Origin of the sequence: Streptomyces sp. NPDC060000, assembly GCF_042737375.1 — a bacterium.
Classification (GTDB): domain Bacteria; phylum Actinomycetota; class Actinomycetes; order Streptomycetales; family Streptomycetaceae; genus Streptomyces.
On the sequence record NZ_JBHWUU010000007.1, the window covers coordinates 114,780 to 164,140 of the forward strand.

Genomic DNA, 49,361 nt, shown 5'->3' on the forward strand with positions numbered 1-49,361 from the left:
CCCGCGCGCCCCGACTGGGCTACACAGGCCACCGGCAGCGCCACGGTCGCGCGCCGGATGTGGCAGAAACAGCCGACCGCCTCGATCCTGCTGCCGACCGGGCGCACGTTCGACGCGATCTCCGTGCCGGAGACGGCCGGGTTTCTCGCCCTGGCTCGGATGGAGCGGATGGAGTTGACGCTCGGTCCTGTCACGTTGGCGCCGGACCGGCGGATGCAGTTCTTCGTGTTGCCGGGGGCGTCGGCGAAGGTGCCGGACCTGGTGCGCAAGCTCGGCTGGTCGCTGGGGGCGCTCGATCTGGTGACGCTCGGCGAGGGCGCGTACGTGGCCGCGCCGCCCACCCGGTTCGGCTCCCGTGGCGCCGTGCAATGGGCCTGCCGGCCGACTGTCGCGAACCGGTGGCTGCCCGACGCGGAGGAGTTGATCTCGCCGCTCGCCTACGCGTGCGGGCGCGATCGTTGACGACGCCTTCTGAACTGCTCGGTTGGTCTTTGACGGCGGGTGCGGGTCCGTTGTGGCTTGTCGCTCCCACGCGGCGGAGCCACAAGTCGAGTACGGCCCTGCGCCCCTTCAGGGTGCTCCCCTGGCCGTAGGGTTTCGTACATGACGTCCGTACGCGTGCGTAACCTCTGGAAGCGGTTCGGTCAGCAGGTCGCCGTTGCCGGGATCGATCTCGACCTGCCCTCGGGGAAGTTCATCGGGCTCGTCGGGCCGAACGGGGCCGGGAAGACCACGACTCTCTCCATGGTGACCGGGCTGCTGCGGCCCGATCAGGGGTCCGTGGAGGTCGTCGGGCACGACGTGTGGCGGGATCCCGTGGCGGTGAAGGCGCGGATCGGGGTGCTGCCGGAGGGACTGCGCCTGTTCGAGCGGTTGTCGGGGCGTGAACTGCTCGGTTACAGCGGGCGGTTGCGAGGGCTGCCGGGTGCCGAGGTCGACAAGCGGGCCGCGCAGCTGCTCGACGTCCTCGATCTGGCCGGGGCCCAGCACAAACTGGTCGTCGACTACTCGACCGGTATGCGGAAGAAGATCGGTCTCGCGGCCGCACTGCTGCACAACCCCGAAGTGCTCTTCCTCGACGAGCCGTTCGAGGGCGTCGACCCGGTGTCCGCGCAGATCATCCGGGGAGTGCTGGAGCGGTATACGGCGTCCGGGGCGACGGTTGTCTTCTCCTCCCATGTGATGGAGCTCGTCGAGTCGCTGTGCGACTGGGTGGCGGTGCTGGCGGCGGGGCGGATCCGGGCGCACGGGACGCTGGAGGAGGTGCGGGGGTCGGCTCCTTCCCTGCAGCAGGCGTTTCTCGAACTCGTCGGGGCGCAGGGACGGGACACCGGCCTTGACCTCGACTGGCTGGGCGGCGGGGCGGCCCGGTGAGCGAGCGGTTCTCCCCCGCGGCCGCCTCCGCCCCGGGCCTCGTCCCCAGCGTCGTACGGCTGAAGTTGTCGCTGCTGCGGAACGGGCTACGGCAGTCGGGCGGGCGACGGGCCGCGTACGTGGCCTCCGCCGTCGTCACGCTGCTGTTCGCCGCGCTTCAGCTGCTCGGGCTGATCGCGTTGCGCGGGCACGCCCACGCGGTGTCGCTGGTGGTACTCCTGGTGGCGGTGCTGGCGCTGGGCTGGGCGGTGATGCCGCTGTTCTTCCCCAGCGGCGACGAGACCCTGGACCCGACCCGGCTGGTGATGCTGCCGCTGCGGCCCCGGCCGCTGGTGCGGGCGCTGCTGGCGGCCTCGCTGGTGGGCATCGGGCCGCTGTTCACACTGCTGATGCTGGTGGGGTCGGTGGTGTCCGTGGCGCACGGGGCCGCCGCGTGGGCGGTGGGCGTGCTCGCCGTCGCCCTCGGGCTGCTGGTGTGCGTGGCGCTCGCCCGGGCCGTGGCCGCCGCCAACATCCGACTGCTGACCAGCCGCAAGGGGCGCGATCTGGCGGTGCTGAGCGGGCTGGTCATCGCGATCGGCGCGCAGGTCGTCAACTTCGGGGCGCAGCGGCTCGGGGCGTCCGGTCTCGGGCAGCTCGGTCCGGTGGCGGACGTGCTGCGGTGGCTGCCGCCCGCGTCGGCGGTCGGCGCGGTGGACTCGGTGAGCGAGGGGGCGTACGGGGTCGCCGCCGCTCAGCTCGCCGTCAGCGCGGGCGCGTTGGTGCTGCTGGTCACGGCGTGGACGCGAAGCCTGACCCGGTTGATGACCTCGCCCGACGGCTCCACCCTCCAGGCCGCCGAGCCGGCCGCGCGGGAACGGCGGAGTCCGGCGGGGCTCGGGCGGCTGCTGCCGGGCGGGCGCACCGGCACCGTGATGGAACGCAGCCTGCGCTACGTCTGGCGCGACCCGAAGACGAAGGCGGCCTGGGTGACGTCGCTGGCCATCGGGCTGATCGTGCCCGTCTTCAACGCGTTGCAGGGCACCGGCTCGATCTACTTCGCCTGCTTCGCCGCCGGGATGCTCGGTATCCAGATGTACAACCAGTTCGGGCAGGACACGTCCGCGTTCTGGATGGTCGCGATGACGATCTCCTCGCGCCGGGACGCGTATGCCGAGCTGCGCGCGCGGGCCCTGGCCCTGCTGGTGATCACCCTGCCGTACGCGACGCTGGTGACCGTACTGACGACGGCGATGCTCGGCGACTGGCCGAAGCTGCCCGAGGCGCTGGGGCTGTCCCTCGCGCTGCTCGGGGCGATGCTGGCGACGGGCGCCTGGACCTCGGCCCGGTTCCCCTACTCGATTCCGCAGGAGGGCTACAAGAACGTGGCCCCCGGCCAGGCCGGTCTCGCCTGGATCGCGGTCTTCGGCGGGATGGTGTCGGCCGCCCTGCTGTGCGCCCCCGTCATCGCGGTGACGATCTGGCTGAACGTCACCGAGGGCGGGGACGCCTGGACCTGGCTGCTGCTGCCGGGGGGTGCGGCCTACGGCACGGCGATCACCCTGCTGGGGCTGCGCCTGGCCGCTCCCCGTACGGCGACGCGCCTCCCGGAGATCCTGACGGCGGTGAGCAGGGGCTGACCGGACACCGGGAGCCGGGCCGGCCGGTCTCGGTCAGGGGTGCATACGGTGGGACACGAAGGCCTTTCTGTTGGTGTAGACGTCGCAATCCACACCGAACCGGAAGGCCCTCACCCATTTCAAGATCCCTCAGCCGAGACCCGGCTCACCCGTCCACAACCTCCCGGGACAGAACACCTAGGGCGCTTCGGGGGTGAGTACGGCGTCCAGGAAGGGTTCGATCGCCGTGCGCCATCCCTCCGGCTGGTCGTAGTGCACGAGGTGCCCGGCGTCGGAGACCTCCGCGTACTCGCCGCGAGGCAGGACGCGCACCATCTCCTGTGCCTCGGCGCGGCCGAGCTCGCCGTCCAGACCGCGCACGACCAGTGCCGGGCACCGCACCTGGGTGAGTTCCTCCCAGTGCGCGTCGTAGACCCATGTCTCGCGGGACTTGAGCATCTGCTCGGGCTCGAAGACGGGACGCCAGCCGTCCGGTGACTCCTGCATCACCTCGGCGTAGAACTCGCCCCGGGACGGGTTCGGACGCTCCACCCAGGGGTCGTCCTCGCCGAACCACTTGCGGACGTCGGCGAGCGTGGCGAAGGGGACCGGCCACGACTTGAACCAGTCGCCCCATTCGCGCTGTGAGGCCGCTCCCAGCGCGGAGGCCCGCATGTCGCAGACGATCAGGCCGCGCACCAGGTCGGGGCGCTTGGCGGCGAGCTGCCACGCGGTGAGCGCGCCCATGGCGTGGCCGATGAGGAGGGCCGGGGCGAGGCCGAGCTGCTCGAGTGCGGCCTCCGCGTCCTCGACATAGGCCTCGCGGGTGAAGGCGGCCTCGGGCGGCTTCTCGCTCTGGCCGTGGCCGCGCTGATCGAGGGCGACCGCGCGGTGCCGCTCGGAGAGCCAGCGGGCGGTGGACGCCCAGTGCGAGGCCCGGCCCATGAGTCCGTGCAGTAACAGGACGCCCGGCCTGCTTCCGTCGTCGCTCTCGGCGGGCCGCCCCCTCTCCCTCTCCCCCGCGGTCTGGGGCGGAATCACGGGCTCCGTCATGGCTTTCGCCGGGTCGCCCTTGGGCGGGTCACCGAACTCCCAGGCCGCCAGGCGTACGCCCCCCGCCCCGGTCACGTCGATGCGTCGCGCCATAGGTACTGGCACCCCCTAGCCGTTATGCCGCTGCGCTGCCGATGCCTTCGTACTGCCTTCAATCACTGCAGGCTATCGAATGGTTTTTCGAGAAATGCACTCTCCGCGCACAACACCCCTCGTTCGAGTGACCACACTCAAGGAATGATCCCCGCCGCCGAGGGGAGATCTTCAGCAGGGGGCGGACCGCTCGGGGAAACCGGTCCGCAGGGAATGACCCTGAGAGCTCGGGGCTCCGGGTCAGTACAGGGGAGGACAGGCCCCGGTGCCGTTCGGCACCGGGGCTCTCCACTGCTCCGCGGCACGGCATCCCGCCCCCTCCGGTCATGCGCCCCACGCGACAGCCTGGCACGGGAAGCTTCGGAGCGCTGCGATTCGACACAGGGAATCTGCGATTCGACGAGATCGACAGCACACCTCAACTGCCCCACACTCCCCAGGAGTTGAACAACACTCAGCGTTTCGGCGGCGACGGGCGGTCGCCCCCGTGACGTCCCGGACCCGCCCGGCCGGAGCTCAGCGCTTCGCCACGAACACGTGGGACGCGACCTCCGACTGCAGCTCGGCCGCCTCACCGCCGCTGCCCACCAGCACACCGCCCGCCGACTCCGTGACGCTCACCACCGAGCCGGGCTGCACGCCCGCGCGGCGCAGCGTGTACATCAGCTGCGCGTCCGTCTGGATCGGCTCGCCGATACGGCGGACGACGACCGTCTTGCCGTCCAGGCCCGGGTCGAGGTCCGCAAGCGAGACCATGCCCTCGTCCAGGAACGGGTCGGCGCCGTCCTTCTCGCCCAGCTCCTCCAGGCCCGGGATCGGGTTGCCGTACGGCGACTCGGTGGGGTGCCGCAGCAGTTCCAGCACCCGGCGCTCGACGGCCTCGCTCATCACGTGCTCCCAGCGACAGGCCTCGGCGTGCACCTGCTCCCACTCCAGGCCGATCACGTCGACGAGGAGACACTCGGCGAGGCGGTGCTTGCGCATCACGCGCGTGGCCAGCCGACGGCCCTCGTCGGTGAGCTCCAGGTGCCGGTCGCTGGCCACGGAGACCAGACCGTCACGCTCCATGCGCGCCACCGTCTGGCTGACCGTCGGCCCGCTCTGGTCGAGGCGCTCGGCGATCCGGGCGCGCATGGGCACCACACCTTCCTCTTCCAGCTCGAGGATGGTGCGGAGATACATCTCCGTGGTGTCGATCAGTCCGGACATGTGTGCCCCTCGATTAGCTCTGCGGAAGGCTCGACGGCTCTCCGGCGCGTGCGCCGGCCCTGGAGTCAATTCTGCCGGATACCACTGACAAGCGTGCCGCGCCGTTGAAACGAGGCGGTTGCATCAGGGCGCTCGTCCACCGCGGGAGAGGGGCGACGCCCCGGCCGCACCGCCGTCACCGGGCGTATTGACAGCGCACTGGTCCAGACCGCACGGTGATCCGCGACACGGACACCCGCTACGGCAAAGGGGCCCAACGGATGAGCGACCGCAAGCTCGCCGCCCAGTTCTTCGACGCCGCGATCGCCCTGCTCCAGCGGGCCCGCGACGAGGAGGCCGACACCGTCGAGGCCGCCGCCACGCTCCTCGCCGACACCGTGGCCGCCGGCGGCCGCCTCTTCGCCTTCGGCGCCGGACACTCCTCCCTCGCCGCGCAGGACGTCGTCTACCGCGCGGGCGGCCTCGCCCTGATGAACCTGCTCACGGTCCCGGGCGTCGTCGGCGTCGACGTCGTCCCCGCCACGCTCGGCTCGGCCCTGGAGCGGGTCGACGGCCTCGCGAGCGCGGTCCTGGAGACCTCGCCCCTGCGCGCGGGGGACGCCCTCGTCATCGTCTCGCTGTCCGGCCGCAACGCCCTGCCCGTGGAGATGGCCCAGAACGCCCGCGCCCGGGGCGTCCGGGTCATCGGCCTGACATCGGTGGCCTACGCCTCGCAGACGACCTCCCGGCACGTCTCCGGAACGTTCCTCAAGGACCACTGCGACGTCGTCCTCGACTCGAAGATCGCCGTCGGCGACGCCGAGCTCACCCTGGACACCGTCCCCGCGCCCTTCGCCCCCGCCTCCACGGTCGTCACCTCCGCCCTCCTGCAGGCCGTCATGGCCACCGCGGCCGGCGTCCTCGCCGAGCGCGGCATCGAGCCCCCGCTGCTGCGCTCCGGCAACGTCGACGGCGGCCACGACTGGAACGGGCGGATCATGGAGGAGTACCAGGACCGGATCTTCTACCGTCGCTGAGCCCCCGCCGCCCCCGCCACCGTCGCCTCCGCCGCCGGGCGGCCATACCGCGCGCGGGTCAGGTGCCGTCGCTCAGGTGCCGTCGCCCCGGCCCGCCGCGTCGGCCGCGCCGGTCAGGTCGGCCAGGTCCAGGGCCGCGGCTATGCGGACGGCGACGTCCTCGGCGTAGACCGCGTCGGAACGTTCGAAGGCCGTGCGGCCCCCGCCGCGCAGGAACGTCACCACCCCCAGGGTGCGGCCCCGGCTGCGCAGCACCGCGCACAGGGCGTGCACCGTGTCGTCGGGCCACTGGCGCGCCCGGGCCCACTCCCGCGCCTCGTCGGCCGGTACGGAGCCCACGCCGGCCCGCACGGAACCGGCCCGCGCCACGCACTGGAGCGCCGGATGCGCCTCGCCGTAGCGGACGGGCAGACCCGCGTGCCCGGTGAGCGTGCTGGGGCCCGGCCCGCCCGACGGGGTGGCCGCGACCCGCATCAGCCGCACCGGCCCGGCCCCCTCCGCGTCGGCCCGGGCGCCGCCCATCACCCGGTCGACCAGGGCGTGGTCGGCGAACCCGGCGAGCGCGAAGTCGAGGTGGACGGTGGCCGCCTCGGCGGGGTCCTCGCACTCGGCGGCGGCGCGGGCGGCCCGGTGCAGCTGGTTGGCACGGAAGCGCAGCAGTGAGGCCTCCTGCTCGCCCTGCTTGGCCTCGGTGACGTCCTGGAAGAGCCAGCCGACCCCGAGGGGCACCGGCTCCTCGGCGAGCGGTGAGGCCAGCCGCAGAAAGCCGCTGCGCCAGCAGCGTCGCTTCTCGCCCTCCGGGGTGCGCACCCCGACCCACAGTTCGGCGGGGGCCGGCGGCGCCCCCTCGGCGAGAACGTACGTCAGCGCGCTCTCCAGCTCTTCGACGCCCCGGCTGAGCAGATCGCCCAGCGGCCGGCCCAGGACGGCCGTACGGCCGGTTCCGAGCGCGCGGGCCGCGTGCGCGTTGACAACGGCGGGGCGCAGGTCGGCGTCGACCAGGACGACACCCCAGGAGGCGTCGTCGAAGAGGGCCTCGCTGAGGGCGATGGAGCGCTCGAGGTCGATCTGGGCGTGCACCTCGCTGAAGGCGCAGTACAGCCCGGCGGGCTTGCCGTCCGGCCCGCGCACGGCGGCCGACTGGGTCCGCACGAGCACCCGCCCGCCGTCCTTCGTCAGCAGCGCGAACTCGTTGACCTGGCGGCCCGGCGCGTGCATGGCGGCCATCAGCCGCCCCTCGATGTCCTCGGCGTCGGCCTCGCGCACGGCCCAGCCCGCGAAACCGTGCCGCCCCACCGCCTCGGCGGCGCTCCAGCCCAGGATGCGCTCGGCCTCGCGGTTCCAGTGGGTGACGACGCCGTCGCCGTCGAACGCGCAGAGAGCCGCGTCCATGCCGTCGAGCAGCGCGGCGAGCAGGTCGGCGCCGTCCGGTCCGACCGGTGTCTCCGCGCCGTCCGGGGGCACCGGGCCGTCACTGCCCGACCGCCCGGGCTGCTCGGGCTCGTCCGGCCCCAGCTCGTCGGTGGTCCCACTACGCCGGGAAGCACTCACCTGGACCCCCTGCAGGTTCGCTCACTTGCCCTCATTCAACTCGAACGTGATGCAGCCCACATATGATTCCCGCAAGATTGCAGAGGAATCGTCGTACCGCCGCCGCACCGGTGACGCCCCTGGTCACCGCGGGACGCGACCCGCAGGTCGACCCATTGCGCCGTCCCGCCGTCGAGCACGCACCGGTCCACGCACAGACCAAGATCATTCACGCGAGCAGGGAATCGCCTCGCTGCCCGCCGCGTCAACATCCCAAAAAAACACTTGAGCGACCGGAGACGGGTTCTTAGGGTGTGACGTACCGAAGGAAAGGAGGTGGTCCGAAGCATGTATGCACACCGGACGTCGGAGGTGGCTGCGGGCTAGGCCCGTCGCCCACTGAGTGCGGTGCCGGACCAGCGCGTGTGAGTAGCGCGCGACCGGCCAATTCAACGCAGTCACCCGACCCGCGAGTCGCCGGTACGTCCGGCCGGCCCTCCTCGAAGAGGACCAGACTCGCGGGTCGCCTGCTTTTCCGGCCCACGCTTCCCCGCCCTCGCTTTTCCGACCTTCCATGTTTCCGGCGCCCCGGCGCTCCCGACGCCCGGTGTTCCCTACGCCCCGGCGCCCGGCGTTCCCGACGCAAGGTGTTCCCGGCCCCCGGCGTTCCCGCCTCTCCCGCAGGATTCGCGGGACGTGATCCGCGCCACGTGCGAATTTTTCGCGAGGCAGTACCCTGGCCGCATGCTTTCGCTCGTTCGACGCCGCCACGTGGACTACGTCCGCGTCACGAGCATGGGCTGTCGACGCTCCCGCTGAGCCTTCCAGCCCTCCCGCGGTTTCCATCCGCCTGCGTTTCCTCCCTCCCGCCCACTTGGCACCCTTGCGCCGCCCCCCACCCACGGTGGCGGCCGGGCCCCGTACACCTGCGGACGTACCATGACGAACCCGTCGTACCAGCAACTGCCGATCATCGATCTCTCCGCCGCCGGCCGCGGTCCCCAGGCGCGGGCGCTGCTGCACGCGCAGCTGCACAGTGCCGCGCACGACGTCGGGTTCTTCCAGCTCGTCGGGCACGGGGTCGGGGACCGGGAGACCGGCGAGCTGCTCGCCGCCATGCGCGCCTTCTTCGCCCTGCCCGAAGCCGAACGGCTCGCGATCGACAACGTGAACTCGCCGCACTTCCGCGGCTACACACGCACCGGTGACGAGCGGACCGGCGGGCGGCAGGACTGGCGCGACCAACTCGACATAGGGGCCGAGCGGCCCGCCCGGACGCCCGGCCCGGGCGAGCCCGCCTACTGGTGGCTGGAAGGGCCCAACCAGTGGCCCGCCGGGCTGCCCGCGCTGCGGGCCGCCGCACTCGCCTGGATCGAGCGGCTGAGCGCCGTCGCGGAGAAGCTGCTGCACGAACTGCTCGCCTCGATCGGGGCGCCCGTCGACTTCTACGACCCGGTCTTCGGGGAGCGTGCGCATCCGCATCTGAAGCTCGTGCGGTATCCCGGCAGTGCGGGCGACGGGGCCGGCCAGGGGGTCGGCGCGCACAAGGACTACGGCTTCCTCACGCTCCTGCTCCAGGACGAGGTCGGCGGGCTCCAGGTGCAGCGAGCGGACGGGCTGTTCCATGACGTCCCGCCGCTGCCGGGCGCCTTCGTCGTCAACCTGGGCGAGCTGCTGGAGGTGGCGACCAACGGCTATCTCGTGGCCACCAACCACCGGGTCGTGTCGCCGCCCAGCGCCGTCGAGCGGTTCTCCGTGCCGTTCTTCTACAACCCCCGGCTGGACGCCCGTGTCGAGCCGCTGCCCTTCCCGCACGCCTCCGCCGCGCCCGGCGTGACCGACGACCCGGCCAACCCGCTGTTCGCCGAGTACGGCTTCAACGAGCTCAAGGGCAAGCTGCGGGCCCATCCGCTGGTGGCCGAGCGGCATCACGCGGAGCTGCTCAGCCCCGCGTGACGCCGATGCCGTGTCGCCGTGCTCAGCCGGGTGCCGCTCAGCCCGCGATGGCCCCGTAGCCCTCGATCTCCCGGGGGTTGCGGGAGCCCGGGCCGATGTAGCGGGCCGAGGGGCGGACCAGGCGGCCGGTGCGCTTCTGCTCCAGGATGTGCGCCGACCAGCCCGCCGTACGGGCGCAGGTGAACATCGAGGTGAACATGTGCGCCGGGACCTCCGCGAAGTCCAGGATGATCGCCGCCCAGAACTCGACGTTCGTCGCCAGGACCCGGTCGGGGCGGCGTGCGTGGAGCTCCGCGAGGGCCGCCTTCTCCAGGGCTTCGGCGATCTCGAAGCGGGGCGCGCCCAGCTCGCGGGCCGTACGGCGCAGCACACGCGCGCGTGGGTCCTCGGCGCGGTACACCCGGTGGCCGAAGCCCATCAGGCGCTCGCCCCTGTCGAGGGCCTGTCTTACGTACGCCTCCGCGTCCCCGGTCCGCTCGATCTCCTCGATCATGCCGAGGACACGGGAAGGGGCGCCGCCGTGCAGCGGGCCCGACATGGCTCCCACGGCTCCGGACAGGGCGGCGGCGACGTCAGCGCCCGTGGACGCGATCACGCGTGCCGTGAAAGTGGACGCGTTCATGCCGTGTTCGGCCGCCGACGTCCAGTAGGCGTCGACCGCGGCCACGTGCTTGGGGTCCGGCTCGCCCCGCCAGCGGATCATGAACCGCTCGACGACGGACTGTGCCTTGTCGATCTCCCGCTGCGGGACCATCGGGCGGCCCTGGCCGCGCGCGGACTGGGCGACGTAGGAGAGGGCCATGACGGCGGCGCGGGCGAGGTCGGCGCGGGCCTGCTCGGCATCGATGTCGAGGAGTGGCTTGAGGCCCCAGACGGGTGCGAGCATGGCGAGCGCGGACTGCACGTCGACGCGGACGTCGCCGGAGTGGACGGGGATCGGGAACGGTTCGGCGGGCGGCAGGCCGGGGTTGAAGGCGCCGTCGACGAGCAGGCCCCAGACGTTGCCGAAGGAGACGTGACCGACGAGGTCCTCGATGTCGACGCCCCGGTACCGCAGGGCGCCGCCCTCCTTGTCGGGTTCGGCGATCTCCGTCTCGAACGCGACGACTCCTTCGAGTCCGGGTACGAAGTCGGACATCAGGCGGCTCCTCGTGATGTGTGCGACGGGATGCGTCGTGGGCTCGGGCGGTGCGGCTGGGCGTGGGGTCGGGATGTGGGACGTGGGCGGGTGGTCGTGTGCGGTGGGTCGCGGGGCGGGGCGGGGCAGTGGGATGTCGGGCGGTGGCATGTGTGTCGTGCGGGTGTGCGGTGGATGGCGCCGGCGGATCCGCGGTCCTGTGCACGCGTGTGCGGGGACTCGCGGTCCTGGGCGGTCAACCCAGTGATGCCCGGTGCGGCCGTCGGTCACCCAACCGGACCGGCACTTCGCCGGGACGGGGCGGCCACGACGGTGCATCTGCACCATATCCCCGAGTGCCACGTTTGGGGAGTGGTCGCGGCACTCAGTGCCACCTCAGGTGGGTCGCTCCGCGGTGGGGGCCGTACGGCAAGATGACCCCGTGACCGACGAAGACGCCGTCTCTCCCGGCCCCGGCCCCGATCCCGCCGCCATGCGCAAGCAGTACCGGGCCGAGGGGCTCTCCGAGGCCGAGCTGGCCGCGACGCCCGTGGAGCAGTTCGCCCGCTGGTTCAGGGACGCGGCCGTCGAGGCCCATCTCTTCGAACCGAACGCCATGGTCGTCTCCACGGCGGACGCCGAGGGCCGCCCCGGCTCCCGCACGGTGCTGCTGAAGCACTTCGACGAACAGGGCTTCGTCTTCTACACCAACTACGACTCCCGCAAGGCCCGCGACCTCGCCGAGAACCCGCACGTCTCGCTGCTCTTCCCCTGGCATCCGATGGCCCGGCAGGTCATCGTGCGGGGCGTGGCCCGGCGCACCGGGCGCGACGAGACCGCCGCGTACTTCCGGACCCGGCCGCACGGCTCCCAGCTGGGCGCCTGGGCCAGCGCCCAGTCCTCGGTGATCGCCTCGCGCGCCGGTCTCGACGCCTCCTACGCCGAGCTGGCGGCCCGCTACCCGGAGGGCGAGCAGGTGCCGGTGCCGCCGCACTGGGGCGGATTCCGGGTGGCTCCGGAGTCGGTGGAGTTCTGGCAGGGCCGCCTGAACCGGCTGCACGACCGGCTGCGCTACGTGGCGGAGACGGACGGCAGCTGGCGGGTGGAGCGGCTCAGCCCGTGAGGTGGCCGTCCGCGCGGGGATCGCCCTCGCGCGGGTCGGTCCCTCGGGCTCAGACCTTGCCCGGAAGGAACCGTGCTGTGCCCGTCCAGGAACCGGGACAGTCGGGCGCGGAACTCCTCGCTGAGCCAGGGCCAGTTCCAGAACTCGAAGCCGAGGTGGGCGAAGACCAGGGTTTCGTCGGCCCACCTCCAGGCGGACAGGTCGACGGACCGGGCGCGGGCGGGGCCCTTGGACGGGGGGCGGCCCGTGGACGGGGGGACGGGCCCGTGGACGGGGATCAGCTCAGTGCGTTGTCCAGGAGTCCCGCCCACTGGGCCACCACTCGCTCGCGGCGCCCTGCGTCGTCGGTGAGGAGGTTGGCGAGGCCGAGGCCGCGGGCCATGTCCAGCAGGCCCTGGACGGTTTCGCGGACGCCGGGCGCGGACTCGTCGGCGCCCAGGAGCTCGACGGCTATGCGGTGGCTCTCACGGCCCACGCGGGCTTCCAGCTCGGTCACGCGTGGACGCAGTTGCTCCTCGTTGGAGGCGGCCACCCACAGGTGCAGGGCGGCGCGGAAGAGGGGGCCCGTGTAGAGGTCCACGAGGGCGGTGACGACCCCGCGCCGGTCGCCCGTCGCCCCCTGCGGGAACAGCGCGCGCAACGCGTCCGAGCGCTCCTCGGCGACATACTCGACGGCCGCGGTGAACAGGTCCTCGCGGGTGGGGAAGTGGTGCTGGGCCGCGCCCCGGGAGACGCCCGCGCGTTCGGCGACGACGGAGACCGTGGAGCCCGCCCAGCCGCGTTCGGCGAGGCAGGCCACGGCGGCCGCCAGGAGCCGCTGCCGGGTGGCCCGGCTGCGGTCCTGCTTGGGAACACGGTCGCCGGGAGCGCGGTCGCCCGGCCCGCGGTCGCCCGGTCCGCGGTCGCCGGGAGCGCGGTCGCCCGGTCCGCGGTCGTCCGTGGTCACAACACCCATGGAGGATCCCGTCGTTCGAGGAAGGCCGTCATTCCCTCACGGGCGTCGGGGCCGGCGAACAACGAGGCCGAGAGCCTGGTCATCGCGCCCGCGTCCTCGACGAAGGCCTCCAGCACCTTAGCCGTGAGCAGCTCCTTCGTCCTGGCCAGGGCCCCGGGCGCGGCCCGCCGCAGGCCTTCGAGGACGGGTGCGAGGGCCTCGTCCAGGTCGGCGTCGCCTGCGGAATGGGTGACGAGGCCGATACGGGCCGCCTCGGCCGCGCCGAAGGTCTCGCCGGTGAGGCAGTAGCGGGCGAGGGCGCGCGGGTCGACGCGGGGCAGCAGCGGCAGCGAGATGACGGCGGGCGCGACCCCGATGCGCACCTCGGTGAACGCGAACGTCGACGTCCCGGACGCGAGCGCGATGTCGCAGGCGCCGAGCACGCCCAGGCCGCCCGCCCGCACATGCCCGGCGACCCGGGCCACCACGGGCTTGCGCAGTTCGATGATCCGCCGGAGCAGCCCGGGTACCGCGTGGGGCGGCGGGGGGTCCTTCAGGTCGGCGCCCGCGCTGAAGGTGTTGCCCGTGTGGGTGAGGACGACGGCACGCACGTCGTCGTCCTTGTCGCACTCCCCGAGCGCGTCGGTCAGTTCGCTCACGAGAGCGCGTGAAAGGGCGTTGCGGGTGGTGGGCGAGTCGAGACTGAGGGTCTCGACGCCCCGGACACGGGTCCGTCCGACCAGGGTGGTCGTCATGCACGCTCCCTCAGTTGGCGGCGCAGGATCTTCCCGGAGGCGGCGCGCGGTACGGCGTCGATGAACGTGACCTGGCGGACGCGCTTGTAGGGGGCGACCCGCTCGGCGACGTACATCGCGATCTCTCCCTCGGAGAGGTCGGGTGACGTGGGCTGGCGGACCACGTACGCGTGCGGGATCTCGTTGCCGTCGTCGTCGTAGACGCCGATGACGGCCGCGTCCGCTATGCCGGGGTGGGTGAGCAGGAGAGCCTCCAGTTCGGCCGGGGCCACCTGGAAGCCCTTGTACTTGATCAGTTCCTTGACCCGGTCGACGACGAACAGCCAGCCGCCCGCGTCGACCCGTCCGACGTCGCCCGTGTGCAGCCAGCCGTCGCCGTCGATCATGTCGGCGGTGGCGTCGGGGCGGCCCAGGTAGCCCTTCATGATCTGCGGTCCCCGGATGAGGATCTCGCCGGCCTCGCCGACGCCGAGGTCCTTGCCGGGGTCGCCGAGGGCCACGATCCGCATCTCGGTGCCGGGGATGAGCTTGCCGACGGTGCCAGCGGGGGCGTCCCGCATGGCGTCGATCGGGACGACATGCGTGCCCGGGGACAGTTCCGTCATGCCGTAGGCCTGGCCGACGGGGGGCAGGTTCAGGCGCTCGGAGCACGCGGCGGCCAGGTCGGCGTCCAGGGGCGCGGCCGCGCTGACGACGTACCGCAGGGACGACAGGTCGTACTGGGCGACCGCCGGGTGCTTGGCGAGGGCGAGGACGATCGGCGGGGCCACGTACAGGCCGGTGATGCGGTGGTTCTGGATGGCCGCGAGGAACGTCTCCAGGTCGAAGCGGGGCAGCACCACGACGGTGGCGCCCTGGCGCAGGGGCGCGTTCATCAGGGCGGTCAGGCCGTAGATGTGGAAGAAGGGCAGCACCGCGAGGATGCGGTCGCCGGGGCCCGCGGACATCACGGACCGGAGCTGGGCGAGGTTGGTGGCGATCTGCCGGTGGGTGAGCATCACGCCCTTGGGGACGCCGGTGGTGCCGGAGGAGTACGGCAGGGCCGCGACGTCCTCCACCGGATCGATGTCCACCTGTGGTTCGGGGGCCGCCGAGGCGAGCATGTCGATCAGCGAGCGGTGCCCGGCGGCGGTGTCGCAGACGAAGATCTCCTTGACGCCACCCGAGAGTTCGGCCGCCCGCCGGGCCGTCTGCAGCAGCGGGGAGACGGTGACGATCCAACGCGCGGCGGAGTCGCCGAGCTGCTTGGCGAACTCCTCGGCGGTGGCGAGCGGGTGCACGGTGGTGACCGTGGCGCCCGCGCGCGTGGCCGCGTAGAAGGCGAGCGGGAAGGCGACGGTGTTGGGGCTGTGCAGGGCCAGCACGTCCCCCTTGCGGACTCCGGCCTCGGCGAGCGCTGCGGCGACCCGCCGGTGGAACCGGTCCACATGGTCGTACGTGAGGGTCGTACCGTCCGTGCCGTCGACGAGCGCCGGCAGCTCGCCGAACTCGGCGGCGCGGCCCAGCACGGCGTCGTGGATGGGGAGTTCCACGGGCGGGACGTCTGCGAACTCGCTGCGGAACATGGTTCCTCCTCGCGCGCCGGGCACGACGGCGTGCCGGTGCAGGCGCTTCGGGCCGTTCAGACCGTTCGGACCGTTCAGTACGACTTGGGCAGGCCCAGGGTCTGGTGGGAGACGTAGTTGAGAATCATCTCCCGGCTCACCGGGGCGATGCGAGCCACCCGGGAGGCGGTTATCAGCGAGGCGAGGCCGAACTCGCGCGTGAGGCCGTTGCCCCCGAGGGTGTGCACGGACTGGTCGACCGCCCTCACACAGGCCTCCCCGGCCGCGTACTTGGCCATGTTGGCGGCCTCGCCCGCTCCGGCGTCGTCCCCGGCGTCGTACAGGTGGGCGGCCTTCTGCATCATCAGACGGGCCAGTTCGAGGTCGATGTGGGCCTGCGCGAGGGGATGGGCGATGGCCTGGTGGGCGCCGATCGGGGTCTTCCAGATGGTGCGCTCGCGCGCGTACTCGATCGCGCGGGAGAGCGCGTAGCGGCCCATGCCGATCGCGAAGGCGGCCGTCATGATGCGCTCGGGGTTGAGACCGGCGAAGAGTTGCAGCAGGCCCGCGCCCTCGTCCCCGACGAGCGCCTCCGCGGGCAGCCGCACGTCGTCCAGGACGAGCTCGAACTGCTTCTCCGCGCCGTGCAGTTCCATGTCGATGGGGCGGCGGGTGAAGCCGGGCGCGTCGCGCGGGACGATGAACAGGCAGGGCTTGAGGCCGCCGGTGCGGCCCTCTTTCGGGGATACGGTTTCGGTGCGGCCGACGATCAGGGTGGCGTCGGCGATGTCGACGCCGGAGACGAAGACCTTGCGGCCGGTCAGCAGCCAGTCGCCGCTCGCGGGGTCGCGGCGGGCGGTGGTGGTGATGCGGTGGCTGTTGGAGCCGGCGTCGGGTTCGGTGATGCCGAAGGCCATGAGGCGGCTGCCGTCGGCCAGGGCGGGCAGCCACTCCCGCTTCTGGGCCCCGGTGCCGAAGCGGGCGATGACCGTGCCGCAGATCGCCGGGGAGACGATCATCATGAGGAGGGGGTTGCCCGCGGCGCCCAGCTCCTCGAGGACGAGGGAGAGTTCGGCGATGCCGCCGCCTCCGCCGCCGTACGCCTCCGGCAGGTTGACGCCGATGTAGCCGAGCTTGGCGGCTGCTTGCCAGAGGCCCTCGGCGTCGGTGTGCGTCCTGGCGAAGGACGAGACCGCCTTGCGGAGTGCCTTGTGTTCGTCGGATTCGATGAGGGTGGTCATGGTGGCTCCTTCGCGTGCGGGTTCGTCGTGGCTGGTCGCGCTCGCGCGGCGGAGCCGCAGGTCGATGCGGCTCCGCGCCCCTAGGTCTCCCGTACTACCGCCAGCAGAGTACCGACCTGCACTTGCTGTCCTGTCGTCACCGGCAACGCCGTCACGGTCCCTTCCACCGGGGCCGAAATGACGTGTTGCATCTTCATCGCTTCGAGCCACAGCAGCGGTTCACCGGCCCGGACACTCGATCCGGTGATGAGTCCGTCCGCGAGCTTGACGACCGTGCCGGGCATCGGCGCGAGCAGCGAGCCGGGGGCGTGCTGGGCCTGCGGGGCGGGGAAACGCGGCAGCGCGGTGAGAGCGGCGCCGTCGACGTGGACGCGGTCGCCGTAGCGGGCGACCTCGAAGCGGCGCCGGATGCCGTCGATCTCCAGGACGACGAGCCCGGGACCTGCGTGCACCACCTGGACGCCCTCGGCCGTGAGGCCGGTCCGCGTGTGGTGGTAGTGGACCTCGTGTTCCTCGCCGCCCAGCGCATAGCGCCTGACCTGCGGCTGTGAGGGCAGGTTGCGCCAGCCGCCGAAGCGGGAGCGGGAAGGACCGGCTGCTTCGGCGAGGGCCGCCGCCAGCGGGGCGTACGGGTCATGGGCCGGTTCGGTGAGCGTGGCCAGGTGGCGGTCGTAGAAGCCGGTGTCCATGCGGGCCGAGGTGAACTCCTCGTGACGCAGGGAGCGGACGAGGAGGTCGCGGTTGGTGGTGGGGCCGTGGATCGTGGCCCGTTCCAGCGCGCCCGCGAGTGCGCGGATCGCCTCCGCGCGCGTGGGCGCGTGCGCGACGACCTTGGCGAGCATGGGGTCGTAGTGGACGCCGATCGGGTCGCCGTCGCCGAATCCGGTGTCCAGGCGGACACCCGGCGGGACGGTCAGCCGGTGCAGGGTGCCGGTCTGCGGGGTCCAGTCGTTCGCCGGGTCCTCGGCGTAGAGGCGGGCCTCGACGGCGTGGCCACGCGCGCGTGGGGGTTCGGCGTCCAGGGCGGCGCCCTCGGCGACCCGGATCTGCTCGGCCACCAGGTCGAGGCCGAAGACCGCCTCCGTGACGGGGTGTTCGACCTGGAGGCGGGTGTTCATCTCCAGGAAGTGCGCCCGGCCGTCGGCGACCAGGAACTCGACGGTGCCCGCGCCGACGTAGTCCACGGCCCGGGCGGCGCGGACGGCCAGCTCGCGCAGCTCCTCGGTGAGTTCCTCCGGCAGCCCGGGGGCGGGCGCCTCCTCGACGACCTTCTGGTGCCGTCGCTGGAGGGAGCAGTCACGGGTGCCCAGCGCCCACACGGTGCCGTGCGTGTCGGCGAGGATCTGCACCTCGACATGACGGCCGTTCTCGATGTACGGCTCGACGAACACCTCGCCGTCACCGAAGGCGCTCGCGGCCTCGGCCCTGGCGCTGTCCAGCGCGGCGCCCAGCTCCTCCGGGCGCCGCACGACACGCATCCCGCGCCCGCCGCCGCCCGCGGCCGCCTTGACCAGCACCGGCAGGTCGGACTCCCGCACCTCGTCCGGGGGAAGCGGCGCGAGCCCCATGAGCTGCTTGGCGCGGGTCTTGGACGCCATCGCCTCGATCGCCTCGGGCGGCGGCCCGATCCAGACGAGGCCCGCGGCCAGGACGGCGCGCGCGAAGTCGGCGTTCTCGGAGAGGAAGCCGTAGCCGGGGTGGACGGCGTCCGCGCCGGCGCCGACGGCGGCCTTCACCACGAGGTCGGCACGCAGGTAGGTGTCCGCGGGCGCGCTGCCGGGCAGCCGTACGGCCGAGTCGGCCACGCGCGCGTGGAGGGCGTCCGCGTCGGCGTCCGAGTGCACGGCGACGGTGCGGATACCCGCCTCGCGGCAGGTGCGGAAGACGCGGCAGGCGATCTCGCCGCGGTTGGCCACCAGAACGGTAGTAATCATGAGCCTCACATCCGGAAGACGCCGAAGCCGCCCCGCGCTCCCTCATAGGGCGCGGTGTGGACGGCCGACAGGCACAGGCCGAGGACGGTGCGGGTGTCGCGCGGGTCGATGACACCGTCGTCGTACAGCCGCCCGGACAGGAACATCGGCAGCGACTCGGACTCGATCTGCTGCTCCACCATGGCGCGCAGGGCCGCGTCCGCGTCGTCGTCGTAGGGCTGCCCCTTCGCGGTCGCCGACTGCCGGGCGACGATCGACAGGACGCCCGCGAGCTGCTGCGGGCCCATCACCGCCGACTTGGCGCTCGGCCAGGCGAAGAGGAAGCGCGGGTCGTAGGCGCGCCCGCACATGCCGTAGTGGCCGGCGCCGTACGAGGCGCCCATGAGGACGGACAGGTGCGGGACCCGGGAGTTGGAGACCGCGTTGATCATCATCGCGCCGTGCTTGATGATGCCGCCCTGCTCGTACTCCCTGCCGACCATGTAGCCGGTGGTGTTGTGCAGGAAGAGGAGCGGGATGTCGCGCTGGTTGGCGAGCTGGATGAACTGGGCGGCCTTCTGGGACTCCGCGCTGAAGAGCACGCCCTGGGCGTTGGCCAGGATCCCGACCGGGTAGCCGTGCAGGGCCGCCCAGCCGGTGACCAGGCTCGTCCCGTAGAGGGGCTTGAACTCGTCGAAGTCGGAGGCGTCGACGAGCCGGGCGATCACCTCGCGCGGGTCGAAGGGGGTGCGCAGATCCCCGGGGACGATGCCCAGGAGTTCGTCCTCGTCATACTTGGGAGGGAGGGCCGGGCCGGGGTCCCGGTACGCCTTGCGGTGGTTGAGGCGGGCCACCACACGGCGTGCCTGGCGTAGCGCGTCCCGCTCGTCGACGGCGAAGTGGTCGGCGAGACCGGACACGCGCGCGTGCATCTCCGCGCCGCCCAGCGACTCGTCGTCGCTCTCCTCGCCGGTGGCCATCTTCACCAGCGGTGGCCCGCCGAGGAACACCTTCGCCCGGTCCTTGACCATGATCACGTGGTCGGACAGGCCGGGGACGTACGCGCCGCCGGCGGTCGAGTTCCCGAAGACGACGGCGACGGTCGGGATCCCGGCGGCGGAGAGCCGGGTGAGGTCGCGGAAGACGGCCCCGCCCGGGATGAAGATCTCCTTCTGCGACGGCAGGTCGGCCCCGCCCGACTCCACCAGGCTGATGCAGGGCAGCCGGTTGACGAGGGCGATGTCGTTGGCGCGCAGGGCCTTCTTCAGGGACCACGGGTTGCTGGCGCCTCCGCGCACGGTCGGGTCGTTGGCGGTGATCAGGCACTCCACGCCCTCGACGACCCCGATGCCGGTGACGAGGGAGGCGCCGACGGCGTAGTCGCTCCCCCAGGCGGCCAGCGGCGACAGCTCCAGGAACGGCGTGTCGGGGTCGAGGAGCAGCTCGATGCGCTCGCGCGCGAGGAGTTTGCCGCGTGCGCGGTGCCTGGCGACGTACTTCTCCCCTCCCCCGGCCAGCGCCTTCGCGTGTTCGGTGTCCAGGTCGCCGAGCTTGGCGAGCATGGCCTCGCGGTGCGCGCGGTAGTCGGGGCCGTGGGTGTCCAGGGCGGACATGAGCGCCGTCACAGGAGGGCCTCCGGGATGTCCAGGTGTCGGGACCGCAGCCATTCGCCGAGTGCCTTGGCCTGCGGGTCGAAGCGGTGCTGGGCGGCGACGCCGTCGCCGAGGATGCCCTCGACGACGAAGTTCAGGGCGCGCAGCCGGGGCAGCGTGTGCCGGGTGACGGCCAGCTCCCGGCTCTCGGGTATGAGCTGCCGGAACCTGTCGGTCGTCAGCTCGTGGGCGAGCCAGCGCCAGGCCTCGTCGGTCCGCACCCACACCCCCACGTTGGCGTCGCCGCCCTTGTCGCCGCTGCGGGCGCCCGCGACGAGGCCGAGGGGCGCGCGGCGTACCGGGCCGGACGGCGCCGGGTCCGGCAGGCCCGGTTCCGGCACCTCCTCGAGTACGAGGGTGTCGGCGGCCGGGGGCGCGGCGACGGGCAGGCGGCGGCCGTCGTCGAGGACGGCGAGGTGCTCGACGTCCTCCTGGGGCACGTACGCGGCCTCGAACACCCCGTAGGGGGAACCCTTCCCGGGCGGCGCGAGCACATGGAAGCCGGGGTAACCGGCCAGCGCCAGCTCGATGGCTGCCCCGCTCAACGCCCGTCCCACGAGGTCCTGTTCGGGGTCCCGCACGACGAGCCGGAGCAGGGCGCTGGCGGTCTCCTCGGTGTCGGCGTCGGCCCGGTCGGTGCGTACCAGCTCCCAACGGACCTCCGCCGGACGCGCCTTGGCGAACACCTGCGCCATCTGTCCCTTCACGAGCGCCGCCTTGGCCTCGATGTCCAGGCCGGTGAGCACGAACACGACCTCGTTGCGGAAACCGCCGAGGCGGGTGCGGCCGACCTTGAGGGTCGGCGGCGGGGCCTCCCCGCGAACGCCGTGGATCCGTACCCGGTCGGGGCCGTCCTGGATGAGCCGGACGGTGTCCAGGCGGGCCGTGACGTCGGGTCCCGCGTACCGGGCGCCCGCCGTCTCGTACAGCAGCTGGGCGGTCACCGTGCCGACGTCGACGAAGCCACCGGTGCCGGGGTGCTTGGTGACGACGCAGCTGCCGTCCTCGTGGATCTCGGCGAGCGGGAAGCCGGGTCGCCGCAGGTCGTGGCCGCCTTCGGCGAAGAAGGCGTAGTTGCCGCCGGTGGCCTGCGTACCGCACTCCAGGACGTGTCCGGCGACGACGGCGCCCGCGAGCCGGTCGTAGTCCTCGGGCCCCCAGCCGAAGTGCGCGGCGGCGGGACCGGTGACGAGCGCCGCGTCGGTGACCCGGCCGGTGACGACGACGTCCGCGCCCTCGCGCAGACACGCGGCGATACCGAAGCCACCGAGGTAGGCGTGGGCGGTGAGGCTGCCCGGATACCCGGCGCCGAGGTCGTCGCCCTCGACGTGTGCGACACGGACCGGGATGCCGAGCCGGGCCGCCAACTGCCGTACGGCGTCGGCGAGTCCAGCCGGGTTGAGGCCACCGGCGTTGGTGACGAGCCGCACGCCGCGGTCGTGGGCGAGGCCGAGGGACTCCTCGAGTTGCCGGAGGAAGGTGCGGGCGTATCCGGCGGCGGGGTCCTTCAGCCGGTCGCGGCCGAGGATCAGCATGGTCAGTTCGGCGAGGTAGTCGCCGGTGAGGACGTCGAGTTCGCCGCCGGTGAGCATCTCGCGCAGGGCGTCGAAGCGGTCGCCGTAGAAGCCGGAGGCGTTGCCGATCCGCAGGACCGTCACCGGGCGGCTCCCTTCGGCGGACGGCCGCTGCCGGGCGGGCCGGCGAAGGCCTGGGCGATGTCCAGCCAGTGGTCGGCGTCGGAGCCTTCGGCGCGCAGCGCGAGGTCGGCACGGTGGGCCCGCTGGGTCACCAGGAGACAGAAGTCGAGGGCGGAGCCGGTGACGCGGTCCGTGGCGTCTTCGGGGCCGTACGTCCACAACTCGCCGGACGGTCCGCTGAGTTCCACGCGGAACTCCTCGAACGGTGTGGACAGTCCGTGCAAGCCGAAGGCGAAGTCACGGGTGCGGACGCCGAGCCGGACGATGTGCCGGAGCCGGTCGGTGGGTGCGAGTACCGCGCCCAGCGCGTCCGCCACGTCCTGGCCATGGGCCCAGGTCTCCATGAGCCGGGCGGTGGCCATGGAGGCGGCCGACATGGGCGGGCCGTACCAGGGGAAACTCGCTCCCGCGGGCGCCTTCCGCAGGGCGTCCGACAGGGCCTCGCGGCCGGCCCGCCAGTCCGCGAGCGCCCGCCCGGGCGGCTTCTCCGCCCCCTCCTGGGCACCGTTGTCCACGAAGTCCCCGGGCGCGGCCAGCGCCTTCTCGACCTCGCGGGCGAACGCGTCCTGATCGGTCACGGCCAGCGCGGAGGAGTGGTCGGTCCACGCGAGGTGCGCGATCTGGTGGGCGACGGTCCAGCCTGGGGCGGGCGTCGGTAGCGTCCATCGTTCCGGGCTCAACTCGGCGACCAGCCGGTCGAGTTCGTCGCTTTCGGCCCGGAGGTCGTCGAGCACGGGGGTCGGATCGGCCATGGGGTGGAGCATGGCAGCGGCACAAGAAACAATCAAGCATGCTTGCATGAATTTCCCCGGGAGGCGGCCCGGGGGCCGGCCGGGGTGCCTCCCGTCGACCGCCGGACGTCTTCGCCAAGGGCCTCGGACCGTTCGCCGCGCTCCACTCCCGGACGGCGTCACGCTCCCGCCCCGGGGCGGCGTCACACGGGGCGGCATCTGGCTCCGGCACGGGCGGCACCAAGCTCCAGGGGCCCGGGGGCATCGAGCTCCGGGCGCCCGGGGGCATCGAGCTCCGGGTCCGAGGCGACTCAGCCTTCTGCCCCGGGGCGGTGGGTCGAGGTGCTCGTCAGGCCTCCGGGACCGCCGTCTTCGCGCGTCCCACCTGTGTCCGCACCGCGCCCATGCTCGCCGCGACGACCAGGGCGATCGCCGCCGCCTGGGTCGTGGTCAGGGCCTGGTCGAGGATGAGGAAGCCCGCCGTGGCGGCGATGGCCGGTTCCAGGCTCATCAGGATCGCGAAGGTCGAGGCCGGCAGGCGGCGCAGGGCGAGGAGTTCGAGGGTGTAGGGGAGGACCGAGGAGAGCATGGCCACCGCCGCGCCCAGGCCCAGCGTCACCGGGTCGGCCAGTTTCGCGCCCGACTCGGCGAGGCCCAGGGGGAGGAAGAGCAGCGCGCCCACCGCCATCGCCAGGGCCAGGCCGTCCGCCTTCGGGAAACGACGGCCGGTGCGGGCGCTGAAGACGATGTACGCCGCCCACATCACTCCCGCCCCCAGCGCGAACGCTACGCCCGCCGGATCGAGGTCCCCGCCGAACCCTCCGCCGCCTCCGCCACCCCCGCTGAGCAGGAAGACGCCCACGAGGGCCAGACCCGCCCAGACCAGGTTCAGCGCGCGGCGCGAGACCACGACCGACAGCGTGAGGGGACCGAGGACCTCCAGCGTCACCGCCGCACCCAGCGGGATGCGGTCCAGCGCCTGGTAGAAGAGGCCGTTCATCGCGGCCAGCGTGACGCCGAAGACGACGACCGTGCCCCAGTCCGTACGGGAGTGACCGCGCAGCCGTGGCCGGCAGACCACGAGCAGGACCACCGCCGCGACCAGCAACCGCAGCGCCACCACGCCCAGCGCGCCCGCCCTCGGCATCAGCGTCACCGCCAGCGCGCCGCCGAACTGCACCGAGATCCCTCCGGCGAGCACGAGGCCGACCGGACCGAGGGCACCCAGGCGGCCGGGGGCGTCGGCCGGTGTGGCGCCGGGGGTGAGCCGGGGTGTGGCGGCGGTGTCGGGGGCAGTCACGGGCGGTCCTGGGGCTCGGCACTGGATGCGTACATCACGCTGCACTGTCAAGTCCAGGGTAGTGGACTTCGTCAGGTGTGTGAACCCGTTATGCCGCTGTCTCGGGCTGTGAGACGTCAGATGCCCGGCGGCGCCCCGTACTCCTCGTCACGGAACAGCGGGCGGCCGTCGGCGAGGGTCGTCGGGACGGTTCCGTACGCACCCTGGGCGGCCTGCTGCACGGCCCAGGCGCCGGGGGCGGGTCCGGGTGCGGGTGGGGGTGGGGGTGGGGATCCGACTCCGGTTGCGGTTCCGTTTCCGTAAGCCCCGGCCGCGGCGTACGCCTGCGGGGCGTGGGCCTCCGGGGCGTACGCCTCCGGGGCGGACACGTACGCGTACGCGTACGGCTGCCCGTGCTCGTACGCAGATCCGTTCCCGTTCCCGTATCCGTACTCGTTCCCGTTCCCGTTCCCGTATCCGTACTCGTTCCCGTACCCCTGCCCGTAAGGGCCGGCCTGGTCGACGTATCCGTCGTCGTAGCCGTACGCCTGGTGTGGCCCCGGCGCCTGTGCCGCCCCCGCTGCTGCCGACGCCGCAGCCGCCACCGGCATCGGCGCCGCCTCGAACAACGGGAGCCTCAGCTCGCCCGTGTCCATCACCGCGTTGTTCTGTGAGCGGTGCAGCCTGGCGTACGCGCCGCCGCGGGCCAGGAGTTCCTCGTGGCGGCCCGCCTCCGCGATACGGCCGCCGTCCACGACGAGGATGCGGTCGGCGTCGGGGGCGAGGTTGAGGTCGTGCGTGATCATGATCGTGGTGCGGCCGGCCATCAGGCGGCGCAGCGGCTTCACGACCCGGCGGGCGGCCATCGCGTCCAGTCCCGTCGTCGGCTCGTCCAGGACCAGGACCGGTGCGTCGCGCAGGATCGCCCGGGCGATCGCCAGGCGTTGCAGCTGACCGCCGGAGAGGCGGGCGGAGTTGGGGTCGACCCTGGTGTCGTAGCCGTCGGGGAGCGCGGCGATGAAGCCGTGCGCGTCGGCAGCCCGTGCCGCCTCCTCGATCGCCTGGTCGCTGGCGCCGGGCCGGCCGCAGGCGATGTTCGCGCGGACGGTGTCGTGCAGGACGAGCGTCTCCTGCGGGAGCAGCGTCACGTACTCGCGCAGCCGGGCCAGCGGGAAATCCCGTAGGGGTACGCCGTCGAGCAGGACGTCACCCGCGTCCGGGTCGTAGAAACGCAGCAGCAGCTTGGAGACCGTGGACTTGCCCGCGCCGCTCGGGCCGGTGATGATCACCAGCTCGCCGGGGCGCACGGTGAACGACAGTCCCTCCAGGGCGCTCCGGTCCGCGCCGGGGTAGCGGAAGCCGACGTCCCTCACCTCGACCGTGCCGTCCGGGCGGCCCACCTCCACGGCGCTTTCGGGGTCACCGACCGAGGGTTCGACGTCCAGGATCTCGATCAGCCGTTCGGCGCCGGCCGTGGCCGCGGTGACGGTCAGGCCGAGCTGGGCCAGGCCCTGGACGGGTGGGTAGAGGTAGCCGAGGAAGGCGGCGAAGGCGAGGAGCTGGCCGAGGGTCATCCGGCCGGTGGAGATCTCCCAGGCACCGATGCCGATCACCGCGAGCACGCAGACCGTCTCGATGACCTGCACCAGCTGCTCGTACGCCTCGTTCAACCGGGTCGACCGCACGGAGGCGCGGAACCAGGCGGTCGCCTCCTCGTGCAGGCGCCGGCGTTCGGCGTCGCGACGGTCGTAGGCCTGGGTGAGCACGATGTTGCCGAGGGACTCCTCGACGACGGAGGTGATCGCCCCGTCGGCCGCCCGGCCGGCCCTCGACACGTCCTTGATGGCGCCCGAGAAGCGGCGGGCCGCCAGCCAGAAGAGCGGGGCCAGGACGAAGGTGGCGGCGGCCAGGTCCCAGCGCAGCCAGAAGGCGGCGGCCGCGTAGAAGAGCGCGCTGAAGACCGCCGAGGCCGCGCCCACAAGCCCGGACACGACCATCGTCTCGATCGCCTCGACGTCACTCGTCAGACGGGACAACAGGTCGCCCTGGCGGTGGCGTTGGAAGAAATGGGGCGGCAACCGCTGTACGTGGTCGAAGACATGCTCGCGCAGCCGCATCACGAAGCGTTCGGTGGCCCAGGCGGCAAGGGAGTTGCCCGCGTAGGCGACGAGCGCGCCGACGACGGCGACGGCCAGCCACTTCGCGGCCGGCGCCCAGAACGCGCCGAGCGAGCCCTGCCGCAGGGCGTTGTCGGTGAGTTCACCGAAGAGCAGGATCGCCTCGGTTTCGGCGAGCGCGGCGAGGACCGTGCACACCCAGACGATCACCAGCCATTTCCGCAGCCCTCCGGTCAGCGGAAAGAAGCGACGGAACGCGGTCCGGGCCGGAATGGCGGGAGTTTCGTACGCGAATTCTTCTCCCTCCGCGTCTTCCTCCCCTTCCTCATATTCCTTGCCCATTTCGCGCCTCCAGCTCAGGAACAATAGAAAGAAGGGCCGACGGTGCACCATCGGCCCTTTTCAGGAGCTACTCAGTTGTCCCGGCCGGGCAGCGGGGGCTGCGGCTGGAGCTTCTTCTTCGGCTTGGGCTTCGGGGGAGGCGGGAGCTGCTTCGACTTGGGCTTGGGGGGCAGCGGGGCCAGCTTCTTGAAGCTCATTGCGACTCCTAGGGGGGAGATGGCGCTGTACTTTCGTCAACCGTTCAGGAATTCCGCGTCCGGTTCCCGACACCCAGAAACTTACACGCTTCTCATTCGGGAGAACGGCAAAATGAGCAAAGCCCTCCTGTGAATACCCTTGGAGAACCTGGGAGTTGGCGTCGGCAGCTATCTGCGCGCCATGTAGAGGTGCAGTGCCCTGTGCAGCAGCTTGTTGAGCCGGAAGTCCCACTCGCCCAGATACTCCACGGCCTGTCCGCCAGTGCCCGCCTTGAAGCGGAGCAGGCCGAGCAGGTGGTCGGACTCCTCCAGGGTGTCGGTGATGCCCCGCAAGTCGTAGACGGCGGCCCCGAGTTCATGGGCGTCGGCCATCATGCGCCACTGCATGGCGTTGTTCGGCTGGACCTCGCGTCTGCGGCTGGTGGAGGCGCCGTAGGAGTACCAGACGTGCTCGCCGACGGTCAGCATGGTCGCCGCGGCGAGGATCTCGCCGTCGTGGTGGGCGAGGTACAGCCGCATCCGGTCGGGGTGTTCGGCGTTCAGCGCGCTCCACATACGCTGGAAGTAGGACAGGGGGCGCGGGACGAAACGGTCGCGCTCGGCGGTCTCGGTGTACAGCCCGTAGAACGCCGGGAGGTCCTCCGCACCGCCCCGGACGACCTTCACGCCCGCCTTCTCCGCCTTCTTGATGTTGCGCCGCCACTGCTGGTTGAGGCCGCCGTGCACCTCCTCCAGAGTGCGGCCGGCGAACGGGACCTGGAAGACGTAGCGGGGCTGGCCGGCCGCGAAGCCGTCCTCCCCGCCCGGCTCGGTCCGCTGCCAGCCGGCCCGGCGCAGCCGGTCGGCGACGTCGACGGCGCGCGGCTCGCACGAGGTCGCCTCGGCGTCCCGCAGCCGGTGGGCGTCCGGGTCGGCGATGGCCGCCTTGACCGCGTCGGCGCTCCACCGCCGTACGACGACGGGCGGGCCCATCCTCACCGAGAACGCGCCCTGCGCCCTGAGCCGCGCGAGCATCGGCTCCAGCCAGCGTTCGACCAGGTCCGGCGCGTGCCAGTCGACCAGCGGCCCCTCGGGCAGATACGCCAGGTACCTCTTCAGTCCCGGAAGCGGCCGGAACAGCACCAGGCCCGCCCCCACGAGCGCACCCGTGTCGTCGTCGATCCAGCCCAGGCTCTCCGCCCGCCAGTCCGGCTTCACGTCCCCCCAGGACGGGATCTGCAGATGGCTGGCGGAGGAACGGGCCGCGACGAACGCCAGGTGCTCGTCACGGGTGATGGACTGGACACGCAGGCTCATGCGCGGGGCTCCTTCGAGTGACCGTTCCGATCGCCCGTCCGGATCGCCGGACGACCGTCGCGGCCAGCGTAGGAGTCCGACCGCGCCCATCCCGTGATCAGCCACGCCCACCACCCGCATGCACGGACCGATCCGCCGCTTCCACCCCATCCCCCATCCGCCGCTTCCACCCCATCCCCCATCCGACGATCCGCCCACCGTCCGCCGGACCCTGGGCCTACCCGTCCGCGGGCGCCTCCTTCGGGCCGTCCGTCAGGCCCTCTGCCAGTACCTCCGCCAGGTGCCTTGCCCGCGTCCCCGCCAGCTGTTCCAGCTGGGTCCGGCAGGAGAAGCCGTCCGCCAGGACCACCGCGTGCTCCGGGGCGTCCCGTACGGCCGGCAGGAGCTGTTCGCGCGCGCAGGCCTCCGACACCTGGAAGTGGCCCTTCTCGAAGCCGAAGTTGCCGGCGAGGCCGCAGCACCCGCCGCTCAGGTCGCCGGTGAGGCCCGCGGCCTCGCGCAGCCGCCGCTCGGCCGCGTCGCCTAGGACGGCGTGCTGGTGGCAGTGGGTCTGGCCGACCGCGGGACGGTCCAGACAGGGCGGGGTCCAGTCGGGTGCGTGGCGCTCCAGGACCTCCGCGAAGGTGAGGACGCGGGCGGCGAGGCGGGCCGCGCGCGGGTCGTCGTGCAGCAGCTCGGGCAGGTCGGTCCGCAGGGCGGCCGCGCAGCTCGGCTCCAGGACGACGACCGGAGCGGCCGTCTCCAGCACCGGCTCCATCAGGTCGAGCGTGCGACGCAGCACCACGCGCGCGTGGTCGAGCTGGCCGGTGGAGACGTACGTCAGCCCGCAGCAGACCCGGCCCCGGCGGGCGGTGAGCAGCGTGGCCGCGCTCCTCGATCGGCCGTCGGCCACCGGCCGGCCCCGCATCCGCAGGGTCGGCGGCAGCGCCACCCGCAGCCCCGCCGCCTCCAGCACCCGCACGGCGGCCCGGCCCACGGACGGCGAGAGGTGCTCGGTGAAGGTGTCGGGCCACAGGACGACCAGGTCGCCGGTCCGACCCGTCCCGGGGGCGGGCCCGCGGCCGTGCCCCCGTGCCCTGCCGCGCCACCAGCCGCTGAACGTCTGTCGCGCCAGTCGCGGGATGTCCCGCTCCGCCGCGATCCCGGCCAGTCGCTTGGCGACGCCCGCCAGTGGGCCGACCGACGCGAGCGCGTTGAGCGGGGCGGCCGCCCGCAGCCGGCTCGCCCACCGCAGCCACACCGGCAGCCGCCCCATGCTGTAGTGCGCGGCCGGGCGCCGACGCCCCTCGTAGTGGTGGTGCAGGAACTCCGCCTTGTAGGTGGCCATGTCGACCTCGACGGGGCAGTCGGAACGACAGCCCTTGCAGGACAGGCACAGGTCCAGCGCGTCCCGCACCTCGGCCGAGCGCCAGCCGTCGGTCACCAGCTCGCCGGCCAGCATCTCGTGCAGCAGACGGGCCCGCCCGCGCGTGGAGTGCTCCTCCCGGCCCGTGGCGCGGAACGACGGGCACATCACCCCCGACCCGGCCAGCGCCCCCGACCCGGCTCCCGGGGGCGGCGCCGTACGGCACTTCGCGACGCCCACACACCGCCGTACCGCCGCCGAGAAGTCACCGCCGTCGGACGGATAACCGAAGGCCACGTCGACCGGCTCGCGCGGGAGGACGGCGAAGCGCAGGTTGCCGTCGAGAGGCGCGGGGCGCACCAGCATCCCCGGGTTGAGGAGGTCGTCGGGGTCCCAGACCGCCTTGGCCCGCTCGAACAGCGTGACCATCTCCTCCCCGTACATCTTCGGCAGCAGCTCGGCCCGGGCCTGTCCGTCGCCGTGCTCGCCGGAGAGGGAGCCGCCGTGGGACACGACCAGCTCGGCCAGTTCCTCGGAGAAACGACGGAAGCGGGCGATCCCCGCCCCCGTCAGCAGGTCGAAGTCGATGCGGACGTGGATGCAGCCGTCCCCGAAGTGCCCGTACGGCGTGCCGCGCAGGCCGTGGTCCCTGAGCAGCCCCCGGAAGTCCCGCAGATACGCGCCGAGCCGGGCCGGTGGCACCGCGCAGTCCTCCCAGCCGGGCCAGGCCTCCGTGCCGTCCCTCATCCGGGTCGCCGTCCCGCTCGCGTCCTCGCGGATCCGCCACAGCGCCCGCTGCCCGGCGGGGTCCCGCACGACCCGCGCGTCCAGGACGTCCGCCGCGCGCACGATCGCCTCCGCACGCGCGTGTGCCTCGCTCTCCGAGTCGCCGCCCGTCTCCACGAACAGCCAGGCCCCGCCCCGCGGCATTACGGCCGCCGCGCCGGACGGCACCAGGTCGGCCGCCATGCCCTCCACCGTCAGCGGCCCGAACGGCAGCAGCCCGGCCGCGGCCTCGGCGGCGGCGCCCTCGTCGGCGTACCCGAGCACCGCGAGCACGCGCGCGCGTGGCGCCTCGACGAGCCGTAGGACAGCCTCCGTGAGCACGCCCAGGGTGCCTTCGCTGCCGCAGAAGGAACGGGCGACGTCGGCCCCGTTCTCGGGCAGCAGGGCGTCCAGCGCGTACCCCGAGATACGGCGGGGCAGCTGGGGGAAGCCGGTCCGCAGCCGGGCGAGTTCCCCGTCCACCAGCCCGCGCAGCCCGTCCGGCGCCCCCGCCCAGCCCTGCCCGAGCCGCAGCGACCGCCCGCGCGCGGTGACGACCTCCAGCTCGCGCACACCGTCCGCCGTCGTCCCCCACGCCACCGAGTGGGAACCGCACGAGTTGTTGCCGATCATCCCGCCGAGCGTGCAGCGGCTGTGGGTGGAGGGGTCGGGGCCGAAACGCAGTCCGTGCGGGGCGGCGGCCTCCTGGAGCCGGTCGAGGACCAGCCCCGGCTGCACGACGGCCGTCCGCGCCCGCGGATCCAGGGCGACCAACCGGTTCATGTACCGGGTGAAGTCCAGCACCACCCCGGTGCCGGTGGCCTGCCCCGCGATCGACGTGCCCCCGCCGCGCGCGACGACCGGCACCCCGTGCGCCCGGCACACCTCCAGCACGGCCGCCACGTCGTCGGCATCCCGGGGTGCCACGACCCCGAGCGGGACCCGCCGGTAGTTGGACGCGTCCATGGTGGTGAGCGCCCGGGAGGTCACGTCGAAGCCGACGTCGCCCCGGACGGCCCTGCGCAGCTCACCTTCGAGATCCGGCATTCCTCCAGCAAACCAGCCCGTGGGGGTCCCCCGCTCGAGCGAAGCCGGGAGTGGGCGAGATCGAGGAGGACCGTCCGGACGGAGGTGGTGGGGGGCACGACTCCAGGACGTCCGCCCACCGAAACGCCGTCTCACCCGACGGACCAGGTTTCACCCAGGTTTCCCCCACCGGCTAACCTCCCTTCCGTGGCTGAGATCCGGATTCCTGCTGACATCAAGCCCGCCGACGGTCGATTCGGCGCGGGCCCCTCCAAGGTGCGGGTGGAGGCGCTGGACGCCCTGGCCGCCACCGGTACGTCCCTCCTCGGCACCTCTCACCGCCAGGCCCCGGTCAAGAACCTGGTCGGCCAGGTGCGCGAGGGCATCACCGAGCTGTTCGGGCTGCCCGACGGCTACGAGGTCGTCCTCGGCAACGGCGGCTCCACCGCGTTCTGGGACATCGCGACCCACGGCCTGATCGAGAACAAGTCGCAGCACCTCACGTTCGGTGAGTTCAGCTCGAAGTTCGCCAAGGCCGCGAAGCTCGCCCCGTGGCTGGCCGAGCCCACCGTGATCTCCTCCGACCCGGGTACGCACCCGGAGCCGGCCGCCGAGGCGGGCGTCGACGTCTACGCGTTCACGCACAACGAGACCTCCACCGGTGTCGCGGCCCCGCTCAAGCGCGTCCAGGGCGCCGACGCGGGGTCCCTCGTCCTGGTGGACGCCACCTCCGGCGCCGGCGGCCTTCCGGTCGACATCGCCGAGACGGACGTCTACTACTTCGCCCCCCAGAAGTCCTTCGCCTCCGACGGCGGACTGTGGATCGGCGTGTTCTCCCCGGCCGCCATCGAGCGCGCCGAGCGGATCCACGCGTCCGGCCGGCACATCCCGGAGTTCTTCAGCCTGCCGACGGCGATCGACAACTCCCGCAAGAATCAGACGTACAACACCCCGGCCCTCGCCACCCTCTTCCTGCTGAACCAGCAGCTGGAGTGGATCAACGGCCAGGGCGGCCTCGCCTGGTCCACGGCCCGCACCAAGGACTCGTCGACCCGCCTCTACAGCTGGGCGGAGGAGTCGAAGCACGCCACTCCGTTCGTCACCGACCCGGCCAAGCGCTCGCAGGTCATCGGCACGATCGACTTCGCGGACGAGATCGACGCCGCCGCGATCGCCAAGGTGCTGCGAGCCAACGGCATCGTCGACACCGAGCCCTACCGCAAGCTCGGCCGCAACCAGCTGCGCGTCGCGATGTTCCCGGCGGTCGACCCGGCCGACGTCGAGGCGCTCACGAAGAGCATCGACTACGTGATCGACAAGCTGTAGTCGTTCTCGAGCCGTAGTCGTTGCCGAGCTGTGGCCGTTCGTTCCCCGTAGGACGACGACACGGCGGCGTACGACGACGAAGGGCGCCCGGTGAACACCGGGCGTCCTTCCTCATACAGACGTCCGTACAGACGTCCAACAGACGCCCGTGCAGACGTTCGCGCCGACGTCCGTACAGACGCTCACGCGGCCACGGAAGTCAGGCCGCCGCGCAGCTCACGCTCGGCACGGCGCCGCCCCCGGGCGTCCCCCCGAAGCCGAAGCTCGCCGAACCGCCCGCCGGGACCGCCCCGTTGTGGGAGGCGTTCACCGCCGCCACGGTGGTCCCGCTCTGGGTGTACGAGGCGTTCCACATGCTGGTGATCTGCTGCGCGCCGCTCCAGGTCCAGGTCACCTTCCAGGAACCGATCGCCGCGGTCCCGGTGTTGCTGACCTTCACCTCGGCGTTGAAGCCACCGCCCCAGTCGCTGCTGACGGTGTAGACGGCGGCGCAGGTGGCCGTGCCGCCACCGCCGCCGCCCCCTCCGCTGCCGCTGCCGGTCCCCGGGAAGCCGGGCGCCTTGACGCTCGCCAGGTAGCCGTCCTTCACGGTGTCGACGGTCTGCCAGTCGTCCTTCAGGATGCCGCCCGTGTCACCGGAGTTGGGGTTCCAGGACCAGAAGGTCCAGTGGAAGGAGTCGGCGCCGTACGTCGACGTCGGCCGGAGGTAACTCACCAGTGCCGCCAGCCACTTCTGGTCCACCGTCGACTGCAGGGTGGTGCCGAACTCGCCCACCCACACGGGCGCGATGTTCTGCTTGAAGATGTAGCCCCAGTACTTGTCCCAGATCCCCGGCATGTTCGCGGGAAACGCCGGATCGCTGAACCAGCTCTGCTGGGCGACGCTCGTCGCGTAGTCGTGGGCCGAGTACACGACCCGGTTCGCCACGCTGAGCTGCACCGGGTACTGGCCGACACCCATCAGGTTGCCGCCCCACCAGCCGGAGACGCCGTTGAAGGACTGCACGCCCTCGACGAAGATCAGGAGGTCGGGGTTGACGGACAGGACGGCGTTCCCGGCCCGTTGCGCGGCCAGCCGCCAGTCGGTCGCGGTGTCCCCGCAGCCCCAGCAGGCGGGATCGTGGGGTTCGTTGTGCAGGTCGATGCCGACGACCGCGTCCTGGCCCTTGTAACGGGTCGCCAGAGCCTTGAGGTTGGTGATCCAGGTCGATTCGGGGACAGCCGCCGTGTACCAGAGCGCCGACTGCCCGCCCGCGTCCGGCCGGTGCCGGTCGAGGATGACCCTCAGACCGTCCTGACCGGCGTACGAGACGATTCTGTCCAGGATCTGGAGCGAGTTCAGGCCCTGCAGGTCGGCGTTCTTGCCGCTGCTGAAGTCGATGCTGTTGGGGGCGGTCGTGCTCTTGAAGATGTCGTCGCTGTAGGGGATGCGAATCGTGTTGTAGCCCAGCGACCTCATCTGGTCGATCATGCTCTTGTAGTCGCGGGACCAGAGGCCGTGGACGACGTAGTTGCCGGTCTCGAAGCCGAACCAGTTGATCCCGGCGATGCGGACCGGCTGCCCGGCGGCGTCCAGGATCTGCCGGCCGCTGGTGTGCCAGTAGCCGGCACCGGCCTCGGCCGCGACGGCGTCCGCCACACGGGCCGCGTCCGCCGCGTGGGCCACACCCACCCCATGGGCCGTATCCGCCGCGAGGGCCGTCTGCGCACCGGCTCCCAGCGGTATGAGAAGCGCGGCGGCAACACCGCACAGCATTCTTCGCAAGCTGCGGAACATCTCGCTGCTTCCTCTCGGGAGGCGCGGGGCCCGAAACAGTTGGGAGCGCTCCCACACACCGCGCACCACCCAGGAAACTGGCACACCATGACCACGTCAAGGAGTACGGCGACGGCTCACGCCGTGGAGCCGCTCAGCCGCGGCGCCGGAGCCGGCGGAAGCCGAAGAAGACGGCGCAGATCGCGGCGACGGCCAGCGCGCCGAACTTGACACCGCCGGCGGCCGAGGAGCCCCCGTCCTCGCCGGAGGCATTCGAACCACCGCCCTCCGAAGGCGACTTGGAACCCGAGGCAGCGCCCTCGGGCGCGTCCTCCGCCACCACGGAACTCCCGGAACCCTCGCTCCCGTACATCAGCTTGGTGCCGTCGGCCGAGTAGCTGACGGACTCGCCCTGCCGTTGCAGCGGCACGTCGAGCCGCCCCTCACGCTTGATCTTCCCGCCGTTCCAGGCGTACGAGATGCCGCCGAAGTAGCCGCGGACGGCGAGCCGGGTGCCGTCCGGCGAGAAGGCTGCGTCGGTGGCCCACAGGTCGACGGCGGCGACGGGCTTGAAGACGTTGGCCCCGGAGGCGGAGAGGTTCGCCGGCCCCTCGTAGAGGTGCCCGCCGTCCTCCTTCTTGTCGATGACGTAGACCCGTCCGGTCTTGGGGTGCACAAGAAGCGACTCGGCGTCGCGGGCCCCGTCGGAGTACTTCACGACGTACTGCGTGGCCTTGACGGTCTGGTCGACGAGCTTCTTCGGCTCGGGCAGCCGGTAGATCCACACGTACTTCCAGGTGCCACCGAGGTTGTCGCCGATGTCGCCGACCCAGATCTCGTTGTCCGGGCCGATGGAGACGGCCTCGACGTCGCGGGGCGTGCCGACGCCGGTCAGGGTGAGCCGGGCGACGGTCTTCCCCGTCGCGCTGTCGACGGCGTAGAGGTAGGGGCCGTCGTCGCTGTCGTTGTGGGTCCAGTAGATGCCCGGGTGCTGCCGCGAGGCGGCGAGACCGCTGGACTCCGTGATGCGCGGATCCTCGATGGTGAAGCCCTTGTCACCGTCGACTGCGGAGGCCGCGGATGCGGAGGGCGCGGCGGACGCGGCGAGCACGGTGAAGGCTCCCGAGAGGAGGACCGTGGTGAACAGGGCTCCGGCTCGGACGGCGAAAGATCGGCGCATGCCCCCAAGCCTGCCATCCCGCCCTCCCGTTCACGGATTCGTGGCCCGTCTCACAGGCCCCCGGCGGAGGTGATCCATTCCCGATCCCCCATCATGAGCGGATGCTCAGGTTCATGCCCGTAGGCGACTCGATGACGATCGGCAGCACGGGCGATCACTCCTGGCGCTACCGCATGTGGCAGCACCTGTGCGCGACGTACGGCGGCCCGTTCACGTTGGTCGGCCCGCGCGAGACGCTCTACGACAAGGCGGCGGACAGCCCCTCGTCGTACGCCTACGCCGATCCCGACTTCCCGCGCGGTCATCTGGCCGGCTGGGGCGAGGGCTGGCTGCACATGGCCCCGCTGATCGGCGAGGCGGTCCGCAAGTCGCGGGCGGACGTCCTGCTGGTCTCGCTCGGCCTGATCGACCTGGGCTTCTACACGAACGCCGAGCAGACCGCCGAGAACGCGCGCGCCTTCGTCGCCGAGGCCCGGGCGGCGAACCCCCGGATCGCCATGGTGTGGCTGCCGGTCATCCACAACATCCGGGCCGCGAACGACGAGCCCTTCGCCCTCCAGGTCGCCCGCTTCAACGAGCTCCTGGGGAAGACGGCCGCCGACCTCGACGAGCCGGCCTCGCCGATCCTCCTGGCCTCGGTCCCGGAGACCTGGGACATCGACACCGACACCTACGACGGCACCCACCCGAACGCGAACGGTGAACACCAGTTGGCGTCGGCCTTCGCGGAGGCGATGTACCAGGGGTGGGAGCTGGGCGGGGAGTACGCGCGCTGAGGCTCGCGCCCGCGCACCCTTCTGGCATATGCGCTCCGCGCCGCTACCTCGTCACCGTGCGTATCGTTGTACTGCGCGGCGGCACTCGAGCGAGTGCGGCCGGGGAGGAGCGCCACGATGACCGTCCTTGAAGGCAGGATCGCGATGGCCGAGAGCGACAACACGATCACGCTCGACGAGATGTTCGAGCGGCTCGAGACGATGCCCGTCCCCGAGGGATACAAGGTCGAGATCGTCGAGGGGACCGTTTTCATGTCGCCCCAGCGGGACACCCACTGGGAGATCATCCTGGACATCGTCGAACAACTGCGGACCAAGTACCCCCGCAAGCGCGTGAAGTCCGACGTGCGCATCGACTACCCGGGGCACCTGAACGGCTTCGCGACCGATGTGACGGTGATGGCCGAGAGCGCCGCCAGGTCGGAGGACGGCCGCTGGAGCCACGAGGACGTCGAGTTCGTCGCCGAGGTGATCTCCAAGGGCACCGCCGCCAACGACTACGGCCCCAAAATGGGGGCCTACGCGACCGCCGAGGTCCCCGTCTACCTGATCGCCGATCCCTACCAGCGCCGCTGCCACATCTACACCCAGCCCAAGAACGGCGACTACATCACGGAGACGAAGGTCGACTTCGGCGATGACATCGACCTGACCGGCACCGCGGTCGGCCTCACCCTCAGAACAGACGAGTTCCCCCGCGACTGACCCCTCGCCCGACCGACCCCCCTTGCATCGAGCGCACTCCAAGTCGTTGGCTTGTGCCTCATGAAGTACACGCAGCTCGGACGTACCGGACTCAAGGTCAGCCGCCTCGTCCTCGGCACCATGAACTTCGGCCCGCAGACCGACGAGACCGACAGCCACGCGATCATGGACGCGGCGCTCGGTGCGGGCATCAACTTCTTCGACACCGCGAACGTGTACGGCTGGGGTGAGAACAAGGGCCGTACCGAGGAGATCATCGGCAGCTGGTTCGCGAAGGGCGGCGGGCGCCGCGACCAGGTCGTCCTCGCCACCAAGGTGTACGCCAACATGGCCGCCGACGGCGATGCCTGGCCGAACCACGACAAGCTCTCCGCGCTGAACATCCGGCGGGCCGTCGACGCCAGCCTCAAGCGGCTCGGCACCGACCACATCGACCTCTACCAGTTCCACCACGTCGACCGCAGCACTCCCTTCGAGGAGATCTGGCAGGCCATCGACGTACTGGTGCAGCAGGGCAAGATCCTCTACGCCGGGTCGTCCAACTTCCCCGGCTACAAGATCGCCCAGGCCAACGAGACCGCCGCCCGCCGCGGCGGCACCATCGGGCTCGTCAGCGAGCAGTGCCTGTACAACCTGGCCGAGCGGCGCGCCGAGATGGAGGTCATCCCGGCCGCGCAGGAGTACGGCCTCGGGGTCATCCCTTGGTCGCCGCTGCACGGCGGGCTGCTGGGCGGGGTCATCAAGAAGCAGACCGAGGGCGGTCGCCGCGCCTCCGGACGGGCCGCCGACTCCCTCGCCGACACCAAGACCCGCGCGCAGATCCAGGCCTACGAGGACCTCCTCGAGAAGCACGGGGCGGAGCCCGGCGAGGCGGCCCTGGCCTGGCTGCTCACCCGGCCCGGCGTGACCGGCCCGATCGTCGGTCCGCGCACCGCCGAGCAGCTCGACTCGGCCCTGCGCGCGGTCGAACTGGAGCTGAGCGAGGAGCTGCTGGCCGGCCTGGACGAGGTCTTCCCCGGCCCGGGACCGTCCCCGGAGGCCTTCGCCTGGTAGCGGCTGGCCGCTCACAGGGCCCGTCCGCCGGCCCGCCCGGGCACGGCGCGGCGGCGCTCGGTCGTCGGGTCGGACAGCCTCCGCGAGGTCATCGCCTGCTGGCGGCGGGCCCCTGCCGAGGGGCCGTCCGCCCGCCCGGGCACAGCGGGGCGGTGGTCTGTCGTCGGTCGGACAGCCTCCGCGAGGCCTTCGCCAGCTGGCGGCGGGCCCCTGCCGAGGGGCCGTCCGGAGGGGCAGAAACTGCAGCGGATCGTGCGCCGGGGCTGCACCAGTTCGGTGCGGTTCCGGTGAGCGATGATGCTGCTGGCCTCGGCCGGCGGGAACCGGGTGCCGGTGATCGCGAAGCTGGTGCAGGCCGACGAGGACACCGTCCGGGACGTGATCCACCGGTTCAACGAGATCGGCCTGGCATGCCTGGCCCCTCAGTGGGCGGGAGGCCGTCCCCGCCTGCTCAGTCAGGGCCGAGCTGTGCTTCACGCCGACCTACGCGTCCTGGGCCAACCCGATCGAGGCTCACTTCGGGCCGTCGCGACAGTTCACGATCGCCAACTCCAACCACCGCAACCACGCCACACAGACCCGGGCCCTCCACGCCTGTCTCCGCTGGCGCAACGCCAACGCCCGCCACCCCGACGTCCTTGCCGCCCAGCGTCGAGAGCGCGCCCGCAGCCGCAGTGAGAAGAACATCCGATGGGGCGGACGAGCGAGGACGGCGGCTTGATCATTCGCTGACGTTCAATGTCGCGCAGTCCGCGACTCCCAGCTCGGACAGCACCGCCCGGAGCCGCTCCAGGGCCGCGGTCGTGTCCGGCTCTCCGCGATCTCAAGGTCAAGATGGCAACGACCCATGCCGCTGCCCGCGCCGGTGACCTCGCCGTCGAGCTCGAACGCCGTCTCCAGAGCCCCCTCGACGTCGTCACGATCGATCGGCAGCCCCACGAAGAGGATCTCGACGAACACTCCGGTCCTCCCTCTAAACCCGGCGAACCACAGGGGTCAGAGCACCTAGCTGCTCGCCGGTCGACCGTTCGCCGGCGCCTCGGTTCGCCAGCCGAGAAGGATCGCGCGGAGCGCCTGTTCGGCGAGGTGGCGGGCGCGATCGCTGCCTACGTTGCCGAGGTAACTGAGCGACGCGATGCCGTACAGCGTGCCCCAGAGGATCTCGCAAGCCTGGTCGAAATCGGCCAGGACCACGTCGTGTGCAGCCGACCAGGAGGTGAGCAGCTCCTTGAGGACGTCGATGACCGGTTCCGCGACGCGTCGGCGTTCGTCCGCGTCGACCATCGGGTCGTTCATGACCCGGAAGAGGTGGGGGTGCTCGCCGGCGAACCGGACGTACTGCGACGCGATGCGCGTCATGCGCCGGTCCGTATCGGGCTCCTGCGCCGCTCGGCGGAACTCGCTCAGCATCAGGCGGTGACCGTACGCGACCAGCTCCAGAACGAGCGCGTCCTTGTTGGCGAAGTGCTGGTAGACGACGGGCGCTGAATATTCGACGTCGGTGGCGATGCGCCGGATCGTCAGAGCCGCGACGCCCTCGGTCTCGAGAACGTGCAGCGCGGCCTCGATGATCCGCTCCCGGGTGTTCGCCCGTTCGCGGGCCCGTCTCGTGCTGGTCGCCATGGTCCGTCACTTCGCTTCGATGGTGTCCTCGAACACTAGTCACCGCCTTGACCGCGCCGCCGACGCGCGTCATAGTTAACGCCGTTAGGAATTCTAACGACGTTAGGGACGGGTAGTAAGTCATGATTTACCACATCAACAGGGTCACGATGAAGGCCACTGCGACGCCCGAGCAGATCGAGGCGGCGCTGGGGAGCTGGCGCAATCAGGGCCGGTCGAACCCCGCCATCAAGTCCTTCGTCGTCGGCCGCGACCACGGCGGCGACTACACGTACAGCGCGGTGTTCGTCGTCGAGGATCTTGACGGGCTTTTCGCCTACCTGACGCACCCGACCACCTACCAGACAGACCACCTCGGGCTGCACCTGGTCGAACGGCTGGAGATCTTCGACGTCAGTGACGACGAGGACCCTGACCTGAACGCCAAGATCCAGGAACTGCACCGGCGCCGCAACGAGCTCAACCCGCAGATCGCCGGCATGCTCGCCGACGTGCCCACCTATACCGGCTCCGGCGTGGACGACTGACCGAGACCCCGGAGAAGGAGAAACCGTCATGGCCAAGCACGTCATCATCGGTGCCGGTTCCATCGGTACCAACGTCGCTCGTCTGCTCGCCGAGCGCGGCGAGAGCGTCCGGATCGTCACCCGCAGCGGCTCCGGCCCCGAGCACCCGCTGGTCGACCGGGTCGCCGCGGACGCGTCCGACCCGTCCCGCCTGACCGAGCTGTCCCGCGGCGCGGAAGTGATCTACCACTGCGCCAATCCACCCTCATACACGGTGTGGGAGCGCCTGTTGCCGCCCCTGCAGACGGCGGCCATCACCTCCGCCAAGGCGAACGACGCCGTCCTCGCGCTGACCGGCAGCCTTTACGCCTACGGTCCGCAGCCCGCTGGCCGGATGAACGAACACACCCCCATGGCCGCCACCGGGCACAAGGGCCGCCTGCGCAGACGCATGTGGGAACAGGCCCTCGCCGGGGGGATCCGCACCGTCGAGGTCCGCGGCTCCGACTACATCGGCAAGGACGCCAACGGCATCTACTCCCTGCTCATCAAGTCGGCCCTGCAGAAGGGAAAAGCGGCCTGGATCACCGGCCACCTGGACATGCCGCACACCTTCACCTTCAACGGCGACATGGCACGGGCCCTCATCACGCTGGCCTCGGAAGAACGCGCGTGGGGCCGACCCTGGCACGTGCCGTCTCCGCCGGCCGTCACCATCCGCGAGCTGGCGCGGCGCTACGCCGTCGCGGCAGGCCGGCCACCGGTCAAACTAGTCCAGATACCGCGCTCCGTGACGCGTACGGCCGGGCTGATCGTGCCGATCGCCCGCGAGATGGCCGAGATGGACTACCAGTGGTACGCGCCGTTCCACATGGACGCGACGGAGACCGCCGAGACCTTCGGCCTGACCGCCACCGACCTCGACACCGCCGTCCGCAACGAGGTCGGCTGAACTTCCACCCCACACCGGCAGGCCGACGGCATGGCCGCCGACACCGTGAACGTTCGTGGTCACGGCACCAGCGGCGGGGCCCCCGCCGAGGGGCCGCCCGCCCGGCCACGCACGGCGCGGCGTGGCGGCGGTCGGTCGGTCGGTCGGACAGCCTCCGCTATCTGCCGACCGCCGCCGCCACCGCCACCACGACGAACAACAGCACAAGCGCACCGGCCATGATCCGGTTCCGGGTCTTCGGGTCCACGTGCCGAGCCTAACCGGCCCCGCCGAGCGGCCGGCGCCCGACCGGCTCGTAGCGGGGCTGCTCCCCGGGAACGCCGGACTTCGGCAGGTGGCTGCGCACCAGCACCAGCTCCCCCACCGTCCAGGTACGGCCCTCGAAGGCGTCCAGCGCCTCGACGTACGGCCGGACGTCCACCGCGTCGCGGCTGCGCGCCAGCGTCAGGTGCGCCTTGTAGCGGCGGTGCTCGCCCATCTCCACGCCCGCCTTCCGGGCCGCCGCCTCCGCCCGGTCGGCCAGCAGCCGCAGCGCGGGCACGTTCCCGGCCGCTCCGGCCCACAGCGCCCGCCCGTGCCCGAACTGCCCCCCGCCCCCCAGGGCCAGCGCGAAGGGCGCGCTCCGGTGCGCGGCGCGCGTCAGCCGGGCCGACAGTTCCGGTACGAGGTCCTCGTCGACCTCGCCGTAGAAGGCGAGGGTGAGGTGCCAGCCGGGCCGGCCCGTCCAGCGCAGCCCGTCCGCACCGGGCAGCGTGCGCAACCGGGCGACCTCGGCGGCGAGTTCGTCGGCGATGTCGTCCGGGGGCAGCACGGCGGCGAAGAGTCTCATGCCCCCGATCTTCCCGGCAGGCACGGCGGCACGCGCGCGTCGCCCCTGACGAGGCCAACGGCGTCACCCGCATCCTGCGGGTGACGCCGTACAGCCTCGTGACACGTCATGCGACCGTGGCGAGTTCCCGGTTCTCCCGGGGGACGAACCGCACGCTCGGATGGCCGTGGTGCCAGCCGACCGACAGACGGAGGTTGCCCATGCGGGCCAGGACCAGGCCGACGGTGACGGCCGCGGCGGCCGAGACCGCACCGCCCGAAGCCAGGCCCGCCCGGACGCCGTACGCGTCGGTGACCCAGCCGGCGATCGGCGCGCCGATCGGGGCGCCGCCCATGAACACCATCATGTAGAGGGCCATCACCCGGCCCCGCATGGCCGGGTCGGTGCTCATCTGGACGCTGCTGTTGGCGGTGACGTTGACCGTCATGCCGAACATCCCGATCGGGGCCATGAGCAGGGCGAACAGCCACAGGGAGGGGGCCATGGAGGCCACGATCTCCATCGTGCCGAAGGCCACCGCGCCCGCGACCAGCACCCGCATCCGGGCCGTGCCGCGCCGGGCCGCGAGCAGGGCGCCCGCCAGGGAGCCCACCGCCATCAGGGTGTTGAAGAGGCTGTAGGAGCCCGCGCCCGCGTGGAAGACGTCGTCGGCGAAGGCCGAGAGGTAGACGGGGAAGTTGAACCCGAAGGTGCTGACGAACCCGACCAGGACGATCGTCCAGATCAGCTCGGGGCGGCCGGCGACGTACTGGAGGCCCTCCCGCAGCTGGCCCTTGCCGCGCGGGGCGCGCTCGACGGCGTGCAGCTCGCGCGAGCGCATCAGCAGCAGGCCGGCGAGCGGTGCGACGAAGGACAGGCCGTTGAAGAGGAACGCCCAGCCGGTACCGACGCCGGTGATCATCACGCCGGCGACGGCGGGGCCGACCAGCCGGGCCGACTGGAAGTTCGCCGAGTTGAGGCTGACCGCGTTCTGGAGCTGGTCGGCGCCGACCATCTCGGAGACGAAGGTCTGGCGGGCCGGGTTGTCCAGGACGGTCGCGAGACCCACGGCGAAGGCGGCGACGTAGACGTGCCAGACCTGGACGTGCCCGGAGAGGCTGAGGGCGGCGAGCGCGATGCCGGTGAGGGCCATCGCCGACTGGGTGAACAGCAGCGTACGGCGCTTGGGCAGGCGGTCGACGAGGACGCCGCCGTAGAGGCCGAAGAGCAGCATCGGCAGGAACTGGAGTGCCGTCGTGACGCCGACGGCGGTGGCTGAGCCGGTGAGGCTGAGCACCAGCCAGTCCTGCGCGATGCGCTGCATCCAGGTGCCGATGTTGGAGACGACCTGGCCCATGAAGAACAGGCGGTAGTTCCTGACCTTCAGGGAGCTGAACATGGACGACCTGGATGATTCGGATGACTTGCCGACGCCCTCGGCAGGCCCCCCGGCACGGGTCTCGTGGGTGGTCGGTGCGGGGGCGGAGTCTGCTCCGGGTCCCGAACTCAAAAAGGTCGCCTCCTCATGGCTGTCCACAGGCACCGGCTACCGGCGCTGTCCACAGGTGATGGCTGTCTACAGGTGTGCGAGTTTCTCCAGGACGGGGGCGGCGGCGCGCAGTTTCGCCCACTCGTCCTCGTCGAGGCCGTCGACCAGGGTGGCCAGGAAGGCGTTCCGCTTGGCGCGGCTCTCCTTGAGCATGGCCTCGGCCTGCTCGGTCTTCGTGACGACCTTCTGGCGCCGGTCCTCGGGGTGCGGCTCCAGCCGGACCAGGCCCTTGGCCTCCAGCAGCGCCACGATGCGGGTCATCGACGGCGGCTGCACGTGCTCCTTGCGGGCGAGCTCGCCCGGGGTGGCACTGCCGCAGAGGGACAGGGTGCCGAGCACCGACATCTCGGTCGGGCTCAGCGATTCGTCGACCCGCTGGTGCTTGAGCCGACGGGACAGCCGCATCACGGCTGAACGCAGGGAGTTCACGGCGGCACCGTCGTCGCCATGGGTTAGGTCAGGCATCTCTTTAGCATAACTCATTACTCTCGCTAAACAAGCTGGCGAACGCCCGGATTCCCCGTGACCCCGGCCACGGAAACCTCACCGTCACTCGAACGAGTGAGTAGGCAGCGAAAGCGGCCGGACTGCGGTACGTGCCCGCGACCCTCGTCTCATGGGGACCAGTGTGCTCAGCCTGCGGATAGACGGGGAGCTGCTCGAACGGCTCCGGCAGCATGCGGCGAAAAGGGGAATGAGCGTCCAGGACTATGTCGTCCAGACGCTCATTCGTGATGACTTCGACGAGCGGTTCCAGACCGCCGTCGAGGAGACGGAGAAGTTCTACGGGCTCACCTGAGCCGCCGCGGGTGCGGGCGGGCGGGGATCAGGTGAGCCCGAGGGCCGGCATCAGGTGAGACCGAGGATCGGCATCAGGTGAGACCGAGGGCCGGCATCAGGTAGTAGAAGGTGAAGACGGCGGAGACGACGTACATCGGCACCGGGACCTCCCGGCCGCGTCCGGCCGCCAGGCGCAGCAGCACGAAGGTGATGAAGCCCATGCCGATGCCGTTGGTGATCGAGTAGGTGAACGGCATCATCACCATGGTGATGAAGGCCGGGATGGCGATGGTGAGGTCGGCCCAGTCGATCTCCTTGACCGAACCGGCCAGGATCAGGAAGCCCACCGCGAGCAGGGCCGGGGTGGCGGCCTGGGACGGGACCATCGTGGCGACCGGAGTCAGGAACAGCGCGAGGGTGAAGAGGCCGCCGGTGACGAGGTTCGCGAAGCCGGTGCGGGCGCCCTCGCCGACCCCGGCCGTGGACTCCACGAAGGCGGTGGTGGCGGAGGAGGAGCTGGCACCGCCCGCGGCGACCGCTAGGCCGTCGACGAAGAGGACCTTGTTGATGCCGGGCATCTCACCCTTGGCGTTGGTCAGCTTGGCCTCGTCGCTGACACCCATGATCGTGCCCATCGCGTCGAAGAAGCACGACAGCAGGACCGTGAAGACGAAGAGGACGCCGGTCAGAACCCCGACCTTGCCGAAGCCGCCGAAGAGGCTGACCTGGCCGATGAGCCCGAAGTCGGGCGTGGCGACGGGGTTGCCGGGCCACTCGGGGGTGGTGAGGCCCCAGGAGGGGACCGTCGCGACCGCGTTGATGATCAGCGCGAGGACGGTCATCGCGACGATCGAGATGAGGATCGCGCCGGGCACCTTGCGGGTGATCAGGGCCAGCGTGAGCAGGGCGCCCAGGATGAAGACGAGGACCGGCCAGCCGGTGAGGTGACCGTCGGCGCCGAGCTGGAGCGGGACGGTGGTGTGGGCGGCGTCCGGGATACGGCTGACGAAGCCGGAGTCGACGAGCCCGATCAGCATGATGAACAGGCCGATACCGATGCTGATCGCCTTGCGCAGGCCGAAGGGCACCGCGTTCATGACGCGCTCGCGCAGACCGGTGGCGACCAGGAGCATGACCACGAGACCCGCGAGCACGACCATGCCCATGGCGTCCGGCCAGGACATCCGGGGCGCGAGCTGGAGCGCGACCACCGAGTTCACGCCGAGGCCGGCGGCCAGCGCGATGGGCACGTTGCCGATCACGCCCATGAGGAGCGTGGTGAAGGCGGCCGTCACACAGGTGGCGGTGACCAGCTGACCGTTGTCGAGCTGGTGCCCGTACATGTCCTTCGCGCTGCCGAGGATGATCGGATTCAGCACGATGATGTACGCCATCGCGAAGAAGGTGGCGAAACCGCCCCGGATCTCGCGGGGCAGCGTGCTGCCCCGTTCGGAGATCCTGAAGTAACGGTCGAGGGCGCCGTAGAGAGGCGTGGCTCCCGGCTGTTCAGGGGCAGGGACCTTGGCGGGGGCCGACGTGGGCATCTTTTGGCGTTTCCTACGAAGAGAAGTGGTCAGTACCAAACCGTTTCAGTATGAACATATAACGTTCGGATCGGCCATCTCCGCGCGTAGATGTGATCGCCTCGTAAGCTGAGCCCCATGGAGAAGTGGATTCCCGAACACGAGGCGCCGGAGCCCCTGGAGGGCCCCGTGGTCGCCACCATCACCGGCGGCACGATCCTCTGGTTCGTCCTCTTCCTGGTCCAGCTCCCCTTCTACGGCTGGTTCGACGACCGCGGCCGTACCTGGTGGGTGTGGACGTGCCTGGCCGGCGCCGGACTCGGCCTCATCGGCATCTGGTACGTCCGAAAGCGGGACGCGGCGATCAAACGGGACGCGGCGAGCGGGCCTGGTGAGCCGGGCGAGCCGGACGAGCCCGTGGGCCCGGTCACCGGCTAGCCCCGGCCGGACCGGCCGGACCGGCCGGGGCGGTACTACCCAGGCACTACACGGGGCACCGCCCCCGTCCTCCCGAGGTCGGATCTTCGGCGTCCCCAGGGGGTGAACGCCCAGAACCGCACGTACCGTCGATCCCATGGCCCACACCGACGCCCCCGCCTCCGCGCCGACGGCGACCGGCCTCACCGCCGCCGAGGTCGCGGACCGCGTCGCGCGCGGCCAGGTGAACGACGTACCAGTCCGCAGCAGCCGTTCCGTCGGCGAGATCGTCCGGGCGAACGTCTTCACCCGGTTCAACGCGATCATCGGCATTCTGTGGCTGATCATGCTCGCCGTCGCCCCCATCCAGGACGGCCTGTTCGGCTTCGTGATCCTCGCCAACACCGGCATCGGCATCATCCAGGAGTGGCGGGCGAAGCAGACGCTCGACTCCCTCGCGGTCGTCGGCGAGGCCCGGCCCACCGTCCGCCGCGACGGCACGGCCGTCGAGGTCGCCACCTCCGAAGTCGTCCTGGACGACCTCATCGAGATCGGTCCCGGGGACAAGGTCCCCGTGGACGGGGTGTGCGTCGAGGCCGACGGGCTGGAGATCGACGAGTCGCTGCTCACCGGCGAGGCCGACGCCGTCGTCAAACGACCCGGCGACCAGGTCATGTCGGGCAGCTTCGTGGTGGCCGGCGGCGGCGCCTTCCAGGCCACGAAGGTCGGCCGGGAGGCCTACGCCGCCCAGCTCGCCGAGGAGGCCTCCCGCTTCACGCTGGTCCACTCCGAGCTGCGCTCCGGCATCTCCACCATCCTCAAGTACGTGACGTGGATGATGGTCCCGGCCGCGATCGGCCTGGTGATCACGCAGCTCTTCGTGAAGAACAACGACCTAAAGGAGTCCATCGCCCGCACCGTCGGGGGCATCGTCCCGATGGTCCCGGAGGGGCTCGTCCTGCTCACCTCGGTCGCCTTCGCGATCGGCGTCATCCGGCTCGGCCGGAAACAGTGCCTGGTGCAGGAGCTTCCGGCCATCGAGGGCCTCGCCCGCGTCGACACCGTCTGCCTGGACAAGACCGGCACGCTCACCGAGGGCGGCATGGACGTCACCGGTCTCAGCACACTCGACGGCTACGACGAGTCGTACGTACGGCAGGTGCTCGGGGCCCTCGGCGAGTCCGACCCGAGGCCGAACGCCTCCCTCCGGGCGATCATCGACGCCTACCCGGACGCCGAGGACTGGCGCTGCACCGAGTCGCTGCCCTTCTCCTCCGCCCGCAAGTACAGCGGCGCCAGCTTCAGCGAGGGCGACGGGGAGAACGGCACCTGGCTGCTGGGGGCGCCCGACGTGCTGCTGGCGGACGGCGATCCCGCCCTCGCCGAGACCGAGCGGCTCAACGAGCAGGGCCTGCGCGTACTGCTGCTGGCCCGGGCCGCCCGCGACCTCGACGACCCCGAACCCGCGCGCGGCGCCAGGCCCGCCGCCCTCGTCGTACTCGATCAGCGGCTGCGGCCGGACGCCGCCGACACCCTGCGCTACTTCGCCGAGCAGGACGTGCGCGCCAAGGTCATCTCCGGTGACAACGCGGTGTCGGTGGGGGCGGTGGCCGCGAAGCTCGGGCTGGACGGCGGTACGGTCGACGCGCGCCGGCTGCCCGCCGAGCCGGAGGAGATGGGCCGGGCGCTGGACGAGGGCACGGTGTTCGGCCGGGTCACCCCGCAGCAGAAGCGGGACATCGTCGGCGCGCTCCAGTCACGCGGGCACACGGTCGCGATGACCGGGGACGGCGTCAACGACGTTCTCGCGCTGAAGGACGCGGACATCGGCGTCGCGATGGGGTCGGGGTCCGCGGCCACCCGGGCGGTCGCACAGATCGTGCTGCTGAACAACAGCTTCGCGACCCTGCCTTCGGTGGTGGCGGAGGGCCGGCGCGTCATCGGCAACATCACCCGCGTGGCGACCCTCTTCCTGGTGAAGACGGTCTACTCGGTGCTGCTGGCCCTGCTGGTGGTCTGCTGGCAGGTCGAATACCCCTTCCTGCCCAGGCACTTGACGCTGCTGTCCACCCTCACCATCGGCATCCCGGCCTTCTTCCTCGCCCTCGCCCCCAACACGGAACGGGCCCGGCCGCACTTCGTACGACGGGTGATGCGCTACTCGGTCCCGGGCGGGGTGGTCGCCGGGGTCGCGACCTTCGTCACGTATCTGATCGCCCGTCACGACTACACCGGGGCAGGCTCCTTGGAGGCCGAGACCAGTGCGGCGACCCTCACGCTGTTCCTGATCTCGATGTGGGTGCTGGCGATCATCGCCCGGCCGTACACCTGGTGGCGGATCCTGCTGGTCGCCTCGATGGGCGGGGCGTTCCTGCTCGTGCTGGTGGTCCCGTGGCTCCAGGACTTCTTCGCGCTGAAGCTGGTCGGGACGGCGATGCCGTGGATCGCGGTGGGGGTGGCGGCGGTGGCGGCGGTCGCCCTGGAGTTCTCCTGGAAATGGGTCGACCGCCGCTTTCCCGACTAGGGACCGTCCTGTCTGCTGCCCAGGGACCGTCCCGGCCGCTTACTTGACGTCGACGAAGTCGCCCGCCGCGCTGACCGCGGGGGTCGTCGTGGTGCCGGCGAAGCTGTAGCGGTAGTAGCCGTCGGCGGACGCCGTGACCGTGGTCTTCAGGGCGCCGGTCGAGCTGGTCTTGACGGTCTTGACCGTGGTGTAGGTGGTGCCGCCCTTCTTCCTGAACTGGAGCTTCACCGGCTGGGCCGCGTAACCGCCGGACTTGTTGGTGTCCCAGTTGGCGCGGGTCAGCTTGCCCGTGACGGTGAGGGTCTTGCCCTTCTTCACCGGCTCGGGGGTGGCGTCGGCCGTCAGCTGCGCCTGGCGCTGCACCTTGACGGTGCCCAGGTTGCTCTGCCACTTGAGGTCGGCTTCGCTGGTGGCGCTGTGCGGTACGGCGAGGGCTCCCACCTTCCAGGCGCCGGCCTGGCCGTTGGCCAGGTCGTCGAAGTCACTGGAGACGGTGGGACGGAACTGGATCTTGGCCGTGCAGTTGAGGACCGTGGTGGAGACCGCCTTGCAGGTGCCCGGGTCGTCACCGGAGATGATCTCGGAGTTCTCGCTGAGGGCGGTGCCCCGGTAGAGCATCGGGCCGCTGTCGAAGGAGCTCGCGCTGAGGCTCGCGGGCTTCGTCACGGTGTACGTGGCGGTGACGGTGACCTTGGCCGAGGGGCCGACCACGACGGCCTTGCCCGCGTTGACCTTCACGTTGGAGAAGGTGACGTTCGGCGCCGCCGTCGGGGCGGCCTGGGCGGCCGGGACGGCGAGGGCGGAGAGAGCGAGGGCGCCGGAGGAGGCGACCAGGAGGGCGCGTATGCGCATGTGTGATTCCCAGATGGAGGAGTGATCTCGGAGTCTGCTGACTCATGAGGTGAGATTCGTGGCGGGCGGGGTGAGTTGTGCCCCGGAAGGTAAGAGCCGGGGAAGAGCGGCGAGCGGCCGGCCCCGGG

At 71.6% G+C, this 49,361-nt stretch carries 41 protein-coding genes and 1 pseudogene (1 of these 42 only partly in view); 16 read left to right on the top strand and 26 right to left on the bottom strand.

The features are described 5' to 3' along the window. The 3 genes from ACFWBB_RS06425 to ACFWBB_RS06435 all read left to right on the top strand — a co-directional run. Positions 1 to 462 carry the 3' portion of a bifunctional DNA primase/polymerase gene (locus ACFWBB_RS06425; RefSeq protein WP_385267698.1) on the top strand. It extends 201 nt beyond the left edge of the window, so only the last 462 of its 663 coding nucleotides appear in the window; the start codon falls outside the window, past its left edge; the stop codon is at positions 460 to 462. Positions 463 to 603: 141 nt separating this feature from the next. Beyond that, complete coding sequence (locus ACFWBB_RS06430) at positions 604 to 1,374, top strand: ABC transporter ATP-binding protein (protein ID WP_385267700.1); 771 nt, start codon at positions 604 to 606, stop codon at positions 1,372 to 1,374. After that, positions 1,371 to 2,993, top strand: a complete 1,623-nt coding sequence (locus ACFWBB_RS06435; protein WP_385267702.1) for a transporter — start codon at positions 1,371 to 1,373, stop codon at positions 2,991 to 2,993. Before ACFWBB_RS06430 ends, ACFWBB_RS06435 begins: the two co-directional genes overlap by 4 nt. A gap of 177 nt (positions 2,994 to 3,170) precedes the next feature. Here ACFWBB_RS06435 and ACFWBB_RS06440 read toward each other — a convergent pair whose 3' ends face one another. Then, positions 3,171 to 4,118: an alpha/beta fold hydrolase gene (locus tag ACFWBB_RS06440; RefSeq protein ID WP_385267704.1), complete on the bottom strand. Its 948-nt coding sequence runs from the start codon at positions 4,116 to 4,118 to the stop codon at positions 3,171 to 3,173. Between the two features lie 516 nt (positions 4,119 to 4,634). Next, positions 4,635 to 5,327 (bottom strand): metal-dependent transcriptional regulator, encoded by a 693-nt coding sequence (locus ACFWBB_RS06445; protein WP_385267706.1) that lies wholly within the window; start codon positions 5,325 to 5,327, stop codon positions 4,635 to 4,637. A gap of 260 nt (positions 5,328 to 5,587) precedes the next feature. On the opposite strand from ACFWBB_RS06445, the gene ACFWBB_RS06450 reads away from it, so the two are divergent. Next, the gene (locus tag ACFWBB_RS06450; RefSeq protein WP_385267708.1) at positions 5,588 to 6,343 is read left to right on the top strand and encodes an SIS domain-containing protein; all 756 of its coding nucleotides are present in this window, start codon (positions 5,588 to 5,590) and stop codon (positions 6,341 to 6,343) included. 72 nt (positions 6,344 to 6,415) lie between these two features. Here ACFWBB_RS06450 and ACFWBB_RS06455 read toward each other — a convergent pair whose 3' ends face one another. Continuing rightward, a complete protein-coding gene (locus ACFWBB_RS06455) occupies positions 6,416 to 7,894 on the bottom strand; it encodes a PAS domain-containing protein (protein WP_385267710.1) in 1,479 nt (492 codons plus the stop codon). Positions 7,895 to 8,812: 918 nt separating this feature from the next. Here ACFWBB_RS06455 and ACFWBB_RS06460 point away from each other — a divergent pair. Continuing rightward, positions 8,813 to 9,829, top strand: a complete 1,017-nt coding sequence (locus tag ACFWBB_RS06460; RefSeq protein ID WP_385267712.1) for an isopenicillin N synthase family dioxygenase — start codon at positions 8,813 to 8,815, stop codon at positions 9,827 to 9,829. A 37-nt stretch (positions 9,830 to 9,866) separates the two neighbouring features. Here ACFWBB_RS06460 and ACFWBB_RS06465 read toward each other — a convergent pair whose 3' ends face one another. Continuing rightward, positions 9,867 to 10,967: a citrate synthase 2 gene (locus ACFWBB_RS06465; protein WP_385267714.1), complete on the bottom strand. Its 1,101-nt coding sequence runs from the start codon at positions 10,965 to 10,967 to the stop codon at positions 9,867 to 9,869. A gap of 421 nt (positions 10,968 to 11,388) precedes the next feature. Between ACFWBB_RS06465 and pdxH the strand changes: the two genes are divergently transcribed. Beyond that, positions 11,389 to 12,069, top strand: coding sequence for a pyridoxamine 5'-phosphate oxidase (pdxH, locus tag ACFWBB_RS06470; protein ID WP_385267716.1), 681 nt, complete (start codon positions 11,389 to 11,391; stop codon positions 12,067 to 12,069). Between the two features lie 277 nt (positions 12,070 to 12,346). Here the strand turns inward: pdxH and ACFWBB_RS06475 are convergent, their stop codons facing one another. From ACFWBB_RS06475 to ACFWBB_RS06535, 13 genes are all read right to left on the bottom strand, one after another. Beyond that, complete coding sequence (locus tag ACFWBB_RS06475; RefSeq protein ID WP_385267718.1) at positions 12,347 to 13,024, bottom strand: TetR/AcrR family transcriptional regulator; 678 nt, start codon at positions 13,022 to 13,024, stop codon at positions 12,347 to 12,349. Then, a complete protein-coding gene (locus ACFWBB_RS06480; protein ID WP_385267720.1) occupies positions 13,012 to 13,758 on the bottom strand; it encodes an enoyl-CoA hydratase family protein in 747 nt (248 codons plus the stop codon). The genes ACFWBB_RS06475 and ACFWBB_RS06480 overlap by 13 nt, the downstream gene beginning before the upstream one ends. Continuing rightward, positions 13,755 to 15,323, bottom strand: a complete 1,569-nt coding sequence (locus ACFWBB_RS06485; RefSeq protein WP_385267722.1) for a 4-coumarate--CoA ligase family protein — start codon at positions 15,321 to 15,323, stop codon at positions 13,755 to 13,757. The genes ACFWBB_RS06480 and ACFWBB_RS06485 overlap by 4 nt, the downstream gene beginning before the upstream one ends. 74 nt (positions 15,324 to 15,397) lie before the next feature. After that, positions 15,398 to 16,543 carry an acyl-CoA dehydrogenase family protein gene (locus tag ACFWBB_RS06490; protein WP_385267724.1) on the bottom strand — a complete coding sequence of 382 codons (1,146 nt, stop codon included), beginning with the start codon at positions 16,541 to 16,543 and terminating at the stop codon, positions 15,398 to 15,400. Positions 16,544 to 16,623: 80 nt separating this feature from the next. Beyond that, entirely contained in the window at positions 16,624 to 18,477 is a 1,854-nt protein-coding gene (locus tag ACFWBB_RS06495) for an acetyl/propionyl/methylcrotonyl-CoA carboxylase subunit alpha (RefSeq protein WP_385267726.1), read from the bottom strand. Positions 18,478 to 18,482: 5 nt separating this feature from the next. Further along, positions 18,483 to 20,081: an acyl-CoA carboxylase subunit beta gene (locus ACFWBB_RS06500; protein WP_385267728.1), complete on the bottom strand. Its 1,599-nt coding sequence runs from the start codon at positions 20,079 to 20,081 to the stop codon at positions 18,483 to 18,485. Next, complete coding sequence (locus tag ACFWBB_RS06505) at positions 20,078 to 21,766, bottom strand: acyclic terpene utilization AtuA family protein (protein WP_385267730.1); 1,689 nt, start codon at positions 21,764 to 21,766, stop codon at positions 20,078 to 20,080. Before ACFWBB_RS06505 ends, ACFWBB_RS06500 begins: the two co-directional genes overlap by 4 nt. After that, positions 21,763 to 22,557 carry a TIGR03084 family metal-binding protein gene (locus ACFWBB_RS06510; protein WP_385267732.1) on the bottom strand — a complete coding sequence of 265 codons (795 nt, stop codon included), beginning with the start codon at positions 22,555 to 22,557 and terminating at the stop codon, positions 21,763 to 21,765. Before ACFWBB_RS06510 ends, ACFWBB_RS06505 begins: the two co-directional genes overlap by 4 nt. 328 nt (positions 22,558 to 22,885) lie before the next feature. Further along, entirely contained in the window at positions 22,886 to 23,836 is a 951-nt protein-coding gene (locus ACFWBB_RS06515) for a DMT family transporter (RefSeq protein WP_385267734.1), read from the bottom strand. A gap of 116 nt (positions 23,837 to 23,952) precedes the next feature. Further along, the gene (locus ACFWBB_RS06520) at positions 23,953 to 26,274 is read right to left on the bottom strand and encodes an ABC transporter transmembrane domain-containing protein (RefSeq protein WP_385267736.1); all 2,322 of its coding nucleotides are present in this window, start codon (positions 26,272 to 26,274) and stop codon (positions 23,953 to 23,955) included. Positions 26,275 to 26,345: 71 nt separating this feature from the next. Beyond that, complete coding sequence (locus ACFWBB_RS06525) at positions 26,346 to 26,471, bottom strand: hypothetical protein (RefSeq protein ID WP_351763093.1); 126 nt, start codon at positions 26,469 to 26,471, stop codon at positions 26,346 to 26,348. Between the two features lie 168 nt (positions 26,472 to 26,639). Continuing rightward, positions 26,640 to 27,767, bottom strand: coding sequence for a lipid II:glycine glycyltransferase FemX (locus tag ACFWBB_RS06530; RefSeq protein WP_385267738.1), 1,128 nt, complete (start codon positions 27,765 to 27,767; stop codon positions 26,640 to 26,642). Between the two features lie 217 nt (positions 27,768 to 27,984). Then, positions 27,985 to 30,924, bottom strand: coding sequence for an FAD-binding and (Fe-S)-binding domain-containing protein (locus ACFWBB_RS06535; protein WP_385267740.1), 2,940 nt, complete (start codon positions 30,922 to 30,924; stop codon positions 27,985 to 27,987). A gap of 186 nt (positions 30,925 to 31,110) precedes the next feature. On the opposite strand from ACFWBB_RS06535, the gene serC reads away from it, so the two are divergent. After that, positions 31,111 to 32,229 (top strand): phosphoserine transaminase, encoded by a 1,119-nt coding sequence (gene serC / locus ACFWBB_RS06540; protein ID WP_385267742.1) that lies wholly within the window; start codon positions 31,111 to 31,113, stop codon positions 32,227 to 32,229. A gap of 199 nt (positions 32,230 to 32,428) precedes the next feature. On the opposite strand, the gene ACFWBB_RS06545 is transcribed toward serC, so the two are convergent. Then, complete coding sequence (locus ACFWBB_RS06545; RefSeq protein WP_385267744.1) at positions 32,429 to 34,006, bottom strand: cellulase family glycosylhydrolase; 1,578 nt, start codon at positions 34,004 to 34,006, stop codon at positions 32,429 to 32,431. A 133-nt stretch (positions 34,007 to 34,139) separates the two neighbouring features. Continuing rightward, entirely contained in the window at positions 34,140 to 35,165 is a 1,026-nt protein-coding gene (locus ACFWBB_RS06550; protein WP_385267746.1) for a WD40 repeat domain-containing protein, read from the bottom strand. Between the two features lie 101 nt (positions 35,166 to 35,266). Between ACFWBB_RS06550 and ACFWBB_RS06555 the strand changes: the two genes are divergently transcribed. The 4 genes and pseudogenes from ACFWBB_RS06555 (at position 35,267) to ACFWBB_RS06570 (ending at position 38,420) form a co-directional block, all read left to right on the top strand. Continuing rightward, the gene (locus tag ACFWBB_RS06555; RefSeq protein WP_385267748.1) at positions 35,267 to 35,941 is read left to right on the top strand and encodes a GDSL-type esterase/lipase family protein; all 675 of its coding nucleotides are present in this window, start codon (positions 35,267 to 35,269) and stop codon (positions 35,939 to 35,941) included. 117 nt (positions 35,942 to 36,058) lie between these two features. Further along, positions 36,059 to 36,646 carry a Uma2 family endonuclease gene (locus tag ACFWBB_RS06560; RefSeq protein WP_385267750.1) on the top strand — a complete coding sequence of 196 codons (588 nt, stop codon included), beginning with the start codon at positions 36,059 to 36,061 and terminating at the stop codon, positions 36,644 to 36,646. A 60-nt stretch (positions 36,647 to 36,706) separates the two neighbouring features. Then, positions 36,707 to 37,699 carry an aldo/keto reductase gene (locus ACFWBB_RS06565; protein WP_385267752.1) on the top strand — a complete coding sequence of 331 codons (993 nt, stop codon included), beginning with the start codon at positions 36,707 to 36,709 and terminating at the stop codon, positions 37,697 to 37,699. Positions 37,700 to 37,993: 294 nt separating this feature from the next. Next, positions 37,994 to 38,420: pseudogene (locus tag ACFWBB_RS06570) on the top strand (helix-turn-helix domain-containing protein). A 14-nt stretch (positions 38,421 to 38,434) separates the two neighbouring features. Here ACFWBB_RS06570 and ACFWBB_RS06575 read toward each other — a convergent pair. Continuing rightward, positions 38,435 to 38,659, bottom strand: coding sequence for a hypothetical protein (locus ACFWBB_RS06575; RefSeq protein ID WP_385267754.1), 225 nt, complete (start codon positions 38,657 to 38,659; stop codon positions 38,435 to 38,437). 45 nt (positions 38,660 to 38,704) lie between these two features. Further along, entirely contained in the window at positions 38,705 to 39,322 is a 618-nt protein-coding gene (locus ACFWBB_RS06580) for a TetR/AcrR family transcriptional regulator (RefSeq protein WP_385267756.1), read from the bottom strand. 122 nt (positions 39,323 to 39,444) lie between these two features. Here ACFWBB_RS06580 and ACFWBB_RS06585 point away from each other — a divergent pair, with 122 nt between their 5' ends. Further along, entirely contained in the window at positions 39,445 to 39,849 is a 405-nt protein-coding gene (locus ACFWBB_RS06585; RefSeq protein ID WP_385267758.1) for a Dabb family protein, read from the top strand. A gap of 28 nt (positions 39,850 to 39,877) precedes the next feature. Next, the gene (locus ACFWBB_RS06590) at positions 39,878 to 40,780 is read left to right on the top strand and encodes an SDR family oxidoreductase (protein ID WP_385267760.1); all 903 of its coding nucleotides are present in this window, start codon (positions 39,878 to 39,880) and stop codon (positions 40,778 to 40,780) included. A gap of 256 nt (positions 40,781 to 41,036) precedes the next feature. Here the strand turns inward: ACFWBB_RS06590 and thpR are convergent, their stop codons facing one another. The 3 genes from thpR to ACFWBB_RS06605 form a co-directional block, all read right to left on the bottom strand. Further along, complete coding sequence (gene thpR, locus ACFWBB_RS06595) at positions 41,037 to 41,609, bottom strand: RNA 2',3'-cyclic phosphodiesterase (RefSeq protein WP_385267762.1); 573 nt, start codon at positions 41,607 to 41,609, stop codon at positions 41,037 to 41,039. Positions 41,610 to 41,715: 106 nt separating this feature from the next. Next, entirely contained in the window at positions 41,716 to 42,987 is a 1,272-nt protein-coding gene (locus ACFWBB_RS06600) for an MFS transporter (protein WP_385267764.1), read from the bottom strand. Between the two features lie 177 nt (positions 42,988 to 43,164). Beyond that, on the bottom strand, positions 43,165 to 43,602 hold the full coding sequence (locus ACFWBB_RS06605; RefSeq protein WP_385267766.1) for a MarR family winged helix-turn-helix transcriptional regulator: 438 nt from the start codon (positions 43,600 to 43,602) through the stop codon (positions 43,165 to 43,167). 151 nt (positions 43,603 to 43,753) lie between these two features. Between ACFWBB_RS06605 and ACFWBB_RS06610 the strand changes: the two genes are divergently transcribed. Then, positions 43,754 to 43,936 carry a ribbon-helix-helix protein, CopG family gene (locus ACFWBB_RS06610; protein ID WP_057600791.1) on the top strand — a complete coding sequence of 61 codons (183 nt, stop codon included), beginning with the start codon at positions 43,754 to 43,756 and terminating at the stop codon, positions 43,934 to 43,936. Between the two features lie 73 nt (positions 43,937 to 44,009). Here the strand turns inward: ACFWBB_RS06610 and ACFWBB_RS06615 are convergent, their stop codons facing one another. After that, complete coding sequence (locus tag ACFWBB_RS06615; protein WP_385267769.1) at positions 44,010 to 45,461, bottom strand: NCS2 family permease; 1,452 nt, start codon at positions 45,459 to 45,461, stop codon at positions 44,010 to 44,012. Positions 45,462 to 45,578: 117 nt separating this feature from the next. On the opposite strand from ACFWBB_RS06615, the gene ACFWBB_RS06620 reads away from it, so the two are divergent. Then, positions 45,579 to 45,878 (top strand): DUF2530 domain-containing protein, encoded by a 300-nt coding sequence (locus ACFWBB_RS06620; RefSeq protein ID WP_385267771.1) that lies wholly within the window; start codon positions 45,579 to 45,581, stop codon positions 45,876 to 45,878. Between the two features lie 136 nt (positions 45,879 to 46,014). Continuing rightward, positions 46,015 to 48,381, top strand: a complete 2,367-nt coding sequence (locus ACFWBB_RS06625; protein WP_385267773.1) for an HAD-IC family P-type ATPase — start codon at positions 46,015 to 46,017, stop codon at positions 48,379 to 48,381. A gap of 39 nt (positions 48,382 to 48,420) precedes the next feature. Here the strand turns inward: ACFWBB_RS06625 and ACFWBB_RS06630 are convergent, their stop codons facing one another. Then, positions 48,421 to 49,233, bottom strand: coding sequence for a hypothetical protein (locus ACFWBB_RS06630; RefSeq protein ID WP_385267775.1), 813 nt, complete (start codon positions 49,231 to 49,233; stop codon positions 48,421 to 48,423). Positions 49,234 to 49,361 lie beyond the last annotated feature (128 nt).

Bases quoted from the DNA above. Each gene is read 5' to 3' on its own strand.
- ACFWBB_RS06560 (WP_385267750.1), top strand. From the start codon at position 36,059: ATGACCGTCCTTGAAGGCAGGATCGCGATGGCCGAGAGCGACAACACG.
- ACFWBB_RS06615 (WP_385267769.1), bottom strand. From the start codon at position 45,461: ATGCCCACGTCGGCCCCCGCCAAGGTCCCTGCCCCTGAACAGCCGGGA.
- ACFWBB_RS06555 (WP_385267748.1), top strand. From the start codon at position 35,267: ATGCTCAGGTTCATGCCCGTAGGCGACTCGATGACGATCGGCAGCACG.
- ACFWBB_RS06590 (WP_385267760.1), top strand. From the start codon at position 39,878: ATGGCCAAGCACGTCATCATCGGTGCCGGTTCCATCGGTACCAACGTC.
- ACFWBB_RS06440 (WP_385267704.1), bottom strand. From the start codon at position 4,118: ATGGCGCGACGCATCGACGTGACCGGGGCGGGGGGCGTACGCCTGGCG.
- ACFWBB_RS06630 (WP_385267775.1), bottom strand. From the start codon at position 49,233: ATGCGCATACGCGCCCTCCTGGTCGCCTCCTCCGGCGCCCTCGCTCTC.
- ACFWBB_RS06520 (WP_385267736.1), bottom strand. From the start codon at position 26,274: ATGGGCAAGGAATATGAGGAAGGGGAGGAAGACGCGGAGGGAGAAGAA.
- ACFWBB_RS06620 (WP_385267771.1), top strand. From the start codon at position 45,579: ATGGAGAAGTGGATTCCCGAACACGAGGCGCCGGAGCCCCTGGAGGGC.
- ACFWBB_RS06480 (WP_385267720.1), bottom strand. From the start codon at position 13,758: ATGACGACCACCCTGGTCGGACGGACCCGTGTCCGGGGCGTCGAGACC.
- thpR (WP_385267762.1), bottom strand. From the start codon at position 41,609: ATGAGACTCTTCGCCGCCGTGCTGCCCCCGGACGACATCGCCGACGAA.
- ACFWBB_RS06545 (WP_385267744.1), bottom strand. From the start codon at position 34,006: ATGTTCCGCAGCTTGCGAAGAATGCTGTGCGGTGTTGCCGCCGCGCTT.
- ACFWBB_RS06510 (WP_385267732.1), bottom strand. From the start codon at position 22,557: ATGGCCGATCCGACCCCCGTGCTCGACGACCTCCGGGCCGAAAGCGAC.
- ACFWBB_RS06600 (WP_385267764.1), bottom strand. From the start codon at position 42,987: ATGTTCAGCTCCCTGAAGGTCAGGAACTACCGCCTGTTCTTCATGGGC.
- ACFWBB_RS06550 (WP_385267746.1), bottom strand. From the start codon at position 35,165: ATGCGCCGATCTTTCGCCGTCCGAGCCGGAGCCCTGTTCACCACGGTC.
- ACFWBB_RS06625 (WP_385267773.1), top strand. From the start codon at position 46,015: ATGGCCCACACCGACGCCCCCGCCTCCGCGCCGACGGCGACCGGCCTC.
- ACFWBB_RS06490 (WP_385267724.1), bottom strand. From the start codon at position 16,543: ATGACCACCCTCATCGAATCCGACGAACACAAGGCACTCCGCAAGGCG.
- ACFWBB_RS06585 (WP_385267758.1), top strand. From the start codon at position 39,445: ATGATTTACCACATCAACAGGGTCACGATGAAGGCCACTGCGACGCCC.
- ACFWBB_RS06610 (WP_057600791.1), top strand. From the start codon at position 43,754: ATGGGGACCAGTGTGCTCAGCCTGCGGATAGACGGGGAGCTGCTCGAA.
- ACFWBB_RS06430 (WP_385267700.1), top strand. From the start codon at position 604: ATGACGTCCGTACGCGTGCGTAACCTCTGGAAGCGGTTCGGTCAGCAG.
- ACFWBB_RS06445 (WP_385267706.1), bottom strand. From the start codon at position 5,327: ATGTCCGGACTGATCGACACCACGGAGATGTATCTCCGCACCATCCTC.
- ACFWBB_RS06565 (WP_385267752.1), top strand. From the start codon at position 36,707: ATGAAGTACACGCAGCTCGGACGTACCGGACTCAAGGTCAGCCGCCTC.
- ACFWBB_RS06460 (WP_385267712.1), top strand. From the start codon at position 8,813: ATGACGAACCCGTCGTACCAGCAACTGCCGATCATCGATCTCTCCGCC.
- ACFWBB_RS06530 (WP_385267738.1), bottom strand. From the start codon at position 27,767: ATGAGCCTGCGTGTCCAGTCCATCACCCGTGACGAGCACCTGGCGTTC.
- ACFWBB_RS06535 (WP_385267740.1), bottom strand. From the start codon at position 30,924: ATGCCGGATCTCGAAGGTGAGCTGCGCAGGGCCGTCCGGGGCGACGTC.
- ACFWBB_RS06475 (WP_385267718.1), bottom strand. From the start codon at position 13,024: ATGGGTGTTGTGACCACGGACGACCGCGGACCGGGCGACCGCGCTCCC.
- ACFWBB_RS06465 (WP_385267714.1), bottom strand. From the start codon at position 10,967: ATGTCCGACTTCGTACCCGGACTCGAAGGAGTCGTCGCGTTCGAGACG.
- ACFWBB_RS06450 (WP_385267708.1), top strand. From the start codon at position 5,588: ATGAGCGACCGCAAGCTCGCCGCCCAGTTCTTCGACGCCGCGATCGCC.
- ACFWBB_RS06605 (WP_385267766.1), bottom strand. From the start codon at position 43,602: ATGCCTGACCTAACCCATGGCGACGACGGTGCCGCCGTGAACTCCCTG.
- ACFWBB_RS06485 (WP_385267722.1), bottom strand. From the start codon at position 15,323: ATGTTCCGCAGCGAGTTCGCAGACGTCCCGCCCGTGGAACTCCCCATC.
- ACFWBB_RS06580 (WP_385267756.1), bottom strand. From the start codon at position 39,322: ATGGCGACCAGCACGAGACGGGCCCGCGAACGGGCGAACACCCGGGAG.
- ACFWBB_RS06525 (WP_351763093.1), bottom strand. From the start codon at position 26,471: ATGAGCTTCAAGAAGCTGGCCCCGCTGCCCCCCAAGCCCAAGTCGAAG.
- ACFWBB_RS06495 (WP_385267726.1), bottom strand. From the start codon at position 18,477: ATGATTACTACCGTTCTGGTGGCCAACCGCGGCGAGATCGCCTGCCGC.